General features: G+C 67.0%; 34 protein-coding genes. 16 read left to right on the top strand and 18 right to left on the bottom strand.

The genetic code is table 11. The features are described from left to right. A partial coding sequence (locus VN461_22915; GenBank protein ID HXB57631.1) for a hypothetical protein occupies positions 1 to 592 on the top strand: 592 nt, incomplete at its 5' end. Beyond that, positions 582 to 1,841, top strand: a complete 1,260-nt coding sequence (locus VN461_22910; protein HXB57630.1) for a beta-propeller fold lactonase family protein — start codon at positions 582 to 584, stop codon at positions 1,839 to 1,841. The genes VN461_22915 and VN461_22910, both read left to right, overlap by 11 nt. Before the next feature lie 92 nt (positions 1,842 to 1,933). Here VN461_22910 and VN461_22905 read toward each other — a convergent pair whose 3' ends face one another. Together VN461_22905 and VN461_22900 are read right to left on the bottom strand one after the other, a co-directional pair. Further along, positions 1,934 to 3,226, bottom strand: coding sequence for a hypothetical protein (locus VN461_22905; protein ID HXB57629.1), 1,293 nt, complete (start codon positions 3,224 to 3,226; stop codon positions 1,934 to 1,936). A 244-nt stretch (positions 3,227 to 3,470) separates the two neighbouring features. Next, the gene (locus tag VN461_22900; protein ID HXB57628.1) at positions 3,471 to 5,876 is read right to left on the bottom strand and encodes a DUF6600 domain-containing protein; all 2,406 of its coding nucleotides are present in this window, start codon (positions 5,874 to 5,876) and stop codon (positions 3,471 to 3,473) included. A gap of 560 nt (positions 5,877 to 6,436) precedes the next feature. Between VN461_22900 and VN461_22895 the strand changes: the two genes are divergently transcribed. Then, positions 6,437 to 8,614, top strand: coding sequence for a hypothetical protein (locus tag VN461_22895; protein ID HXB57627.1), 2,178 nt, complete (start codon positions 6,437 to 6,439; stop codon positions 8,612 to 8,614). A gap of 29 nt (positions 8,615 to 8,643) precedes the next feature. Here VN461_22895 and VN461_22890 read toward each other — a convergent pair whose 3' ends face one another. Continuing rightward, the gene (locus VN461_22890) at positions 8,644 to 9,765 is read right to left on the bottom strand and encodes a glycosyltransferase (GenBank protein ID HXB57626.1); all 1,122 of its coding nucleotides are present in this window, start codon (positions 9,763 to 9,765) and stop codon (positions 8,644 to 8,646) included. Between the two features lie 79 nt (positions 9,766 to 9,844). Here VN461_22890 and VN461_22885 point away from each other — a divergent pair, with 79 nt between their 5' ends. Together VN461_22885 and VN461_22880 are read left to right on the top strand one after the other, a co-directional pair. After that, positions 9,845 to 10,852 (top strand): glycosyltransferase, encoded by a 1,008-nt coding sequence (locus VN461_22885; protein ID HXB57625.1) that lies wholly within the window; start codon positions 9,845 to 9,847, stop codon positions 10,850 to 10,852. Then, the gene (locus VN461_22880; GenBank protein ID HXB57624.1) at positions 10,849 to 11,886 is read left to right on the top strand and encodes an NAD-dependent epimerase/dehydratase family protein; all 1,038 of its coding nucleotides are present in this window, start codon (positions 10,849 to 10,851) and stop codon (positions 11,884 to 11,886) included. The genes VN461_22885 and VN461_22880 overlap by 4 nt, the downstream gene beginning before the upstream one ends. A 94-nt stretch (positions 11,887 to 11,980) precedes the next feature. Here VN461_22880 and VN461_22875 read toward each other — a convergent pair whose 3' ends face one another. The 3 genes from VN461_22875 to VN461_22865 form a co-directional block, all read right to left on the bottom strand. Next, entirely contained in the window at positions 11,981 to 13,228 is a 1,248-nt protein-coding gene (locus VN461_22875) for a hypothetical protein (protein HXB57623.1), read from the bottom strand. Between the two features lie 81 nt (positions 13,229 to 13,309). Further along, the gene (locus VN461_22870) at positions 13,310 to 15,289 is read right to left on the bottom strand and encodes a hypothetical protein (protein HXB57622.1); all 1,980 of its coding nucleotides are present in this window, start codon (positions 15,287 to 15,289) and stop codon (positions 13,310 to 13,312) included. Positions 15,290 to 15,504: 215 nt separating this feature from the next. Then, positions 15,505 to 17,097, bottom strand: coding sequence for a hypothetical protein (locus tag VN461_22865; GenBank protein ID HXB57621.1), 1,593 nt, complete (start codon positions 17,095 to 17,097; stop codon positions 15,505 to 15,507). Between the two features lie 340 nt (positions 17,098 to 17,437). On the opposite strand from VN461_22865, the gene VN461_22860 reads away from it, so the two are divergent. Then, positions 17,438 to 18,109: an acetyltransferase gene (locus VN461_22860; protein ID HXB57620.1), complete on the top strand. Its 672-nt coding sequence runs from the start codon at positions 17,438 to 17,440 to the stop codon at positions 18,107 to 18,109. Between the two features lie 72 nt (positions 18,110 to 18,181). On the opposite strand, the gene VN461_22855 is transcribed toward VN461_22860, so the two are convergent. The 6 genes from VN461_22855 to VN461_22830 all read right to left on the bottom strand — a co-directional run bounded on the left by VN461_22855 (position 18,182) and on the right by VN461_22830 (position 25,411). Beyond that, on the bottom strand, positions 18,182 to 19,609 hold the full coding sequence (locus VN461_22855) for an FAD-dependent oxidoreductase (GenBank protein HXB57619.1): 1,428 nt from the start codon (positions 19,607 to 19,609) through the stop codon (positions 18,182 to 18,184). Beyond that, positions 19,606 to 20,793, bottom strand: a complete 1,188-nt coding sequence (locus tag VN461_22850; GenBank protein ID HXB57618.1) for a DegT/DnrJ/EryC1/StrS family aminotransferase — start codon at positions 20,791 to 20,793, stop codon at positions 19,606 to 19,608. Before VN461_22850 ends, VN461_22855 begins: the two co-directional genes overlap by 4 nt. Further along, positions 20,790 to 21,569, bottom strand: coding sequence for a class I SAM-dependent methyltransferase (locus VN461_22845; protein ID HXB57617.1), 780 nt, complete (start codon positions 21,567 to 21,569; stop codon positions 20,790 to 20,792). The genes VN461_22850 and VN461_22845 overlap by 4 nt, the downstream gene beginning before the upstream one ends. Before the next feature lie 88 nt (positions 21,570 to 21,657). Beyond that, positions 21,658 to 23,136: a DUF2079 domain-containing protein gene (locus VN461_22840; protein HXB57616.1), complete on the bottom strand. Its 1,479-nt coding sequence runs from the start codon at positions 23,134 to 23,136 to the stop codon at positions 21,658 to 21,660. A gap of 144 nt (positions 23,137 to 23,280) precedes the next feature. Then, a complete protein-coding gene (locus VN461_22835) occupies positions 23,281 to 24,009 on the bottom strand; it encodes a glycosyltransferase family 2 protein (GenBank protein HXB57615.1) in 729 nt (242 codons plus the stop codon). Positions 24,010 to 24,166: 157 nt separating this feature from the next. Beyond that, positions 24,167 to 25,411, bottom strand: a complete 1,245-nt coding sequence (locus tag VN461_22830; GenBank protein HXB57614.1) for an FAD-binding oxidoreductase — start codon at positions 25,409 to 25,411, stop codon at positions 24,167 to 24,169. Positions 25,412 to 25,779: 368 nt separating this feature from the next. Between VN461_22830 and VN461_22825 the strand changes: the two genes are divergently transcribed. After that, the gene (locus VN461_22825) at positions 25,780 to 27,672 is read left to right on the top strand and encodes a hypothetical protein (protein ID HXB57613.1); all 1,893 of its coding nucleotides are present in this window, start codon (positions 25,780 to 25,782) and stop codon (positions 27,670 to 27,672) included. A gap of 7 nt (positions 27,673 to 27,679) precedes the next feature. Here VN461_22825 and VN461_22820 read toward each other — a convergent pair whose 3' ends face one another. Then, the gene (locus VN461_22820; protein ID HXB57612.1) at positions 27,680 to 30,022 is read right to left on the bottom strand and encodes a hypothetical protein; all 2,343 of its coding nucleotides are present in this window, start codon (positions 30,020 to 30,022) and stop codon (positions 27,680 to 27,682) included. Between the two features lie 283 nt (positions 30,023 to 30,305). Between VN461_22820 and VN461_22815 the strand changes: the two genes are divergently transcribed. Both VN461_22815 and wecB read left to right on the top strand, forming a co-directional pair. Further along, on the top strand, positions 30,306 to 31,580 hold the full coding sequence (locus VN461_22815; protein HXB57611.1) for a glycosyltransferase family 4 protein: 1,275 nt from the start codon (positions 30,306 to 30,308) through the stop codon (positions 31,578 to 31,580). A gap of 5 nt (positions 31,581 to 31,585) precedes the next feature. Further along, positions 31,586 to 32,671, top strand: a complete 1,086-nt coding sequence (gene wecB, locus VN461_22810; GenBank protein ID HXB57610.1) for a UDP-N-acetylglucosamine 2-epimerase (non-hydrolyzing) — start codon at positions 31,586 to 31,588, stop codon at positions 32,669 to 32,671. Between the two features lie 6 nt (positions 32,672 to 32,677). On the opposite strand, the gene asnB is transcribed toward wecB, so the two are convergent. Beyond that, the gene (gene asnB, locus VN461_22805; GenBank protein HXB57609.1) at positions 32,678 to 34,699 is read right to left on the bottom strand and encodes an asparagine synthase (glutamine-hydrolyzing); all 2,022 of its coding nucleotides are present in this window, start codon (positions 34,697 to 34,699) and stop codon (positions 32,678 to 32,680) included. 142 nt (positions 34,700 to 34,841) lie between these two features. Between asnB and VN461_22800 the strand changes: the two genes are divergently transcribed. Further along, positions 34,842 to 36,968, top strand: coding sequence for a bi-domain-containing oxidoreductase (locus VN461_22800; GenBank protein ID HXB57608.1), 2,127 nt, complete (start codon positions 34,842 to 34,844; stop codon positions 36,966 to 36,968). A gap of 18 nt (positions 36,969 to 36,986) precedes the next feature. On the opposite strand, the gene VN461_22795 is transcribed toward VN461_22800, so the two are convergent. Further along, complete coding sequence (locus tag VN461_22795; GenBank protein ID HXB57607.1) at positions 36,987 to 37,805, bottom strand: methyltransferase domain-containing protein; 819 nt, start codon at positions 37,803 to 37,805, stop codon at positions 36,987 to 36,989. A gap of 82 nt (positions 37,806 to 37,887) precedes the next feature. Here VN461_22795 and VN461_22790 point away from each other — a divergent pair, with 82 nt between their 5' ends. The 3 genes from VN461_22790 (at position 37,888) to VN461_22780 (ending at position 41,763) form a co-directional block, all read left to right on the top strand. Further along, on the top strand, positions 37,888 to 39,189 hold the full coding sequence (locus VN461_22790; GenBank protein HXB57606.1) for a polysaccharide biosynthesis C-terminal domain-containing protein: 1,302 nt from the start codon (positions 37,888 to 37,890) through the stop codon (positions 39,187 to 39,189). A gap of 64 nt (positions 39,190 to 39,253) precedes the next feature. Next, the gene (locus VN461_22785) at positions 39,254 to 40,960 is read left to right on the top strand and encodes a glycosyltransferase (protein ID HXB57605.1); all 1,707 of its coding nucleotides are present in this window, start codon (positions 39,254 to 39,256) and stop codon (positions 40,958 to 40,960) included. Next, the gene (locus tag VN461_22780) at positions 40,957 to 41,763 is read left to right on the top strand and encodes a class I SAM-dependent methyltransferase (protein ID HXB57604.1); all 807 of its coding nucleotides are present in this window, start codon (positions 40,957 to 40,959) and stop codon (positions 41,761 to 41,763) included. Before VN461_22785 ends, VN461_22780 begins: the two co-directional genes overlap by 4 nt. Here VN461_22780 and VN461_22775 read toward each other — a convergent pair. Both VN461_22775 and VN461_22770 read right to left on the bottom strand, forming a co-directional pair. Continuing rightward, entirely contained in the window at positions 41,744 to 43,324 is a 1,581-nt protein-coding gene (locus VN461_22775; GenBank protein ID HXB57603.1) for a bifunctional glycosyltransferase/class I SAM-dependent methyltransferase, read from the bottom strand. The genes VN461_22780 and VN461_22775 overlap by 20 nt on opposite strands. A gap of 38 nt (positions 43,325 to 43,362) precedes the next feature. After that, a complete protein-coding gene (locus tag VN461_22770) occupies positions 43,363 to 44,811 on the bottom strand; it encodes a hypothetical protein (GenBank protein HXB57602.1) in 1,449 nt (482 codons plus the stop codon). Between the two features lie 80 nt (positions 44,812 to 44,891). On the opposite strand from VN461_22770, the gene VN461_22765 reads away from it, so the two are divergent. The 3 genes from VN461_22765 to VN461_22755 are packed head-to-tail and all read left to right on the top strand — an operon-like array spanning position 44,892 to position 50,075. Further along, the gene (locus VN461_22765) at positions 44,892 to 46,913 is read left to right on the top strand and encodes an alginate lyase family protein (GenBank protein HXB57601.1); all 2,022 of its coding nucleotides are present in this window, start codon (positions 44,892 to 44,894) and stop codon (positions 46,911 to 46,913) included. Continuing rightward, on the top strand, positions 46,910 to 49,042 hold the full coding sequence (locus VN461_22760; protein ID HXB57600.1) for a hypothetical protein: 2,133 nt from the start codon (positions 46,910 to 46,912) through the stop codon (positions 49,040 to 49,042). The genes VN461_22765 and VN461_22760 overlap by 4 nt, the downstream gene beginning before the upstream one ends. 25 nt (positions 49,043 to 49,067) lie before the next feature. Beyond that, positions 49,068 to 50,075 carry a glycosyltransferase family 4 protein gene (locus VN461_22755; protein ID HXB57599.1) on the top strand — a complete coding sequence of 336 codons (1,008 nt, stop codon included), beginning with the start codon at positions 49,068 to 49,070 and terminating at the stop codon, positions 50,073 to 50,075. Positions 50,076 to 50,149: 74 nt separating this feature from the next. On the opposite strand, the gene VN461_22750 is transcribed toward VN461_22755, so the two are convergent. Continuing rightward, a complete protein-coding gene (locus tag VN461_22750; GenBank protein ID HXB57598.1) occupies positions 50,150 to 52,198 on the bottom strand; it encodes a hypothetical protein in 2,049 nt (682 codons plus the stop codon). Positions 52,199 to 52,533: the final 335 nt, after the last annotated feature.

Below are 52,533 nucleotides of genomic sequence, written 5' to 3'. Positions count from 1 at the left end.
CTGGGCCGCGCCACCCGGCCTCGAAGCCCTGCCCCCGATCGCGGCCGCGCCCGCCCTCCTCACCGAGACGGACACGCCGCCCCCCGCTCCGGTCATGGGTCAGCTCTGGGTCCCCGCATCGCGTGAGGGGGCGTACCTCTTTGCCGGCCCGGACTGGCGCTGGATCCCGATCTACTCTCTCGACCGGGTCCGCCTCGATCGCCAGGTCATCTTTTCCGCTCTCCCCGCAGGCTCGGTCGAGCCCATCCTTGTTTGGGGCGGCGAGGCAGCCACGAGTGGCATCTTCGCACGCCACCTTGGGGGCAGCCGTGTGGCTTTTGGGCTGGCCGCTTGGCGGGGGGCTTGGGAGCTCGGACCCGCGGGGCCCGCGGTGGACGCGTTTCCGGGTCGGCCCCAAGCCTTGAGTTTGCTCCTTGATCGACCCGCGGGCTCTGCGCTCGTTCTCCTGAGAGAACGCGAGGTGCTTCGCGCCCGCGCCGAGCTGGCTCCTATCGTCCGCGCACGTCTCGCGGTGGGAGACAGCCCGGCGGGCATGACTCTTGGCCGAGCCTCCTTCGCGGGCCAGATGCTCCCGCCGGAGAATGCCAACTAGCTTAGAGTTGTCCGAAGGTCCGGCAATGCTGCGAGTCTGGAGCATTGGAAGCTGCCTGTCGCTGACCCTCCTCGCCGCCTGCGGCAGTCAGCCCTCCCCACCAGGGCCCACGTTTGCCTATGTCCTAGGCGCTCGGCTTGCCCCTTGGAGAACGGTGCACACGGCTTACAGAGTTGACGGCTCGACCGGTGCCTGGAATTTGGTCGGGACCGTTCCGCCGGGAGCCGAGGCCGATTTGGGCTTCTTTCCCGGTGATGTGGCCTTCGCGAGCCTGGATCCGCGGGGACGCTTTCTCTACGCGTCGCTCGCAGGCGACAACACAGGTTGCTCCACTGACCATTGTGGGCGGGATAGGAACGTAGTGACTTACGGGATTGATCCCTCGATGGGAGCCCTGTCCAAGGTGAGCACAAGGAGGTTGTTTCTGGTTCAACCGGCTTTTATCACCGTCCATCCCTCCGGCCGGTTCCTATTGTTGGACGAGTATCCGTCGTGCTCGATCGGCACGGCCGCGATCGACGCGATGACCGGGGCCCTCGGCGACACGATCTCCGAGGTGAGCTGCGGAGGCGAATACGAGCTGGAGCAGGGGGACGACTGGGTCGTCGTCGAGCCAACGGGACATTTCGTTTACTACGGCAGCTGTCACGTTGGGGCGGCCGTGCCCCCTGCGTTCGGGTATCAAACGGATGTCGAGACGGGGAGCTTGCGCTACCTCGGACAGTGGACGGCGGGAAGGTGCGTTGCGGTCGATCCCACCGGTCGCCACTTGTACGGCATGATGCCAGGAACGGGCCCGTCGGGCCAAGTCGCCCAATTCGACATCGACGGTGTAAACGGTAGCCTGACGGCCATCGGAAGGACCCCGTTGCCCGGGATCCCGGGGTCGCTGGTAGTACACCCTTCCGGTCATCTCCTATACCTCGCCAGCGGCTCGGATATCTGGGCTTACCGGTTAGATGACGCCGGAGTCCCCTCTCCCATCCGCGTGGTCGCTTCGGGTGTGATCTTGGCAACCTACAGTTCGGACCCCACCTACTCGTATCCAGCTTCCACGCTGTCTCTCGACCCGGCCGGCCGTTTCCTTTACGTCCTGCGGCCAGGGGACGTTTTGGGCTACTTGGTCAACGCCACCACGGGCGATTTGCAACCCATATCCCAGGCGGAGGGAGGCAGGCTGGGAACCGTCGCCGCGTGGAACGACGGGATTGGGTACGCCCCCTGGATCGGGCTCGTCACTCCTCACTAGGCGCGGACAGCCCCCGCGCCGCCGTACGGACAAGGGCTCAGAAGTCCTTTTCGCCGCTCTGGCGGCAGCGCGGATTCCTTAGTCTCGTCTGATCAAGGCGGGTCGTGAGAGAAGATGCGCAGGATCTCGAGCAGAAAAGCGTTGTTGCACACGGCCTGGATCCCGATCAAGACGAAGAGCAACCCCACGAGAGCCCGCCCCCAGGCCGGTCGCTCGGCGGCAAGGCGGTTCAAGGACCAGATCCCGAGGGCCACCACCGCGAACGTCCACTGACAGGAATATAGAAAGAGGGAGGTGCCCCAGAACGAGTGCAATGCGGCGTGGAGGCCCACCCAGACCAGGAGTCCTAGTACCGGGCCGGCCGGAAGCCCTCCCTTGCTCCCGAAAACGAGCCCGGCGCCGAGGAGGCTCGCCCAAAGGAGGCCATGGGCGAGACCGCCCGCGCGCAGGGAGTCGAGGGTGATGGGGCCAAAGTCGACCTCCGTCCGCAACCCGCCCGGCTCATTGACCTCGAGCTTCGGGGCTACGAGATTGGCGAAGAAGAAATGGCCGATTACCTCCGCTTCCCGAGCGGTCAGCTCGGACAAGCACGCCGGCCAGACGAAGCTCAGCAGATCATCGCGATGGAGGGTCGTGGGCATGAAGAAGGGGGAGCTCCCTGGGTAGATCCAGACCTGGGCCAGGCTCAGGAGCGCGGTCACGAGGACGATTCCGAGCCCAAAGATCACGAGGCGCCTGAGGCTAGGACGCGGGCGGGCCCAATTCAAGGACGAAGCGCGGGCCAAGACCGCCGCGGCCAGGTTGGTAGCCGCCATGGAGAAGGAGCCGATGCCAGCCAGGAATAGAACGCCTGGCCGCCTGCAGGGGCCGGCGGCCAGCGCAAAAAGGATCACCAGACTGAGGCCGGAGAAGGCGAAGCTTTCGGGCATGCAGCTGAAAAACAGCTGGCTCGAGGACAAGCCGAAGAGGATGCTCCCGAGCCAGGTGAGCGGGGGCTCGAGGCCCAAGCGGTCGAGGAGCACGCGGAAGAAGACGACGCCCAGGGCCCCGGCCAGGGCGCACATCAGGAGGGCCGTCAGTCGCCCCGAGTGATCGAGCCCGGCCCCCCGAATTCCCGCCCGCACCGCCTGGCCGATCGGGTTCAGGAGGAGGACGAACAGGGGGTGGAGCCTGGTCCGATGTGGGCCTCCGAAGCGCGCGAGATCCATGATGCGGGTAGGGATGTCGGCATCGAAGACCTGATCGGTGTATTGGAAGACCCGGGGCGCCCGTATGTGGAAGGCCAGGCCCCAGCCCAGATATAGAAGGAAGAAGGCGGACCCAAGGACGAGGGAGCCGCGGCCCCGGCCGACCCCCGACCGCGGTGGCTCCTCCGAAGCGCTCATGGAGGCCACGCATTCTAGCACTCGCGCGAGTAGTACCGCGGGTGTCTCGAGACGGCCGTCCAGGGACTCACGCCCTGGGGGGCCGTCCTTCAACACCAAGGGCGCTGACCGATGGAGGGACAAATCGGAGAGGCGCGTAGAGGGAGCCAGGGCCTCGCCGGCAGTAGCCTCCCCGCCCCCGAGGCCGGGCCCTCAGCGAGAGCCGGCCTCGGCCCGAAGCGCGGGAGCCCCTCCCCCCGTCGACCTACTTTTGCGGATGAGGCGTGGGCGTTGGCTGCGGATGCGGCGCCGGAGGGGGGGGTTTGTGCGCTTCGGGTGCTGCCTTCTCGTGCCCCGCGGGAGACGGCTGATGGGGGGAGCCGCCGGAGCCTTCTTTATGTTGAGCCGGTTGAGAGTTGGCGGGATTGTGTTGCGGATGAGACCCGCCGGCCGCCGCGTCGGGGTTCTTGTGGGCAGGGTGGTCCGACCCCCCATCCTTCGCGGTGGGCGGGTGACCACCGGGTCCGCTGCCCGCAATCGCGGAGTTTGCGTGGGGGTGATTCGATCCTCCCGTATCCCCCGCCTTCGGCGGCTGGGAGCCTGCCCCCGCAGCATGCTGCGGGTGAGCACCGGGTCCGTTGCCCGCAGTCGCGGAGTTTGCGTGGGGGTGACTCGACCCTCCCGCTTCCCCCTTCGGTGCCAGTTGGGAGCCCGCCACTGTCGAATGCTGAGGGGGAGAGCCACCCGAACCGGCCTGCCCGCCCCGCGGATTGGCGTCGGTCTTCGCCGCGGTGTGGGGGTGGACCGTCCCCGTCGCCCCCGGGTTCGCGACCCCGGTGGAGGGGGACGAGGCTCCCGTCGATTGCGGAGCAGCTCCGTGGGCGACGGGCGCGTGGCTCGGCCGGTCGTTCAGTTTGGGTTGAGCGGTCGACTGCCCCGCTACTCCCGTCGTGGGCCCCGTGAGAGGGGCTGCGACTCCCGTCGGTTGGGAGGTCGCCCGGGGGGCGCCGGACACCTTCCCGCCGGCAGCGGTCGTCGGCCCCGTGAGAGGGGCCGCGGCTCCGGTCGGTTGGGAGGTCGCTCGGGCGGCACCGGACACCTTCCCGCCGGCAGCGAAGGAGGCTGCGGGGGGGGTCGCGGGCCGGGGAGGGGGAAGCGTGGCGCGAGACGGGCGCATGGCAACAGTCGATGGCCCGGGCGGCGGAATCGCGGGCCTGATCAGTGGGTTCGTCACCACTTGGGCGGCGTGGGCGGAGGCCCCAAAAGCCGGAGCGGGCGCAGGGGGCGTCATCTTGGCCACCACGGATCGCCCGCTAACCGCGGCCGGGGGTTGGGGAACGCTCGCGGCCGAGGCCGTGACCGGTCGGGACAGGACGCTCTGCGAGGTCGGCTGGACCCCCACGGGAGCACCGCCGGCCTGCACCGAGGCCACCGCGCTCACGGGGACCGCCACTGCCGCCGCTGCGACCGGTTGTGCGGAGACGAACGTGGAGCGCGGGACGGCCGTGACCGCCCCCGCCACCGACTGATTGACATAGGTGACATTGGTCGCGTTGACATTCGTGACGTTGATGTTCGTTACGTTGACGTGGGTGACGTTGATGTTTCGCACGTAGGCGGGGCTGACCGCGTAAGAGGGATAGTAGGCCTCGCGCGGACCCAGCGGGAACCACGCCACTCCGCCCCCCACGCCGATGGAGAGAGAAGCGCTCCAATTGTTCCCACCCACGAAGGCCACCAGCGCGGGGGCATAGACGGGCCGGGCCACGATCGTCCCCGGAGCCCAGACCCATTCCCCGGATACGCGGGCCCAGCGTCCGTAGTGGAACGGTGCAAAGCCCCAGGGCGCGTCATCGATCCACGTCCAACCCCACGGAGCCACATAACCCCAGTGCCCTGCGCGATAGGGCGCCCAGGACGGGCCCATGGACGTCGGAACCCACACCGAGCCATAGTTCGGGACGTCGCGCCAGCGGCCGTACCCGTCGAGGTCCTCCGACCCAACGACGTCGTTAGACACATACCGGGCGGAGACGTGGGGCTCCTCGTAGCGACGCTCGCGCTCCGTGCACCACCGGTCCCAATCGTCAGGAGTGCTCTCTTCCTGAATGTCGTAGATGGGAGGATGCGCGCCCAGAAAGACCCCTACCTGCCGGGCGTGAAGGGGCACTTCCGAGCCTTCCGCGGTGGCCTCGGCATCCCCCCTGCGCACGGACACCGTGGAGTCTCCGTTCGCGTCCACGTCGATGCGGTAGGTGCCGGGATGGAGCAGGGACACCGCCGCATTTGGCGTGTCCACCTCCATCGACTCTCCCTCGAGGACGTTGCGCACATGGACGCTCACCGAGCCCTGCGTCACCTGCATCTGGGTCACGTTGTCGTCCAGGTTGAGGAAGGCAAAGGCGGTCTCGGGCCCCAGGCGGACGGTCGTGCTCCCCAGGTGCAGCTCGCTTCGCGAGCCTTTATCCGTCCAGAGACGGTCACCCGTAGTCAGGGGACGGTTGCGCGAGGCGGGCGCCCAATCGTCCAGATTTCCCGGCCGAAAGGACACCGACCCGTCGGCGTAGCTGAGGCGGGCGACGCGGGAGGGTGGATCGTCGGCGAAGGCCCCCCCCACAAAAGCGAGGACGACGAAGCTGACGAGCATCCCGCACCGGAGCAGACGGGTCATGGACATGGCCTCCAGGATTCTTGTTTCACGGCCGGCGCTTCGCGACTCTGGCGACAAGACTGCCCTCCGCGCCCACACCGGAGGGAAGCGGACCGGGTGAGGGTCTAGGGTTGACTTAATTCCACGCTAGACCTGCCCGGCGATCTTGTCAAATGAGTCGATAACGGGGAAAGGTGCATAAGAGACTGGAAGCCGTTGCAAAGGCTAGAGCTCGCCATCCCCGGGGGTGTCTAGGGCAACCCGCGCCCCGCAGTCGGGACGGCTCCTAGGGCACTCCGCTCGAGGAACGCGGAGAGCGACGCCCTGGCTCGAGGAACCGAGGACGTCATCCCAGCCCGTGCCCTGCGGCGCCCGCGTGGGACCGGTCTGGTAAGATGCCCACAGAATGCCGAGCGGGGTCGAGGTCGGTTCGAGTAATGGCTCGGCCCCACCGGTGGGAACTCACTCCTGGCCGTGGCTTGTCTGCCCCCCTTCGTGGACTTCATCCACTCGGCCCCCTGCCTCCCGGATTCCGGCAAGAGCGGGCGAGCTTCTGACCCTCCGGTGAACGCTACGGTCACGTGAGGCGCCCCTCTTCGATCACCTGGGCCGTCCTTGGCTGCGCCACCCTGGTGGCATTGCTCTACGTCAGCCCGGTGCTGGGTGACGTCGCCCGGAGGGGTTTGGACTGGCCCATCTGGCTCAACCACCCCGAAGGTGTCTCTCAGATCACATATGGGAAGTGGTGGGTGCTGCCACCGCATCACTACCTGAGCGACGGTTCTTCCGGGGAATTCCCCGTTTACACCTACTACCTCTCCGATGCCCTGATCAACCTCATCGGTGAAGTCGGTCACTGGCCGGCCATGACCGTTCAGGCCGTGATCTACGGCCCCTTGCTTGGCTTCGCCTTCTTGCTGCTGAACTATTACTCCATCGCGGCCGTCGTCCGTGATTCGAGGGTCGCGTTCTGGGCTAGCCTCCTCATCTCTCTGGGAGGCAACTCCTTCATCCTCGACCGGCCGGACCCCGGCTCCGGGTTCCCCCTGAATTTCATCCTGCACGTCCCCTTTCACACCATTTCCCTGGGAACGGCCCAGAGCCTCGGGTGGGTGCTCTTCCTGCCCTGCTTGGCCCTCACCTATCTCGCCTACCAGCATTTCAGCGTGCCCCGGGCGATCGCTTCGGGGGCGCTCCTGGCCCTCCTGTTCCAGACCCATACCCTCACGTTCGTGAACGCAGCCTTCGTCCAGCTCGTCTACCTTGTCCTGAGCAACGGCCTCGACCGGCCGCGGCAGCCCCGCTTCTGGATTTGGCTGGTTGCCCTGGGCCTTGTGGCGGCCGCCTTCGGGTTCCTGGTGGCAACCTGTCCCCTGCTCTCCATCATGAGCCTCATCGTCCTGGGCACGGGAGCTCTGGTCGCCACCTTCGCCTTCGACTCCAAGAAGCCGTTCTACTTGTGGAGCTACGGGACCGCCGGCCTGGTGGCGGCGCCCTACCTGCTGAAGCTGGCGCAGCACGCCCGCGTGCTGGCCGCGGTGCAGGACGCCGAGGTTCAGCGGGCCGCGGTCGGGCTCGCGGGCCTGGCGCTCTTCTTTACGGCCTACGCGTTGGCGGCCGCCCTGGCCTACCCCCGCTATCGCGAGCGGCCTGTGCTGGTCTGGGCCCTGGCGATGCTGGGGGCAACTCTGTTCCTCGCCTTCAACCACCTCTGGCATTGGAACAACCACGCCTACCGATTCGCGATCCACCTGATCTTCCCGCTCGGCATCCTGGCCGCGCTGGGCCTGCGGCATGGCCCCCGACCGATCGCCGTGGCCCTGGGCGCCTGGCTGGGTGCGGTGTGCCTCCTGGACGTGGGCACGTTTGCGGTGGGAAAGCGGATCTGGGTGAGCTTTCGCGTCGGAGAGCCGGAGCGGGCCGCCTTCCTGCGCACGGTGCGGGAGACTACCGCCAGCTCGCCCGGTTCTCGCATCTTGGCCCCCGCCGAAGTGGACTATCCACGCGGGGTGACTCAGGCCGCCATGCTCATGAGCTATTCCCGCATCCAGGCCTTCAACCCGGACTACCGACGAATCCTCTGGCCGGAGCGCTACCACAATCGAATGGGGCTCTTCTGCTTCTTATTTCCCGGCTATCCGAACTTCGAGCTTCAGTTCAATCGCCGCGCCTGCGAGGAGGACCTCGATCCAGACCCGAGGCTGCTCGAGATACGCGACCCGCGGCTCAAGACCGCGATCCTGCCCGTCTACTCCATCGGCCTGGCCGGGGCCCCCGCCAAACCCTTCGCGAACTCTCTGAAGGAGGCGAGCGGGCGCTACGGCTGGCCGGTGGTGGCGGAGACCGACAGCAGTGCGCTCCTGCGGACGGTCACCCCCCCCCTGCCGGGCGTGGCGCGCCTCCTCTCTGCTGACTCGAGTTCGGGCACGCTCTCTATTCGCGTCGAGGTGGACGTCCCCGGGCCCCACGTCGCAATCCTCGGGGGACGCAGGCTGGCCGATCGGGCCCCCCGGGTCGTCCTCGACGGGAATGCCCTCGCGAACGGCCGGCGTTCGGCGAACTGGGCCGTTTTCTTCTCCGACCTCCGTCCGGGCCCGCATCGCCTTGAGCTTCCCGCCCGCGACTCTGGGCCCGACCCGGAGGCGGACTACCTCTATTTCATCGGCATCGTTCACGAAGACTGGGCGCCACGATACCTCGTGCTAGGGGATGTCCACGCGAGCGCGGGGGCGGGCGGGGTGGCGCTGCCTGCTCCCTAGCGGCCATCAGCCGCGTAACGCCCCCGCCGTCAGTCGATGGCGCGACCGTCCGTGCCCCGGGCCACCCTCCAGAGGCCCTGGACGAAGCCGACGGTGTAGGACGCGTCCAGCACGGGCTGCAGGAGCACAAAGCCGCCAAGCTCGAGGGGGGCGAGGGGCACCGCCCGTAAATGGCGGAGGAAGAGCCCCCCCTTCGCGAGGGCCAGGAGACCGAGCGCGCTTCCCCACCACCAGGCCGGCCAGCCGAGAACGAGGGCGGCCGCGACGAAGAGGTAGACCCCCGCGGACGCGACCTGGGTGGTCCGCAGAAGCAGTCGCCACTGCCGGTTCATACCGGCCCGTTCCCCAACCACCCCCCCCCGGCTCTCGCGGTTCAAGATGAGGATGTAGGGATGGGCCCGGCCGAAGAGGCGCTGGTGGCGGACCAGCTTGCCCACCGTGTCCTGCTCGCCCGAGACCGAAAGGTAGTAGGTGAGCTGCGGGGCCTGGTAGATCTCATAGCCCGCCTTCCTCAGCTTCCCGGCCAGCACCTGATCCTCGCCCGCCACCCTGAGGGTGGTGTCGTAGAAGCCCACCGCCCGCAGGGCCTCCAAGCGGAAAGCGTCGCAGCGCCCTTCCGCGAAGCCCACCGGCACGAGCTCCTCGCCTTCGGAAGCCGGGAAGATGTCCATCAGGTTGCAAATGAGGTTCAGCTTCTCCGCGAAGGGAAGGGCGCTGTCCGCCGCCACCGCGGGCTGGCCGGTGATGGCGGCGGCGCGGGGATGCCCCTCCATGAGCCCGAGCATGCGCGCGACGTAGTCGTCCCGGCCGAAGCGGCAGTCCAAATGGCAGGTGAGGGCGTAGGGCGTGCGGGCGAGTCCAAACGCCTTGTTCAGGGTGCCCGCCAGCCCGAGGTTCTCCGGATTGAGCACCATGCGGTAGTGCGACGGGGCTCCCGCCTCCTGGAGTGATCGGGCTAGGACCTGGGCGGTGTCATCGGAAGAGGCGTCATCCATGAAGAGGGCGTCCAGCCAGTCGGACTGTCGGGGAAATTCGGGGTGGGTCTGGCGGGCCAGGAGCTCCACCAGAGCGGGCACCACGCGGGCCGCGTGGTACAGCAGGAAGACGACGGTGATCTTGGGCTCGACCGGGCTGGACGCACTCAAGGACACAAGCGCGAAACATATTGGAGTCCAAGGCCTACATCAAGCGACGCCCCCGCCGAAGCCGCTCTGCTAAGATGCCGGTGCCATGCCGAGGGGGGGCGAAACGGAGGTCTCGGAGAACGTGGTCCACGAAATTTCGGTGGTGGTGCCCCTCTATCAGGGCGCGCGCACGATCGAGGCCCTGGTTTCCGAGATCGAGCCCCTCACCGCTTCCGCGAAGACCCCCGCCGGGCGCGCGTTCCGCGTGAGCGAGGTGCTCCTCGTCCACGACGGCGCGATCGACGACTCGGCCACGGTCATGAGGGCCCTGGCCGCGCGGGCGCCCTTCGTGCGTCTTTTGTGGCTGTCGCGGAACTTCGGACAGCATCCCGCCACCTTAGCGGGAATGGCGAGCACGGTATCGGACTGGGTGGCCACCCTGGACGAGGACGGGCAGCAGGATCCGGCCGATATTGGCAAGCTCCTGGACGAGGCGCTCGGGCACGGGGCCCAGCTCGTCTACGCCCAACCCACAAACGAGCCTCCCCATGGCTGGTTCCGAAACCAGTCCAGCGCTTTTGCCAAATGGTTCTTCGTGCGCATGCTGGGGAATCGGGCGCTGGGCGCGTTCAATAGCTTCCGCCTGATCGAGGGTGAGATCGCGCGGGGGGTGGCCGCCTATTGCGGGGCCAACGTCTACCTCGACGTGGCCCTCTCCTGGGTCGTGGCGAAGGCGCGCCATTGCCCGGTCGCCCTCCGGCGGGAGCGGGGCCGACCCTCCGGCTACAGCCCGCGGCGCCTGGTCGGCCATTTCTGGCAGCTCGTGCTCACCTCCGGCACACGCCCCCTGCGTTGGATCGGACTCCTGGGGCTGCTATCCATCTTCCTCGCCTTCGGGATCAGCGGGGTCGCCCTTTGGGGTCGGCTGCACCACCAGATCCCGGTGCAGGGCTGGACCTCCATGGTGGTGGTGGTCTGCTTCTTCGCCGGCTTCATCCTGGTCTCGCTCGGGATCATCGCGGAGTACCTCGGAGTGGCGGTATCGATGGCCATGGGCAAGCCGCCCTACCTGATCGCCTCCCGCCCCTCGGGCGAGGAGCGACCGCGGTCGTGACCACCCTCACCTGGGTGGTGGGGAGCGGAGGGCTGCTGGGGTCGCACGTGGCCCGCGCGGTCCACTCCGCCGCGGGCTTGGCGCCTTGGAGTCCCCCGCCGGACCCGCTGCCCTGGGAGGACCGGGCCCAACTGGAGGTCCGGCTGGGAGCGGCCGTCCGGGCTTTCGTGGCTGCCGCCGGGGAGGGTCCCTACCCTACGTGGAGCGTGCTCTGGTGCGCGGGGGCGGGGGTGGTGGGCACCTCCCCCACCACTCTCGACACCGAGTCCGCGACCTGGGAACTCTTCCTGGAGCGGCTCGAACAGGAGCTGAAAGCGGCCCCCGGGGCCAGCAATCGGCCGGGGCGCCTCTTCTTCGCCAGCTCGGCGGGAGGCCTCTATGCCGGAAGCCCCGAGCGGCCGCTCCACGAAGCCTCCGCGCCCCGGCCGATCTCGCCTTACGGCCTGGCCAAGCTCCACCAGGAGCAGACGCTCGAGCGGTGGGTGGCGCGGCATCCGCAGGTCTCATCGCTCGTGGCTCGCATCTCGAATCTCTACGGACCCGGCCAAAGGATGGGAAAGCCCAAAGGCCTGATCTCCCAGATGAGCCGCTGCCTCATCCACCACCAGCCCGTCCACATCTACGTTCCCCTGGACACGATCCGGGACTACGTCTACGTGGAGGACGCGGCCCCCTCTCTCGTCCGCTGGATGGAGCGGCTGGGCACCGAGGCGGCGGCCGCTTCGGGGGCCCGCCACGTCCTCAAGATCTGCGCCTCCGAGCAGGAGACGACGATCGCCACGCTCCTGGGTGTATTCCGCCGCCTGGCCAAGCGGCAGCTGAGGGTCGTCTCCGGACTCCATCCCGTGCACGCGCAGCAACCGGCGCGGCTGCAATTCCGGTCCCGGGTGTGGAGCGACGAGCCCCGGCCCGCCGCCACCGGCCTCGCCGTCGGCGTCGACCGCGTCTATCGGCACGAGCTCAGGCTCTTTCAGGCGGGGGCCCTCCCTGCCCCCTCGCCGCCGCATTTCGGGGGCGACCCGGGGCGCCCCTGAACCTGAGCGCCCAGGGAGGCGCTCTTCTCGGCGGCCGGGAACAAACGCCCTAAGGGGCGGGCTCCCTCGGTCTTTCTCTGAGCGCGCCACCCGCTCAACTCGGTTGAGCGCGCCCAGGCCCAGGGTCACCTCCGGGGTTCCGCCAAAAGAGGTCCCAGCCGAGTCGGATGCCGGTATCCGCCAGGTACCCCCACGCGAGCATCCCTACGAGCGCGCAGGCCCGTGGGAAGAGCGACCAGAAGTTCGACTGCCAAGGACTCCCGGGCAGCTTGAAATACAGATACACGCTCCCGATGAACACTCCGGCTAGCGAAGCGTAGACCGCCCCCCGCCCCAGGCTGACCGCGCAGAGCAGCGGAGCAACCATGATCGTGTATTGCACGCCAAAGCCCGGCGTCAGTACGAGAAAGATGACGAAAGAGAGCGTGCACAGCTGGTAGGCGGACTCCCCAACCCGCCACCCCCGCAGGCTCACGACCGCGATGGCGAGCAGGATCAGATAGCGAGCGAGGGGGAAGTAGATGGCGCCCAAGGAGCGCGCCAAGTCACCGAAAGCCGCCGTCGCATAGGAAGCGTTCAGAAAGGCGACCAGGCCCCAGTTGTCCTGATTGGAGTTGTAGGCCAGCATGTTTCGATACAGGCTCGGGCCCACGGTGAAGACGAACGGCAAGAACGGGATCATCGCCACCGAAAGGCCCCCGAGGAACCGCTGAAGGTCGCGGACCGATCGACACTGGGCGGCAAGGGGAGGGATCAGGAGGAGGGGCAGGAGCTTGACGTTCAGAGCGGCGGCCAGGGCCAGGCCGCACCTGAAGAAACGGCGCGGTTCGGACGCGTAGTAGGCGGCAAGAAGACAAAAGAACGCGTAGAGGGCGTCCGTATTGCCGTGGAACCCGCTCACCAGGATCGCACACAGGGCCCAGCCGTAGGTGGCCACCGCGAGCGCGCCGCCCCGAGGCCCACGATGGGCACGGCCGATGCGGTACAGAAGAGCGGCGGTCCCGAGCTCGGCCAGCAGGCCGGGAAGCTTGATCAGGATCGCAAACGTCCGAAGCCGTTCACGCGAGACCTCGCTCGCGACCGCCGCCCAATACCCCATCAAGGGGGGGTGATTGTAGGCCTCGCTGTGCTCGAGGGCGTACCCCACCCCGTGGTCCCTCACGAGCCGCGCATGGTCGAGCCAGAGGGTCACGTCATCGCTTCCGATGGAGTGGCTTGCCACCCAGAAGCGCAACCCTAGACCGGCCCCCCCCACCAGGAGAAGCGCGGGGACAGCCCGGGCACGAAAAGTACCTGTGAAGATCACAAGCCTCGCGTCGAAGGAGAGGAGGTCCTCCCGCACGGTGATTCTGTCAGAGACCCAGGGTGAGGGCGAGACGTGACCACCCAGGCGGGATAGGGGGGGCGGGGGGCAGGCACGGACTCAAGGCCCGCGCCGCCGCCAGACTTCCCATCCTTGCTCGACGCCGCCCCTTTCAAATTGCGCCCCCAGGTCCAGGCGGATCCGGGCATAGAACTCCCAGCACGTCGTGTTGTCGTGGGCCAGCGTGCCGGGGGCGTCGAAGTAGACGACATCGTGGCCGGGCCGGGTCAGCCCCGCCAGAAGCTCCTGGTAGTCCTGCCGGGTGATGATCTCCCAACAAGCGTCGATCGCGGGCAGGGGCGGGAAGACGCCCGCGACCTTTGGCACGAGATAGGAGTCGGAGGTGAGGTAGACCGGCGGCCCCGAGCCAGCTCGGGAACGGATAAAGGCCGCCTTCTGCAGCAGCTCCGTCGCCCCCGGCTCGGGAAGGTACACGCCGCTCACCAAGCGGCCTCCCTCGCCCCCGCCCTTTCGCCCCGCCCTCGCGATCCCCGCTGCGACCTGCTGCGCTCCCTTGGCCGCCATTTGGTACAGATTGGGGAGGGCGATGAGGAGGAGGGCGGCGACGGTAGATACAACGACGTCGTCCACCCGCCGACGGCGGAGATTCAGCTGCACGTAGCGCAGGCTGTCGATGAGCAGGAAGCCGTAGAGGAGGTAGAAGCTGGAAAGATTCCAGGGGTGCGGCCGATTGGCATAGTAGGCGAACCAGACCAGGAGGGTCGTGGCCAAGAAGGCCCGGAAGCTGGGCGCGAATCCGGACTCCCGCCGGAGCGCGCCGTGGATGAGCACGAACGCGGCGTGGGCGAAGATGAGAACGGGCCAGGGGTCGCTGCTGAGGGGCCGGCCATCAAATCCGCCGGAGGCGGCCAGGAATGCCGTTCGCCACGTTTCCAGCAGACGGCTCACATCCACCCAATAGCCGAGCGCGATTCGAGCAAGCGCGGCGCCGAGCAAACCCGAACCCAGGGCTCCCGCCGGGAAGAGAATGCCGGCGAGGAGGCCCCCGGGGCCAGGCAGGCGATAGCGAAAGGCGAGATAGGCCAGACTGCCCGCCATCACCGCCACCCCGCTCTCGGGGTTGAAGAGCACAGCAGCGCCGCTCGTCCCGCCCAGGATCAAAGCGGCGACACGGAGGCCCTGGTCGCGGACGAAGTAGACGGCCAGCACGGCCAAGGGGATGGCCATCGTCCGCCAGGGAGTCTGGTTGGGATAGAAGAGGCCGCGATGGTTGAAGTGGTACCAAGGGAAGACCATCGCGAAGGCGAAGAGGACCATCCCCCACCGGCCCCGCGCGTGCCTCCAGAAAAGGAAGGCGGCGAGGAACAAGTAAACGGCCTGCAAGCCCTGGAGCAGATGGACCCAGCCGCCGAGGCTCAGGGGGCCCAAAGCCCGCTCCAGGGCCGCGCCCAAGACGGGAAGGGCCAGCCCATAAACCGGCTGCACGTCCTCCAGGAGGATCCGACCCGCGGCCAGAAGATCACTGGGCGCGATCGCCAGCACGTAGTGGGCTTGGCTGAAACAGACCTCCCACCAAGTAATGTGCGAGAGGTCGGGCCGTAAGAAGAACCCCGGTAGGGTGACCGCGGCCAGGGCCAAGACCGCCGCCCCCGCCAAGGCCCGATTCCCGATCCCGCGTCGGAGAGGAGCAACCGCGAGGCCGAGGAGGAACAAAACCGCACCCGCCACATATGCGATCGGGCGGTGCGTTGTCCCGAAGTAGAGGGCGGCAGCCCCGCAAAGGCAGATGGCGGCAGCGAGCCAGCCGCGCCGAAGCCGACGGCCCAGGGGAATGACCCGGGTCGGGCCGAGCCGAGAGAACGCGACCACCCCGGCGATCGCCAGCACCATTACGAGGTGGGCGAGGGTCTGCCCGCGGGCGTCGTAGAGACCGATGATCCGCGAAAAATACGCGTTGATGTGGTGGGGGCCGAAGAATGGCGTGACCGCGGGGTCCACCACGATCGGACCCCCACCTGCCAAGGCTCCGTAGAGAGTGAGCGTCGCCCAGCCGAGCGTGAGGATGGCGGCCACCGCCATCAGGCCCGCCGCGGCCTCGGCCGAGGCCGGAAGGTACCGGATGGAGCGTGGGCGCGAGGTCGGTGGCGCGGTGTCGCCGGTGGTAGGTTGCTGCTCTTGCTGATTCAAAGCCGTACCGAGGGGTGGACCGTCCGGGAGCAGCTTATCAAGCCGTGCACGAGGCTGTCAGTCGGGAGAGCATTGAGAGCGGTACCCGGCGACGATCGTGAGCGGGCTCAGGGCGCACCCAAGACGTTCCCCGCCGGTCGCGCGAGGGCGCACAGCCGTAAGCGCAAAGGATCACGCCGGATCGGTTCGCACTCGGGGGTCGCTTGCAAGCCGAACTCCCGCGCCCGCGCTTCCCCCTCTGCGCGGGAGTACTCGAAGTTCGACAGGAGCAGGAAGGGCCCCCGGTGCGCAGAGACGGCCTCCGAGATCCGCTGCTTCCATCTCGCCCCCGCTCCGAAGGCGTCCACGGCGGTAAGGTGGACGAAGCGCGCATCTTCCCGAAACGACGGGATCGCGTACGAGATGGGCTGGCCCACAAGGAGAATCATGCTGTCCGGCTGCAGACCGAGCGGCGGGACCGGCAGTTCCAGCCACTGATCCTGCCACCGCCAGCGGCCCCAGGAGCCTGTACGCGTGGTCGCGGCCAGGACCAGAGCCGCAACCAGCACAACTCGCGACAAATGCCTCCCGGGGACGAGACGGCGCAGGAGGAGGAAGGCCACGAGCGGCGCCGTGAACTCGAGAAGGGTGAAATACCGATAGTAGGGCAGGAACTGGGCCCATAGCAGATAGGCCGTGAACCAGTAAAACAGGAAGGCCTTCTCCCCCGGCCCGAGCGACACCGGCGCGGTCTGGTCCGACCGGCGCCGGACAGAGCCCACCACCAGGAGAGCCAGAGAGAGCAACGCCACGACCAACACCAGCAGAAGGCGGCCGTCACGCAGCCCGATCTCCTGGAGGCGCTCGGCCCGGCCGAGGGCGGTGTCCAGGGCGGGGCGGAGGAGATCGTAGGGCGTCCGGGAGACGTAGATGGTGCTCCCGAAGTTCTCGGGCGCGTAGAAATCGGAGCGAAACAGCGCGTTGGCAAAAGGGAACACGGGATTGCCCAGGAGACGGAACATCCTCCAGGCCCAGAATCCGCCGGTGGGCGCAAAACCGAGAAGGCTACCGAGCCCGATGAGGCCGATCCCGGCCCAGCCCTTCTCGCGCCTTGGCAGCCACCCGACCGCGGCCGCGAGCAGAGCCACGTGGAACACACCCATCGTCAGTTTGAGCCCGCTGGCGACGCCGGCCAGAAGCCCCGCTCCCAGCAGAGCCCAGAGATGGGGTTGGCGGCCGGTGCGGTCTTCGATCTGCCCCAACACGATCAGGAGCGCCAGCAAGGCGGGGAGGGTCACCAGGTTGTCCCCAAAGCTCGTGCCCAACATCGAGACCGCGGCCGGCCCCATTCCCCCCAGCACGGCGGCGGCGAGGGCGATTGTCCTTGCCTGCCGCGGCTCCGCGGAGGACAGCACGGTCCATCCAAGCAGGAATAGAAGAGGTACGTTCAGGCCGTGGAGAACGCCGAGCAGGAAGCCAAACACGCGCGGCGGCAGGTGGGCGATGCCGAGATAGTGGAAAGCGTGGAGGAGCGGAGGCTGGTAGGTCTGGATGCCCGCGGGCACGATGTCGCGGTCGAGGCGGTCATGGAGGAACGCGTAGCCGTCGTAGTAATGGTAGTTCAGCAGGTCCCAGTTCATGTCCTGCCCGAGCCACAGGGAGACACCGCCGAGACCGATCACGATGATGGCCAGCAAACCAACGATGCGCCTGGAATTCATGGTCGCTTTCTCGGCACCGCCGACACCTACTCTGTGTCCGGAAGCCACGCGACCGCAACCATCCACTCTCTGCCGCCCTCTACCGTCGAAGCAAATGAGAATGCCCTTGGAAGCGGGAAGGGGCATGGAAGGGCGGATTTTGTCGGGGCGCTGACCCCCTACCCCTCTCTGCCCCTCTCTGCTTGACCGCAGCCTCTTGGCGAAAGTACTCTGCTCCAGGATTGCCCCCTGATTGAGCCCCTCTTTTCCGCGCGCGAGGTTCCCGGCGGGGGCGTCGGGGAGCCGGCGCCGCGGCCCCCGGACCGTGACTCCCCGAAGCACGAAGACGAGGGACGGCAGCATGGGAACTAAGGAGCGGGTTCTCGTGATCGGCGCGGGGGGTCACGCCCGGTCGGTTCTCGACGTCATTCGCTCCGAGGGGCGTTACCACGTCGTGGGCCTGATCGACTCCTCGCAGCCGAAGGGGACCCCGGGCCTGGGGTCGCAGGTGCTCGGGCAAGAATCGGACCTGCCCGCCCTCTGCCGGGAGCAAGGCACCACGCTCGGGTTCGTCGCCATCGGTGACAACTGGCAGCGTCGAGCGGCCATGGAGCGGGTGCAGGCGTTGGTCCCCAGCTTCGTGTTCGTGTCCTCCGTCCATCCCGCAGCCACCGTCGCCGGCGACGTCACCATCGAGCCCGGGACCGTGATCATGGCCGGGGCCGTCGTGGTGAGCGGGTCCCGGATCGGGAAGGGGTGCATCGTCAACACCCTCGCCTCCCTGGATCACGATGGCGTCATGGAGGACTATTCCAGTCTCGCCCCTGGCGCGGTCACGGGGGGGCGCGTACGCCTCGGGACCTGCGCGGCGGTGGGCCTAGGGGCCAGGGTCGTGCACAACCTCAGGATCGGGGCACACACGGTCGTGGGCGCCGGCGCGTTGGTCATGCAGGACATCCCCCCCGAGGTGGTGGCTTTCGGAGCGCCAGCGCAGATCATCCGTGGCCGCGCCGTCGACGATCCTTACCTCTAAGCCGCGCCCTCTCTGCGCCGGAAGCCAGGGTCGGACACCTCCGTCGTCCCTCCACCCTGGGGAGAGCTGCGGTCAGAAATCGATGTAGGTCGGGAGGAGTTCCTTGAGCGGCAACGGCATCCGTTTCCGGTAGGGAAGGCTCTTGGCGATCTCGAAACCCATCCAGATCGCGTCGTCGACGTTCGCGTACGCAAACAGGCCCTGCCGGCCGAAGGTCGTGAGGTTCTCGACCCCGTCCACGAAATCCAGGATCGACTGGACCCTCTTTTGGTATCCGACTCGGAAGCGGGGGTAAGCGTGCTCGAGCCGGCGGATGTGGCAGTCCTCCACGCGGGCGCGGTCCAGCAGGTGGTGCCGCTCCAGAGAGGGCATGCAGAGCGCAAAAACCTCGGGGGCCTCCATCGTCCATAGGGCGTCGCTTTGGGAACAGGTCAGCTCTATGCACAGAGCGCTCTTGCCCGCGGGGACCATCTCTCGGCTGAAGAGGCCGATGTCGTAGATCCGGTTGAAGGGGAACTCCGACTCGCTGAAGTAGAGGAGGTGGACGCCGAAGGCGCTCGGCCCGTCCAAGTTCAGGTAGAGGAGGACCTCGGAGGTAAAGTCCAGCTCCGACGCGGCCTGCCGCACCGGGTCCGCCACCGGGCCCTCGACCATCTTCACCAGATCGTTCAGGGGGGCCGTGGAGAGCACCTGCCAGGCCTCCCCCCCGTCCGATAAGTCCAAGCTCTCCCGCCGACCACCCGTGGTCCAGGAGACGGTTCGGATCGAGCCCCCCTCCAGAACGAGGCGGTCCACGAGGCAGTTGGTGCGGATCTCGCCGCCCGCAGCCCGAATGCCGCGCGCGAAGAAATCCGAGATCTCGCCCACCCCGCCCGCGGGGTAGTGGTTCTTGATCAGGCGCGCATTCTCGGGATGGTACGACTCCTGCCTGACCAGGATGGAGCGGATCAATTCGCCGATGCTTCTCACGGCAATGCGCTTCTTGGCCACGACGTCCGAGAGCTCCCGGGGGGGAATGCCCCAAACCTTCGCCGAGTAGGGCCCGAAGAAGATGTCGTAGAAGCGGCGGCCGAACCGGTTCACGACCCAAGTCTCATAGCTGCCGTCGTCGCGGTAGCCCCTCGAGAAGACGCTCAAGCCGCGGTTGCCGACAAAACTCGCCCCGCAGCCAAGCGCGGTAAGGAGCGGGATGGCGCCCAGGACCTCGAGACCGACGAGGGGGTAGCCAATGCGCCGGCCGCGGAAATAGATCTGCAGGACCGGGTAGTAGGTGAGGAAGCGGTCCCCGAGGACGCCGGCCAGGAAACGGAGGACGCTCTCGCGGCGTGAGTGGATGTTGTGGGGGCCCAGATCGTACTTGTAGCCTTGACGCTCGAAGGTGATGGACAAACCGCCCCAGACCGGCTCCCTTTCGAGCACGAGCACCCGGTGGCCGTCCTGGGCCAGGTTCCAGGCCGCGCACAGTCCCGCCGGCCCGCCCCCGAGAACGAGAGCCTTCATGGGCGGGCTGGCTCCAGTTGGCGCAGCTCCGCGACTCGGGCCCGCGCTTCACGAAAGAGCCCCACGATCCTCTCGACCGTCGGGACGGGTTCCTCGAAGCCTGAGGGGAGGCACAGGATCCGGTCCGCAACCTCCTCGGTGGCGGGCAGCGATACCCCGGGGGTCGTCCCGGCATAGGCGGCCATCCGGTGGAGGCCGGGATAGAAGTATCGCCGCACCAGGACATTCTCGGCCCACAGCAACCGGTAGAGGAGATCGCGGGGCAGCCCGAAGGCAGCGCCCTCGATGAGAACGGGCACATAGTGGTAGTTGGAACGTCCCCGCTGGCCCACGGGAAGGACCCTCACCCCGGGGATGTCCGCGAGGCCGTCCCGATAGGCCTCGTAGATCGCTTGGTACCGCCTCCGGCGCCCCTCGACCGCCGGCAGCGAGGCCAGCCCAAGGGCGGCCCCCGATTCCGATAGCTTTCCGTTCAGGCCGAGCCAGGCCACATCGTCATAGCCGCGGAACCCGAAGTTGCGCAAAGCGCGGATTCGGGCGTCCAGGTCGGAATCGTTGGTCAGGACCGCGCCGCCCTCGAAGGTGCTGAAAGCCTTGGTGGCGTGGAAGCTCAGGATCTCCGCCCGGCCGGAGCCTCCGATCGGCGTGTCGCCGAGGGTACAACCGAATGCGTGCGCCGCATCGAAGAAGAGGGTGAGCCCCCGGCGGGCGCAAGTCTCGGCCAGGCCGGCCGTGTCGCACACATTGCCGAACAGATGAACGCCGATCACGGCGCGGGTCCCGCTGGTTATTGCCCTCTCCACCTCGGCCGGCCCCGCCATCAGTGAGTCGGGAGAGATGTCGCAAAAGACCGGGGTCAGGCCCTGCCAGGCGCAGGCGTGGGCGGTGGCCGCAAAAGTAAAGGAAGGGAGGACGACCTCGCCGTGGAGTTCCAGGGCGCGCAGGAGCAGGACCTGGGCCATGGTGGCGTTGCAGACGAGGGCGCAGTGCCGGACCGCGTGGAGCCGGGCCAGCTCGTCTTCGAGCTGCCGCACGAGAGGGCCATCGTTCGTTAGCCAATTCCGCTCGAAGGCACCCGCCATCAGGCGGTAGTAGCGTTCGCGGGTGTCCGCCTCCAGGATCGGGACGCCCACCGCCAGCGGGCGCGCGAACGCCGGCTCTCCTCCGAGCAGGGCCAGCCTCACGGGGCCGACTCCTGTTTCTCGCCTCCCGGCGGGGCCACCGAGCAGACGGCGTAGAGGGAGAGCCCTATGGGCGGAGGGACGAGCCTCTCGGCCAGCCGAAGGGCGGGAACCAGGGCGTCGAAGAGCCGCCCCTCCGCCGCGCTCACCGCCTGGGCGCGACGGGCAAGGCGCCCGACCACGAACCAGGGAAAAATACCGGCCGCATTGTGGAAGCGGATTTTGAGGGGACGAAGGCCCGCCCCCTCGAGAAGCTTCCGCAGCCCGCTTCTCGAGTAGCGCCGGTAGTGTCCGATGGCGGCGTCATTCCGACCATAGATCCAGGGCAGCGCCGGAACGCGCACGAAAAGCCTCTGGACCCGAGCCAACCGGAGGAGCAGGGCCAGCTTGCGGGCAGCCAGGGCATCGTCCTCGATGTGCTCGAGGACGTCGAAGCAGAAGGCGTCGTCCAGCTCCTTGTCCGCCCACCAGGCATCGGGCTCCCATTGGATCAGATCGAGCCGGCGCGTCTCAACCGGCACCTGCCCTTCGAGCCGTCGCTGGGCCTCCGCCAAGAAGGCTTCGCTGAGGTCGGCGGCTAGGTAGAGGGCCGGGCGCAGCCGGACGATCTCTCGCCAGTAGAGGCACGGGCCGCAGCCCACGTCCAGAATCCGCCGCCCCGGCTGGAGGGGGAAGACCCCCAGGTTCCAGCTCCAGAGGTTTTGGGCGGCGGCCAAGGCCTCGGCGTTGAGGCCCATAGTCTGCTCGGCCGCAAGGGGATCCAAAGAGCCGGAATTCATGACGGTTCTGCCGTCGGGGGGCCAGGGACGGGGGCGCCCCGCGGCCCTGCGGCCGGCCCGAGCCTGACCATCCCGCCTGCCCTTGAGATCAGCCGCCCTCTCCCGCCCGCTCGAACAAGTAGTACTCAGCTCTGTTGTAGACCAGCCGGTAATCACGATTGGCGAGCATCCATTCGTGAATCGCCCGCATCCGTCGGGGCCCAACGGCCGGTTGCAGAGGCTTGAGATGATACAGGACATAGTCCGGCCGCAGCGTCCCCTCCTTGAGTGTGGGCCAGTCTCGATGAAACCCGTAGGTTTGGTGTCGTTCGCGGGTATAAGTAGCCAGGGTGAAGTCCGTGATGACACTTGTGTTCGGCCTCAGGCGGTGCTCGAGGATGTCCCACCCGACCTTGTAGTGGTCTCGAGCACCGTCGCCCCTGCGCTCGGGATCTAAGTAGGCCGTGCGCAGATTCGGGCTCTTCTCGAGCCCCACGGGAAGGTTCAGATTGCCGAGAACGCTCGCCCCCAGGAGCATTGCGCCCGCCAGGATAAGAGCCCGTCGCGGCCAGCGCTCGTTGAGCCCGGGGCCGATCCCAAGCCGACCCAGGATCCACGCGACGCCTTTCTCAAGGGTCCGCAGTCCGTAGGGCAGTATCGCGGTAAAAAGCACAAGACTCGGTATCCCGTTGTTGAATGCGAGCGAACTCCTCTCGGGACTCGTTGAATTCAGCCACAGGTACGTCGGAGGTAGAACGCAGAGGGCCTTGAGCGGGGCAAGGAACGGCACGAACAACAGGGTGGAGAAAAACCCAAGACCCGGACCCGTCCAGAGCTTTTCAGCAGTGGCGAGAGGGTGCCCCAGGAGGTAAAGCCCAACCCCCACCTTGGAGCCGCCCTGAGCGAAGCATTGCAGAAACACGTCCTGCCGGTCGGGAAGAAGATGCGGCCAAAGCCATTGCGTGCCCAGAAGAAAGTAGGCAACGGTGACGGCGGCTTGCCAGGCGATGACTCGACTCTTGGCGCTGCCGATTTGCGTCAGCAGCAAGCAAAGGGCGTACACCCAGACGTCCTCCTTGATCGAGAGGGCGAGCAAGAGACAGGCCGTGCTCGCCACCGGCCATCCCCGCAACAAGAAATAGTAGAAGAACAGCAGGGCCGGGACCATGAAGATGTTGTAGTGCGGGTACAGGACGGCGGCCATGGAATAGGGGCTGGCCAAGAACATGAAAAACATCAGGATGGAGACCGTCTCCGATCGGGTCACGTTTAGGGAGATCAGGAACAGCGCATAAGCCCCTGCGACCAAGGCCACCGCGTGCAGAGCGAGCAGGAAGAGGAGGTAGGGAAGGGGTCGGATGAGCCAGGCGAGCGGGAAGAGGAAGGGGGTGAAATGAATTTGAAGGTAGTCAGCACCCGTCTCGTAGTAGCGGAGATATCCGACTTCAACCACATTCCGCAGCATGTCGTAGATGCTGCCAATGTCCGCCCACTCGAGCTGGAGCCGGGAGTAGGAGTGGTAGAGGGGAAGCCCCGGAATCAAGACGCCGGTCGCCAGGAGCAGGGACGTGCGCACTGGCTTGGACAAACCCAGAGGCAAATCAGCCTTGCCCTTGATCGGCCCCAACCCTCTCGCCGATGGTCCAGAGCGCTCCGGGGCCGTGGAGCTCCGACCCGCAGTCAAGACCCGTCGACCGAGGATCCGCCCAGGCCAAAAGGTGCGCCATGCGCGCTAGGTGCGCGGCCGCCCGGTGGGAAGGTCATAGGCGTCTGAGAAGACCTTGCGGTAGATCTTCCACATGTCGGCCATGGTAGCGAGGATGTTGGGAAAAGAGGTCGAGCTGCCAGAGCCGAACTGCCGGGGGAAGGTCTGGATGCCGACCTCTCCGACCCGGTAGCCCTTCAGCATGGCCTTGATCGCCAATTCCGCTCCGATGAACGGGCTATCGGCCTCGAGCACAATGTCCTCCAGCACCGAGCGGCGAACCATGCGCAGTCCGGTGGAGACGTCCCTAAAAGGGGTTCGGAAGAGCAGACGGAGGACTCGGTTGTAGACCCAGGAGACGAAGATACGCAGGCTGGAGTAGATTTTCTTGTAGCGGAAAGTGATGATCAAATCATAGCGGTCTTTGAGTTTCAGAAGCTTCCGGAAGTCCTCGACTTCGTATTGATCATCGCCATCCGTCATGCATATGAACTCGAACCGGCTGGCCGCGATGGCGGAGCGGACGGCGGCCCCGTAGCCCGCGTTGGATTCGTGGTGTATCACCCGGATGCAGGGGTTCTCTCGGGCCAGCTCGTCCGCGACCTCTCCCGAGCGGTCCGGCGACCCGTCATCCACGATGATGATCTCGTATTCGCCTTCCAGGGAAGACAGGAATCGGAGGGCCTTCTCCGCCACCAGATGGACGGTGCGCTCGTCCTTGTAGACCGGAAAGCACAGGCTGATCGACTCCGCCATACTCCTCAGGACCTCAGGCGCCCGAAGACGAGCCGGGATGGGCGCCGGACGGCAGCGCCCACCGGCCTGCAAAGCGCCCGGTCGCCAGGTTCTGCCCGGGCCGTCAGCCGCGCCAGGGCGCAGCCCTGCCCTGCGCGCTCCCCGACCGCTACTGGGGTCACAGCTCCAGCCTCTCCGATAGCTCCGAGCGAAAGCGCCGCTCGGGGTCGTAGGCGCGCAGCTTCTCGCGAAAGCGTTCTAATTGGGGATAGCACTGGCGAACCACGGCGATGGGCAGGCGCGAGTCCTTGATGATGTTGGGGATGCCCCCGGCGGCGATGGTCAGACGATCCAGGACCGGGAGGAAGCCCAGGCCGGCCGGGGAGCGCACCAGGTCCGCGGTGAAGCAGATGCCGTCTCCCTCGAAGCGCAGGAAGCGTTGGTCCCCCCGGAACAGCTTCATCGAGAGCATCACCAAGGGGGCCCGTTTCCGCAGAACCTCTCTCTCGAGCTCTTGGAGGAACGCGGCGACGGCACGCAATGGCACGAGCGCCTGGTACTCCGCCAGGCCCCGTCGCCCATAGAGCAGGAAGTACACTCCGCGGCGCGCGAACGGGAACATGGCGTCAAAGAGCGGCATTTCCGTGAGGTCCGGCTTCATGGCCTCCAGCCGTCGAAAGCCTCCCGCCAGGAGCCACGTCGTGCGCCGCCCCCACACGGAGATGGGCAGGCGCCCACGGCTTTTGGCTACGAGCCTCCGATAGGGGGGGACGGCTACGGGCGGGGGCGGGCCGGGGGCGATGCGTCCCTGAAACACGAAGCCGCGGCCGAACGCGCGGGGCGAGGGTGTCCCCTCGTGCCAGGTATATGCGAAGGCGCTCTCTTCGGTCAGGGCACGCACCCGCTCCAAGCCCTCCGCGAGGCCGTCGATAGGAGTCCGGGAAACGGAAGCCACGTGCCCCGGAAGCGGCTCCAATCGGAGGGTCGCCGCGAGGATGACTCCCGTGAGTCCGTATCCGCCGCAGGTCAGCTCGAAGAGCTCGGCCTCGCTTTCCCGGTCGATCCGGACCGCGCCGCGCTGCGGATGATAGAGGTTCAGGGACGCTACCGATTGGCCGAACGTACCTTCGCGATGCGGGTTCTTCCCGTGCACGTTGGCGGCGATGCAGCCTCCGATCGTGATGTCCGGGTACCCGGGCTGGACGGGAAGCCATAGACCCCGGGGTGCGGTAACGGCGAACAGGTCGCCAAGCGTCATGCCCGCCTCCACTTCGATGAGCCGAGTGGAGGGGTCGAACCGGAGCACGCGGTTGAGACCCGTCATGTCCAGGACGAGGCTGCCGGCGCCGAAGCTCGCCGCCGCATACGAGTAACCACCACCCCGGGCAATGCAATGAGCCCGGTCGCCGTGGTCCTCAATCATGCGATAGCTATCGGGACGGCAATACGACGACCGAACCGAAACGCCGCCATCGAACGAGACAAAGGTCGCGTTTTCCACTGAACCTGTCGTCACCGTACTAGCAAGGCGACACGTGCGCTCGCATAAGGGGTAGCCAATCTTACTGGCTCCTCAAGCCTCCTGCACCGTAGCCCGACACCAACTGCCCAAAGTCTTCACTCTGTTGCCCTTCCCTCGCTGGGCCGCTATCCTGCGCGCGCGGCCAGTCAATGTCAGCAAATGCAACCGCACCCGAAGAGTCTCCGGACTCAGCTCTTCCCCGCGGGGACTTAGAGCAAAGGGCAGGCTCGCCACTGCTTTTCGCCCTGACCGTCGTAGGAAGCGTCCTCATGGGTTTCCGAGCGGCGGTCTCTTACCCGCAGCCCGGTCTAGACAACTCCTACGCATTTGCCCTCAACTACGCAGCTGTGCACGGCGAGCGTTGGGGAAGGGAGTTCCTTGCCGATCGCGGACCGTACGGCTGGTTGCTCTTCCCCGTCGACGTTGGCGACGTTACCCGTTCTTGGTTCCTGGCCCAGGCTCTCTTGGTCCTCATGCTGGGCTCCGCCGTGGCAGCCTATGTCTGGTCCTTACCCGGTTCCGTGGCCAGAAGGATTCTGACCGCGTTGTTCCTGACCTACGCCATTCATCTGGCTTTTTGGGACGAGTACCGCTGGTTTGCCCTATTCCTCCTCCTATTGCTCTTGGGACTACACGGCAAAGGCCGACGCGGGCTCATTGCATTTGGAATGGCGAGCGTACTTGCCGGCTTTTACCTGCTCCTGAAGCTCACGATCGGCCCGGGCGCTCTCCTGACGCTGGCCACAGTCGTCGTGCTCCAGCGAAGGCCCTCGTCGGTCCTGACCCGCATCGCGGTGGCGAGCAGTGGTGCCACCCTCGGCCTACTCGCCGGCTGGCTAGTCTGCTACGGCTCGCTGTCTGGCCTCGGGACCTACCTGGCCGTGGGCTTGTCGATGGTCGCAGGCTATTCCTCCGTCGCCAGCCGCGGGATCGAGGGATGGCAGCTTGTGGCGGGAAGCTTCCTTGGGTTCTTTCTTCTCCTCGGCGCATGGTGCATCTTCCTGAGACACCGCCGCGCACGCCTTTCCCTCGCTGGGTGCGCAGTGCCCCTGTTCGTTGCCTGGAAGCATTCGCTGGTGCGCCCAGATGTGCACGGGCGACTTCTTGTCCTGTTTGGCCTCTTCATCGTAGCCGTGCTTTTCACCGACTCCTTGACCGCGGAGCGCAGGTGGCGCGCCTCGCCCATCTTGGTGGGGGCGGTGGTGTCGCTGGTCGCGGCCTGGTTCCATCTCCCCGCTGACAAGGACACTCCGGTCCGGACTCTCGCCAAGGCACTGGCCCAGCCCCTCCATCTGCCTGGAGTCACGGGTTTGAGAGCCCTGGTTCGGCTGCCGCAGTACCGGGCATCTCTAGGCCAGCTCTCGAGCCGGGCGCTCGAGCCCCTCGTGCTGTCGGCAGCGGAGCGGGGGGTTCTTGGAGATTCCACGGTGGACGTCTACCCTTGGGAGGCCAGCTATGTGGCCGCCAACCATTTGAACTGGGCCCATCGCCCCTCCCCGGCATCTTTCCTGGCTTTTCCGACCCTCGACCGTCTGAACGCGGCATTCTTCAACTCTTCGCGTCGGCCGCAATACCTTCTTTGGCACCTCACGGCGGGGCTCCAAAGCATCGACGGCCGTCATATGTTCTGGGACGAGCCGCACACCCTGCTGTCGATCCTCAGCCACTATGACCTCTTGAGCCCAGGAGGGACGGTTTTCATCCTCGTTACCCGAGCCAACCCACGGTCGGTGTCGAGGCGATTCCTAGGGACCGTGACCGTTCCCTGGGGTGACTCGACGCCGGTCCCGGACGCGGGTGGCGTCACCCTAGCGGAGGTGGAGCTCCAGCGTCCCTGGGCGGCCTGGTTGCGCCGCTTGGCACTGAGGGAGGAAGAGATGTGGCTGGAAACCACCCTGACCTCGGGTTCCACGCTCCAGCACCGTTTTGTTCCGGATCAAGTGGGGAGCGGGTTGTGGATCAGCCAGCTGCCCATCAGCCCCAACCACCTCGTGGCATTGTTTGAGGGACGGATTCGGCAGCGAGGCAAGGTCGCCACGATCAGGTTTCAAGGCGGTTGGGCAAACGGACCACCCCTCCGGATCTCATGGTGGAGGTTGGACATAGGACCCGGCGAGCACGAACAGGAGTCGAACGCACGCGGCCATTCCCCTGACGACTGAGAGTTCGTCAGAAGTACCGCCCGAGGATGAAACAGAGACAGTAGGCGTGAACCAGGCCGCAGAGGGCAAGCAGAACCGCCGGCCTTGAAATCCGGTCCGGAATCGCCACTGGATGCTGGGCACTCCTTGCCTTCGGCGGCTCGGCCAGAACCACCCCGCACCCGATCACCGAGAGCACGGGCAGATACCAGCCGATCAGGTACCGCCCCTGCAGGGCCATGGGCAGACCGTAGATCGACAGGGCGTAGATGACGAGCGCGAGCGCGGAGCCCAGCCCGAGCGCAAGAAGCCAGAAGAAGCGTCGAATGTCCCGATGCCGGGCCAGGTGGAGCAGGAGAGTGATCAAGCAGGCTGCGGTCAGGAGGGCGAGGGTGGACAAGAAGGTCGCATCCGGCAAGGTGTCCAGCCAGCCAAAGCCGGCCCAGAAGGTTGAGTGGAGTAGGAAGTTCGGATCTCGAAGCCGGAACATCGTGGCCATGGTGGCCAGGATGCGGGTCGTAAAGGCAGGACGGGACAGCGGCTGCAGGGGCTCTAGCTCGAGTTGGGGGTAGGAGAGGAAGAGCGAGCCCAAAAGGGAGAGGCCGACGGCGACGGCCAGGGCGAGGGCCGCCCACCGCACGACCGTTCCCGCGGGGCGTGCCCAAGCCTGCGGGAGCGCGCGCCGCAGACGGGCGAAGCCCACCTCCGCGGCCCCGGCCAGCGCGGCCAGGCCGGCGATGCCCCAGGGATGCTCCACCAGCCACACCGCCACCGGCCGCAATCCCGCGGGGGCGTAGGCCGTGAACTGCAACAGCATGGGGCGATAGACCTTGCTCAAGATGTGGTAGAAGGTGCCGCTTCCCAGGGCGAAGCCCGCCCAGAAGACCCCCGCCGCCCAAACTTCACCCCTTTCCCGGAGGGACCCGAGGAGGACCCGAGCCCCGAGGGCCATGGCGACTACCGCCACCAGGGGCCACGGGGACCTCCCGCCCGCGAGCATCAGGGCGGTGCTCAGCCCTAGCGAGAAGCCCGCCGCGTGAGCCCGCGGCCCGTCCAGAAACAGCACCGCGAGGCTGGACGCGAGCAGCACGTAGGTTGAGGTCAGGAGGGCCGTTTCCGAGAAGTGCATGGCAAAGAAAGGAAGAGCGGGAACGAACAGGAAAGGAAGGCACACGAGCTGCGGGTAGGGGGCGGCGGAGCACCCCACGGCCAGGCTCGTGCCCAGGCCAACCATGAACGCGAACAGCGACGCGTTGAGCAGGCGGACGACCAGAAGCGTCCGCGGTGCCGTCTGATCGTGGAGAAGGCCACCGGCCGCCCTCCAGAGCCGCGCGGTGCTCGCGCTGCGCATGGCCACCTCGGTCGCCTTGAACTCAGGATCCTCAAGGTCGAGGGGGTGGCCGATGTCCATGGCTCGGAACCGCTCCGTGGGATGGGCTCGAATCCGCTGGAAATGGGTCACGCTCATCCATTGAACGATCCCGCTCGGCAACCCAGCTTCCTCGTTCAGCTCGGCGAAGCCGAACAGGTGGTAGGGCTCATCGGGGCCGCTCAAGGGTGGGACCAGGACTGCGTAGGTCAGCCCCAGGGCGCCGGCCAGGAAAGATGCTCCCAGGCCGCCCAAAAGCGCTCGCCGGATCGGGACCTGGCCGGCCTCTGGGGGCGAGGGGTGCATGGGGAAGACCAGGATCCCCCCCACGCCCAGGGCGGCCGCCAGGCTCAGGAGCAGCCAGAGCCACAAGGGTGAGGGCGATACCTGCCACATGTAGTTCAGAAGGCGAATGCGAGGAGCGGTCGGCGGATAGTCGATAAAGAATCCACGCAGGAGCGGCGCTTCGCCAACCGGGGTCGAGGCGGAGATGCGAAAGGCCCCGGGAGCGGGAACATCAGGTAGCGGTGGAAAGGCCCAGATTGAGAGGTCGGCGCCTCCCTCGTACTCGACGTCCAGCTCGAGCCGACCCGTCGGCTGCCGGGGAGAGGGCGTACACTCCGGCCCACGCAGAAGGGGGAGCGGCTCGCCATCGGCGAGCGTTGCCCCCGCCTCGGTGGTATAGCGGCACGGCGTGCCCACGACCTGCAGTTCCGCTCGAACCCGCGGGGTGTTGCCGGAGCCGGTGGAGAAGAAGAGCTGAATCTCGGGGTGTTCAAGCAGGGTCGTGACGGAGGCCAAGAAGAGTCCCAGTTGGTAGTGGGGGGCGCCGGCTCGTCCCGCGGTCCGGACCAGGGGGGCGAGAAGCGGTCGGCCGCGTTCCGTCTTCGTCACGAATGGAGTCTTGAGGGGGAGCCGCGCGCTGGAGGAGATGAGGAAGACGCTGACGATCGCGCCGAAGAGACCGACGGAAAGCAGGGCCGACCAAAGTCTCGGCCGCATCGGAGGAGGCCAGTATAGGAGCGGCCGACTTCGCGGACAACTTGCTTCTCCAACCCTCAAGCCACATACTCCTCGCTCGCGGAATGTCTCGGTTCCCCCCTCACGCGGCTGCGATCGTCCACCTCGGGCTTCGGCGGGCTGGTCAGAACGTCAGTTATCGCACGCGCCCGCACGCCGCCAACTTCGCTCGCCACCCGCCGGACAGGGTCGATGATCCCGGGCTCGGGAGGCAGGCGGCCGCCCCCTTCCTGGTTCACGCCGACCGCGAAAGGGCCGCGTACGCTTGAAGATCGCGATCCTCAGCCACTACTTCTGGCCCGAGATGGGGGCTCCCAGCGCGCGCCTCCTTGAGCTGGGCCGGGCCTGGGTGGCGGAGGGCCATGAGGTCTCGGTCGTGACCAATTTCCCGAACCACCCCACCGGCATCATTCCGGAGGGGTATCGGGGACGACGGTTCCAGATCGAGCCGGTGGAGGGCCTCCGGGTCATTCGCTGCCGCACCTACGCCACCCCCAATCGCGGCTTCCTGAAAAGGACCCTGGGCCACCTCTTCTTCATGGCGCAGGCGGTCGTGCAAGCGACGCCCCCCCTGCACGGCATCGACGTGCTCGTGGCCTCCTCGCCGACCCTCTTCTCGGTGGTCGCGGCGTGGGTGATCTCACGAAGGCTCGGGGTGCCCTTCGTCTTCGAGGTGCGCGACCTCTGGCCCGCAATCTTCGTGGACCTGGGGGTCATCCGGAGCCGCTTCGTCATCCGCGGCCTGGAGGGACTGGAGCTATTCCTCTATCGCCGGAGCGCGGCGGTGGTGACGGTGACCGAGGCCTTTGCCCGCAACATCCGGGAGCGCGGGATCGACGCCGCCAAGACCCACGTCCTCCCCAACGGCGTGGACCTCGATTTCTTCACCCCCGGCCCCCCCGACCCCGGACTACGGGCCAGCCTGGGGCCGACCGCGACGTTCGTGGTTCTCTACTGCGGCGCCCTGGGCATCAGTCATGCCCTGGACCGGATCCTGGACGTGGCCGGCCTGTTGCGCGGCGATCCGCGGATCCACTTCCTCTTTGTAGGGGAGGGCGCGGAAAAGGACGCGCTTCAGGCGCGGGCGTCTTCCCTTGGCCTTGGGAATGTGAGCTTCCGGCCCGGGGTCTCTCGCGACCACGTGCCCGCCCTCTACCGCAGCGCCGACGTCTGCCTGGTCCCCCTGCGCAACGTTCCCCTCTTCCGCTCCTTCGTTCCCTCCAAGATGTTCGAGATCCTGGCTTGTGCCCGGCCGATCGTGGCCTCGGTTGCGGGGGAGGCGGCGGCGATCCTGACCGCTTCCGGGGCCGCGATCGTGGTTCCTCCCGAGGATGCCGAGGCCTTGTCGCGGGCCATCCTCCGCCTCGCCGACGACCCGGGGCTGGGCGCCCAGATGGGCGCGCGGGGCCGGCCGTACGTGGCCACACATTTCGACCGGCGAGCACTAGCCCGCCGCTACCTCGACATCCTGGGACAGGTGGTGGGGGGCGGCGCGGGCCGTGGTAGTGTGCCCGGGGAGGGAAGGAAGGGCGATTCTTGATCAAGGTGCTTCACGTTGTGGGCGCCCGGCCCAACTTCATGAAGGTGGCCCCCGTGATGCGGGCCCTGACCGCCCACCGCGGCTCGTTCCTGCAGCGTCTCGTCCACACCGGCCAACACTACGAAGAAGCCATGTCGCAGGTCTTCTTCGATGAGCTGGAGATCGCGCCTCCGGACGAGAACCTGGAAGTTGGCTCGGGGAGCCACGCCGGGCAGACGGCCCAGATCATGATCCGTTTCGAGCCCGTGCTGAAGGGCTTCGCGCCGGACTGGGTGATGGTGGTGGGCGACGTGAACTCCACCATGGCCTGCACGCTGGTGGCGGCGAAGCTCGGAGTGCGCGTTGCCCACGTGGAGGCGGGCTTGCGGTCGTTCGACCGCACCATGCCCGAGGAGATCAACCGGCTCGTCACAGACGCCTTGGCCGACCTCCTCCTCACCCCCAGTTCCGACGCCGACGAGAACCTACGCCGGGAGGGGATCCCCCCGGATCGGATCCGCCAAGTGGGCAACGTCATGATCGACACCCTCTCTCACAACCTGGAGAGAGCCCGCGCCCGCCTGGTTCATCGCCGGCTGGGGGTGCAGCCGCGGCGGTTCATCTACGTAACCCTTCATCGCCCCTCGAACGTGGACGGCCGCGAGTCGCTCAGCGCCATCGTGGATTGCCTCCGCGATATGGCCAAGGGCCTGCCCGTGGTCTTCCCGGTGCATCCGCGGACTCGGCAGCGCCTCATTGACTTCGGCCTGCTCGACGCCCTGCAGTCCCAGGCCGGGACGAAGCTCATCGATCCCGTCGGCTACCTCGACAGCATCGGCTTGGCCGACCAGGCCTCCTGCGTTCTCACCGACTCCGGAGGCCTCCAGGAGGAGACGACCTTTCTGCAGGTTCCCTGCCTCACTCTGCGGCCGAACACCGAGCGCCCGGTGACCATCTCCCTCGGCTCGAACCGCCTGACCACGCTGGCCACGCTGCGCGCCGACCTCGAGGCGGCCATTCGCCGGCGGGAGTCGGGAGAGCAACTGCCCTGCCCGCCCCTCTGGGACGGGCGGGCGGCGGAGCGGATCGCGGAGGTGCTCTTAGAGCGCTGAGCGCGCTCAGGCGACCCGGACCTCGCGCGACTTCTCCACCCAGAAATCGAACCAGGCCACCGCGTTGTAGATGGTCCAGATGTAAAGCGAGAACTCCGCCCGCCCCTCGCGGTGGCGGTCGAGCATGTCCAGCACGACCTGGCGCTTGGCCGGGAATCTCTCGAAGAACCGGGTGGACTGCAGCTCCGCGCGCACCGCGGAGCCAAAGGCGCCCTTCAGCCACTGGGCCATCGGCGCACCGAAGCCCATCTTGGGGCGGTCGATGATGTCATCGGGGAGGAGGCCGCGCATGGACTCCTTGAGCAGGGACTTTGCGACCCCGTCCCCCACCTTGACCTCCATCGGAAGGTTCATGGTGAACTCCACCAGCTTGTGGTCCAGGAAGGGAACCCGGGGCTCGATTGAAACCGACATCCCGATCTTGTCTACGCGCATGAGGAGAAGCTCCGGCAGCCTCAACTTGAATTCGGAGTAGGTCATGCGGGTCAGGATGTCGCTTCCTGGGGCCTTCTCGTCCAGGCGCGAGAAGAAGGAACGGACAACCTCGTAGCTGTCCGCCTTGGCAAAGGAGGGGGGGAGCATTCCGGAGCGGGTCATCTCCGCGGGCACGACCAACGGCTCGATGCGGGCGCGGTCGATGAGGCGGGCCTTGCGGGCCTCCGAGTAGACGGTGGCCCCGCTCCAGAAAGGCTCACGGTCACGGCCCGCCCGGTCGATCAAGTCCAGATAGGGATCGTAGCGGTCGACCATGCCCGTCAGCCCCCGGGCCAGCGCCGCCGCCGCCCCCCGCGCCGCCGCGGGGAGCCGGGAGAAGGGCTGCCAGTACCGTCGGTACATGTCCAGGTAGTTCATGTAGGACGTGTAGCCGCAGAACTGCTCGTCGCTGCCCTCCCCCACCTGCACCACCACCGTGCCGCTGTCGCGCACGAGCTTGGAGACGAAGTAGAGGGGGATACAGACCCAATCCGCGATCGGCTCATCCTGGGAGAAGATCAAAGAAGGCAGGTATTCTTGCATCGCCTTCTCGTCGACCAGGACCTCGTGATGATCGGTCTTGAAGTGCTCGGCCACGCGCCGCGCGTAGGTGAGCTCGTTCAGGTGCTCGTGGTCCGAAAACCCGACCGTGAAAGTTCGGACGGGTTGGTTCATGGACCGGCTCATGAGAGCGACGTTGGCGGAGGAGTCGATGCCCCCGGAGAGGAGGACCCCGAAGGGCACGTCCGACATGAGCCGCTTCTCCACCCCCGCCGCGAGCAGCTCCCGCGACCGGCGCACGGCAAAGTCCCGCAGCGCCCCTTTCGAAAGGCGGCGTAGCTCCGGCAGGTCCTCCCCGGAGCCGGGCAGGGCGTCCCAGTACGCCTCCGCGATCATGCGGCCGTCGGGCTCCACGAAGGCGCGGTAGCCCGCGGGCAGCTTGTAGATGCCACGGAACATGGTGAGGGGGGCGGGGGTGGTGAGGAAGGAGAGATAGTGGTAGACGGATAGGGGCTCCATGTCGGCCGAGACGTCTGGATGATGGAGGAGGGCCTTAATCTCGGAGGCGAAGACGAAACCGTGTCGCGTCCAGGAGAAATAGAGCGGTTTGACGCCCACGCGGTCCCGGGCCAGGAATAAGCGCCGCCGATTCTCGTCCCAAATCCCGATACCGAACTTGCCCTCCAGCCGGTCCACGACTCCCGCCCCCCACTCCTCGTAGCCGTGAACGATCGTCTCCGTGTCGGAGTGGTCGGTGCGGAAGCGGTGTCCTTTGGCGAGCAGCTCCTTGCGGAGGTCGGCATGGTTGTAGACCTCGCCGTTGAACACGAGCTGGACGGCGCCGTCCTCGTTGGCCATGGGCTGGTTGGCGTTGGCGGCCAAATCGACGATGGCCAGTCGGCGGAACGCGAGGCCAGCCTGCCGGTCTGGTGACAACCAAAGCCCGACGCCGTCCGGCCCCCGGTGGGCGATCGCGTCCCGCATTCGTCCCAGGGCTTCGGCCTCCACCCGGTGGGCGGACGAGGTCGACAGCCATCCCACGATCCCGCACATGGTCTTCTCTTTTCTTTTCTGAGCCGCCCGGCTACAAGGTCCTAGTATCCACTCGCCACGCGCCCCCTGTCCAGGACGGGTCGGGGGCGGCCTGTGTCAGAATAACCGCGCGCTCTATCGGCTAAGACGCGGAGGAAAGCGCTTGCTTCAAGTAGCGATCAGCGGCGGTGAGGTCCGGGTGGTCGAGGTCCCGGAGCCGCTCGTCCAGCCAGGCGCGGTCCTCGTGCGCACCAGCCACTCCCTGATCAGTGCCGGCACGGAAGCGGCCGCGCTCGGGAGCGGGGGACGGCGAGAAAGCCTGGTGCTCAAAGCCATCCGCAATCCGGCCCTCGTGCGCAAGGTCGTGGAGAGAGTCTCGAGCCACGGCCTGAGGCAGACCGCCGACCTGGTCCGCACCCGGGTGTCGACGGAAATGCCCACCGGCTACTCGTGTGCTGGCGTGGTAACGGAAGTGGGAGAGGGCGTCGCGGACCTGCGGGCCGGAGATCGGGTAGCCTGCGCGGGGGCCGGCTATGCGAACCACGCCGCGTTCAACGTCGTCCCCCGCAATCTGGTAGTGAGGCTCCCCGAGAGTGTCTCCTTCGAGGAGGGCGCCTTCACAACCCTCGGGGCGATCGCCCTCCAGGGCGTGCGCCGTGCGGCTCCCACGCTTGGTGAGCATGTCGCCGTCGTTGGCCTCGGCCTCCTCGGCCAGATCACGGCCCAGCTCTTGCGCGCGTCGGGGGCGGTCGCGATTGGCGTGGACCTGCGGGCCGATCGCGTCGCGCGGGCAGAAGCCCTCGGCCTGGCCCACGGCTTCACGACTACGGACCGGGACTTCGTGGCCGGGGTGCTCGAGCGCACGGCGGGACGCGGGGCGGACGCCGTAATCGTGACCGCGGCGGGAGGGGATGTGGGCCTTTTGAACCGCGCATTCGAGGCCTGTCGCAAGAAGGGGCGCGTGGTGCTCGTCGGCGACGTCCCCATCCGGATCCAGCGCGACCGTATCTACAAGAAGGAGCTCGACTTCCTGATCTCCACCTCCTACGGTCCTGGGCGCTACGACCCGCAATACGAAGAGAGAGGGCAAGACTACCCGCTCGCCTACGTACGCTGGACGGAGGGGCGAAACCTGGAGGAGGTCCTTCGCCTAGTGGTCCAGGGATCGCTCGAGGTACGACCGCTGATCGACGCGACCCTGCCCGTGGAGGAGGCCGCCGCGGCCTATGCCTCCCTCGTGTCCGAGCAGCGTCCCATCGGCGTCCTCCTCGACCATCACCTACCCGAGGCGCCCGCCGCCAGCGCGGGGCACACCCTCCTTCCCCGCCGGGCCTCCGCCCCCCGGAAGATCGCGGGGTACGGAGTTGGCGTCGTGGGCTACGGTGCCTACTTCCGCTCGATGCTCCTCCCCCTGATCCGGAAACACCCTGGATTCCGCTTGGCCGGGGCTTGCGCGCGCAGTGGGCTCACCGTTCGGGGCGCAGTGGTGAACGACGGCTTCGCGAAGGGGACGACGGACTACCGGGAGCTTCTGGCTGACCCCTCCGTGGACGTCCTCTATGTGGCGACCCGCCACAACTTGCACTACGAGATCGCCAAGGCCGCCGTCGAGGCTGGCAAGGCCGTTTTCGTGGAGAAGCCAATGACGATGACGGCGGCGGAGGGGCGCGATCTCGCCGAGGCCGTGGTCCGCGAGAAGGCTCTCCTCACCGTAGGTTTCAATCGGCGCTTCTCGCCCCACGCCGCCCGTTTGAAGGAACTGCTGACGACCGTGGCCGCTCCCAAGACCCTCATTTACCGCGTTAACGCGGGGGCCCTGCCTCCCGAGCACTGGCTCCTCGACCCCGCGGAGGGAGGGGGGAGGCTGCTCGGCGAAGGCGTGCACTTCTTCGACTTCTTGGCCTTCCTGGCGGGGGCGGGGGCAAAACGCGTCCGCGCGGTCTCAACCCCGGGCCGCTCGCGCGACGAGGCCGTCGTGGCCCTGGAGTTCGAAGACGGCTCCGTGGGCACCCTCGTCTACGCCGGCGGCGGCGCGCCCGCCGCGGGCAAAGAGCGCGTGGAAGTGTTCGCAGGAGGGGTCACTTTCATCATCGACGACTACCGGACGTTGGAGGTTCACGGTCTTGACAAGAAGGGGATGCGAACGCACGCAGTCGAGAAGGGACAGGCGGAGCAGCTCGAGAACCTCCATCGCGCCCTAAAGGGGGAGGAGAACCTCGGCGTCACCGCCGAGGACGGCTACCGAGCCACTTGGTGCGCGGAGCAGGCGGCGGCACCGGACTCGCGTTGAGAGTCGAACCGTCGCCCATCACTTCAGCGAGAACACCGTGAGGTACCAGCCCCAGCGATGGGCGAACCTCTCCAGGAGGCGCCGGGAGGCGCCGGTCGCGGGCGGAAGCGAGGGCCAGAAATGTGCGTAATCGATCTGGTCGGCGCGGATCCTTGTCTCTGCAAAGTCCGCGAAGAGCCGCCGGCAGTCACGGCGAGTCAGGACCTTGACCAAAGGCACGGCATCGGAGTCCGTCGATCGGTACTCGATGTCGGCCAGGAGCCGGCGATACCCCTTCTTCCGGAGTTCACCTCGTATGACGCCTCGCAGGAGCATAGTGCAGATCCAGTAGAAGGCCGAGTGCTTGTGGTACAGGCCAACGATGGCCAGGCCGCCGGGTCGGAGGACGCGGCGGACCTCGTCGATGGCCGCTTGCGTCCCGGGCGTGTGATGCAGAACGCCAAACGAATATACGACATCGAAATAGTCCGCCTCGAAGGGGAGGGCTTCGGCGTCCCCCCGTACAAGTCGGGTGACCAGGCCCTCGAGCTCAAAGTGGCGGCGGGTCAGCTCCAGATGCCGGGCCGTAAGGTCCAAGGCGTACATCTCCGCGCCGGCCCGCGCGAACTGGGCGTGGTCGGTGCCGAGCCCGGGTCCGATCTCAAGGACTCTCTTCCCCCGGTAAGCCTCGAAGCCAATGGCCATACGCATCCAGGGAGCGTAGATGTCGTAGCGCTCTGTCTCCACCTTGTGGAAGAAGGCGGCGGAGCCCGACTCGTGCTCCCGTGCCGTGGACGACCCGCAGGGATCGGCGTTCCACTGCTTCTGGACCTCCAGCTTGTCTGCAAACTCCGGCATGAGCTTTTGTGCCGCTCGCCGCGCGGCTTCCCGGCTATTCTCCCCTGCCCTGTTTCTGAACGCTAGCGTAGGAGACCGCGGGATGTCACCGGTTGCGAACGGACTCTGGGCGCGTAGCTGGGACCGGGTGTCCCATCAGCTCGGGGAGGAGTGGGCCTCCTACGGACGGCTCTATGCGGCCCGCTTGGTTGGCGTGGTGGCGGGAATGGTGCTCGCAGTGTTCTCAGCCCGGGCGCTCCGGCCCCAGGGACGAGGCGAGTTCGCGGCTCTTGCCACGGCTACTCTGGTGACGGCCCAGATCCTGAACCTCGGCCTCTCTTCGTCCCTGGTCGTTCTCTTCTCGCGCCGGCCTCGTCGCATAACCCGCTATCGCCCCTACCTCTACGTGCTCCCCGGCCTTTCCATGCTCCTGCTCGCGGTCGCGGGAGCCGGCATCTGGCTCCTAGCGCCGTCGGCCGTGTACCTTCTTGTTTGGTGGCCTTTCTGCACGATCTGGATCCCCCTGCAGCTCCTCGGCCTCCACCAAGCCGCCGCCCTCCTGGCCACGCTAGGCTCGAAGCCGCTGGCCCGGATCGAGTTGACGGGCCGGGTCACCTCCGTTTGTCTGGCCGGGCTATCTCTGCTCCTCTTCCCCGCCTCTCTTCCCTGGTTCGTGGGGGCTCTGATCGCGGCCGATGCCCTGGTGGCCTTCCTGGGCGCCCGCCACCTGGCGCGGGCCTTCCCCCTTGTCACGGCTCGCTCTCGGCATCCGACCGCGTTCTTCAAGGCCGCCCTGCGCCTCGGCTTCCGGGCCTACCCTCTGCTCTTCCTTCCCTTCCTGCTCGTGAAGTCGGACATCCTGCTCATGCGCGCCTTCCGCGGTTCGGGAGAGACGGGGGTCTACTCGATCGCGTCCCAGATCATCGATATCGCGCAGATCCTGCCCATAACGATCGCGGCCGTGGCCCTTCCCTCCATCGTGCGTCACGCTAACCCGAAGCAAGCCCTCCTACGCCTTCTCCGTCCGACCTTCGCTCTTGTTCTCTCCCTGGTCGTGGCTCTTGTGGCCTTTGGCTATTGGGGGATCGTCTGGATTTTCGGGCACGCCTATGCGGATGCCTACCCTGCTCTTCTGCTCCTCCTTCCGGGGTTCGTATGCTTAGCCCTCCAAGGCCTCCTCTCCCAGTACTTTGGCGCCCGCGGCTTCCCGGTGGTCCTCTCCCTTTACTGGTTCCTCGGCCTGGCCGTCAATGTCTCCCTCAACTTCATCCTGCTCCCACGCTTCGGGTTGCTGGCGGCTTCTGTGACCAGCAGCCTGAGTTACGCCCTGGTGTTTGGACTCTCGGCCAGGCTGTTCGTGCAAGAACGGTCGGGCGGGGACGTCCTCCTGAGGAAGCGAGGGTGAAGCTCACGGATCCCTCGCCAGGGGGTGGGTCGAACTCCGCGTCCATCCCCGCGGCCCACAGACAATGACTCCCGTTCTCGTCCTCTCCCCGACGCCCCCCGACTCCGAAATACGACGGTCGTTCCAGGACCGCTTCGGGCCCGAGATATCGTTCGTCGACCTGCCGGGTCTCCGGCGCACGAGCCTGCGCGAGAGCTGGCGCAATCTCCGCCGGCATCCGGTGGGCTGCGCGGTCGTGACCGGCACTGCCGGGGAGCTGCGCCTCTTCTGCGATTATTTGGTGGTCCTCGCCTTCTGCGTCCCTGCCGACCGGCGCGAGGTCTGGCCACCCGGGCAGGAGGGGACGCCCCTCGGAGGCGGCAATCTCGTTCGTTCCCTCGTCCGGATTGTGGCTGGTCTATTGGCGGGCTCCTTCACCTTGGCCCGGGCCTGGTTTCGGGTCCGCTCGCTCCAGAGCAAGCACCTCCCCCACCAGGCCCTGGGCGCGTCCCGTCGCTGCCTGTACCTCAAGCCAACCCTGACGTTCGGCGCCAGTGTTGGCGGCTCGGTCGCCCATGTGTCGGGGGTGGTCAACGCCTTCTTGAGAATGGGCGTTCAGCTCCGGCTTGTGGCCGCACATGAGCAAGCGCTGGTAAACCCGGCCGCCGAGCAGGTGGTGGTGCCGCCCGATTTTCTCATCTCCTTTCCCTACGAACTCAACCAGCACCGATATCAATCGGCATTCCTGTCGCAGGCGGAAACGCACCTGCTCGAGATCCGGCCTGATTTTATCTACCAGCGCTACTCCCTCAACGACGCCACGGGCGTGATCCTGCGGCAGCGCCATCGCCTGCCCTTGGTCCTGGAGTTCAACGGGTCCGAAGTCTGGGCTCAGCGGCACTGGGGCCGCCCCCTTCGTTTCGAGGCGCTAGCCGGCGCCTTTGAACGGCTCAACTTGAAGCATGCGGACTTGGTGGTCGTGGTGTCGCAGGCGCTCGTAGAGCAGGCGGTCTCGCTGGGAGCGGCACCCGAGCGGATCCTCTTCTATCCCAACTGCATCGATCCCGCCGTTTTCGACCCCACGCGTTTCGAGGAGAGCAACCGCCAGCAGGTCCGGGAGGCGCTCGGGATCCCGCTCGAGGCCGACCTCCTGACCTTCGTGGGCACCTTCGGCCAATGGCACGGCACCGACGTGCTCGCGGGCGCGATCCGGAAGCTCATAGACGAGGACCGGGCCTGGCTGGAACGAAGGAGGGTTCATTTCCTTCTGGTGGGCGACGGCGTGCTCGCTCCCAAGGTCCGCGCGATTCTGGGACTGGCCCTGGGTGCGCCCTTCGTGACCCTGGCCGGGCTGCGCCCCCAGGCAGACACCCCCGGCATCCTGGCCGCTTCCGAAATACTGCTCTCGCCGCACGTGCCAAACCCCGATGGCACGCCTTTCTTCGGAAGCCCCACCAAGCTCTTCGAGTACATGGCCATGGGCAAGTTGATCCTGGCGTCCGACCTCGACCAGATCGGCTGGGTCTTGAAAGGGTGGCGGCCGGGGACGCCGCCTCCCGCGGACGGAGCCGCGTCAGGGGCCGCCGCGCTCCTCGTCAAACCAGGGAGCCTGGAGGAGCTCGGGGAAGGAATCCGGCGGGCGGTGGAGATGCCCATCCCGGAGCGGGAGGCGCTCGGCGCTACGGCCCGCCGACTCGCCCTTGCGTCCTTCACCTGGGACAAGAACGTGGCGGCGGTGCTCGCGCGGACTCGGGAGGCTACCGACGCTCCACCGATCCCGCCCACTCCGTGACCGACAAGCAGCGCGTCCGCGACTTCTGGGAGCAGGCCCCTTGCGGCGAGGTCTACGCGCGGGGAGACGAGCTCCCCGAGCGCCTGGAGGCGCAGGCCCGAGCCCGCTACCGGCTCGAGCCCTATCTCCCCGTGTTCGCTCGCTTCGCGGAGGGGCGCGGCAAGGACGTGCTCGAGCTCGGGGTGGGCATGGGCGCCGATCACCTGGAGTGGGCGCGGTCAGGACCGCGGTCCCTGACCGGGATTGACCTCACTCCGAACGCCGTGGCCTACACGGACCGGCGACTTCGCCTCTTCGGGCTGGCCTCCCGCCTGCTCGTAGCGGACGCGGAACGGCTCCCTCTTCCGGGTGAGGCTTTCGACCTCGTCTACTCCTGGGGCGTGATCCACCATTCGCCCGACACCCCCGCGGCCGCGCTCGAGATTCGCCGGGTCTTGAGGCCGGGCGGCCAGGCACGGGTGATGATCTACCACCGTCACTCGCTGGTGGGTTACATGCTCTGGCTCCGCTACGGGCTGCTCACGGGTCGTCCCCGGCTGGGGCTGCGCGAGACCTACGCCCGCCACTTGGAGAGCCCGGGCACCAAGGCCTACTCGCCGGAGGAGGCGCGCAAGCTGTTCGCCGGCTTCTCCGAGGTCAGCGTGCGAACGCTGCTGAGCCCCGGGGACTTGCTCCAAGGCGCGGTCGGGCAGCGTCATCGGAGCATTCTCCTAACCGCCGCCAAGGCACTCTATCCCCGGTGGGCGGTGAGGCGCCTCCTCGCCCACCACGGCCTCTACTTGCTCATCGAGGCGACGAAGTAGGCACTTCCGTCGCCGCGGACCGCCGGGCCGAGTGGGCGTGGGCCTCGCGCAGCAGGTACTCCAGGGAGGGCAGCGGCTCGACCACCAGGAAAGCCTGGTAGGCGAAGAGCCCCTTGGCCATTCGGTTCAAGGCCTCGTTGAGCGCGAGGAGGGCCCGGCTGAGGCCGTTCTCGCCGAGGGCGAGTGGAAAGGGGCCCGGGATGGCCCGCGCCTCCACGACGCGGAACCCGGCCTGCTCGAACAGCCGACGGAACGACTCAAACGTGAACAGCCGCTTGTGGGTGAGATCCAGGATTCCCCGCTTCCCGTAGTTGAACTGCCCGAAGAGCAGCATCACCCGGTTGATGAAGAAGCCGACATTGGCGGTGCTGACGAACAGCTTCGTGTTCGGAGCCAGCTTCATGGTCTCGCGCAAGCGCTCGACGAAGCCCTCCGGGGAGACGAGGTGCTCAATCACATCCAGCAGCAGGACGTAATCGAACTCGGCGGGGTCGACAGGGGGGAAGCCATCGTTCAGATCGTGCAGAAGGAAGTGGTCCAGCTCCACTCCCGGTCCAGGCGGCGAGTAGTCCACCCCCGTGACGTGGCAGCCGTTGTGTTCCCGGAGGAGCGCGGCCACGTAGCCTCCGGCGCAACCCAGATCGAGGACCCGCGCCCCGCGCGGTATCTTCCTCAAGGCCAGGGTGTGTGGGCTCAGGTAGCCGAGCTTCAATTGGTAGTGGACATTGTCGGTTGCGGCGGGCTCGGAGTCGAAGCGGCGGTCGTAGAACAGACCCATCCGTTGCGTGCGGGCCACGAGCACTGCCTTCGCCACGTGCCAGGCGTACTTCAGCCCGTTGACGCGCGAGATCTCGTCCCCGTAGTAGGTGGGGATCGCGAGCTCCTTGATCCTCTGCTTCGCGAACAGAAGCTGGATGATGATCTCGGTGTCGAAGTGGAAGTCGTTGGTGTTGAGGCCAAACGGGATCCGCTTCAGAGCCTGGACGGAGTAGACGCGGTATCCGGAGTGGAACTCGCTCAAGGAGGTGCCCAGCATCTGGTTCTGGAACCAACTGAGGATCCGGTTGCCGACGAACTTGTATAAGGGCATGCCCCCGGCCAGGGCCGCCCCCCGCTCCAGCATGCGGGAGCCGAACACCGCGTCCGCCTCCCCCTCGCGCAGAGGCCGCACCAGGTCGGGCAGGCACTCCGGCGCGTACTGCCCGTCCCCGTGGACGAGGGCCACAAAGTCGAAGCCCTCTTCAATGGCGAAGTGATAGCCGATCTTCTGGTTGCCACCGTAGCCCTGGTTCACGGGGTTGAAGAGGACGTGCAGAGGGAAGGGCAGACCGCCCCCGCGCTTTATCTCGCCGCTCCTCTCGAACGTACGGTCTTGGGAGGAGTCGTCCAGAACCAGTACTTCGACCTCGTACTCCCCGGCCAGTGCACGGGGTATGCGGCCCAGGACCTGGTCGATGGTGCTTTCCGCGTTGTAAGCAACCACGAAGATCAGGAGGCGCGGCTTGCGGGCGAGCGGGTCCGCCGGGGAAGGCCGTTCGGTGTTCTGAGGGGTGCGACCCAACGGGCGGGGCCTCCTGCTCTGCGCCACCGGCGGGCGGCTCAGCCCGACGCCGGGGCCGGGGCGGGCGGCACGTCCGACCCTTGCCGAGCGGCCCGCCAACGTCGAGCCAGTCGGGAGGCCGCACCAGGCGCGGAGCCCAGGCCGCCCAGGAACAGTACCAGGAGCGCGACCTGAGAGACATTATCATAGGCGAGGCCGACGAAGTAGAAGAGGCAGGTCACCAGGACATAGACGAGATACGTTCCCGCGGCCGCCACTCCCAGCCACCGCCGTTCCCCCCCCGCGAGTACCATCAGGACGAGACCCGTCAGGCAGACCAGCCGGTAGACCGGGTTCGGAAGGAACGGATAAGGGGCCATGCTCGTAACCGTCGTCCCCAGAAGCGACTCCCAGAGCCGACCCCGGAACGAGCGCAGCACGAACTGGGGGTCTTTGCGCAGGAGTGACAGAAACTCCTTTTTCACCGCCTGGTCATGCTCTTTGTAGTCGTCCATGCGAAAAGGGACTCCGTACTTCTCCCGGGTCAGGCGGTAGACAGCCTCGTCGTTTGCCTCCAGCCCATACGGGTTCGGATAGTACCCGAGGCCAACGAGCGCCACGTGCCAGCTCGCTCGGGTGGAAAGGACCAGGGACCCTCGGGCTCGGGAGGAGCGGTAGATCTGGGGTGCGGCCACGAGACCGAAGATCAAGGCGCACCAAATGCTTTGCTTGCGCAAGGCAGGAGTGAGGACCATTAGGGCGAGCAGGAAGCACGTGATCGGCCACCAGGACGCCCGCATCCAGACTCCGAAGCCTAGAACGAACCCTGTCAGCCCCAGCAGGAAGGCGGGGGGCCCGGCCCGCCTGAGAGTCAAGAGCAGGAGGGCAAACACAGTCAGCGTCAAGACCACGTCCCAGTAGTAGTAGTAGGCAAACGAGGCGAGATACAGGAACACCTTGTTGCCGGTGTAGAACAGAGCCGCCAAGGCACCAAGGCGAATGTCCCACGATGCAAAGATGGTGTAGACGAGGACGACCAAGCCTACGTCCACCAGCAGCTGAAGGGCGATCGAGCGCCAGTGGTTGTCGGGCAGCGTGGGAAAGGCGAGGCGGGCGATCTCCACGATGAAGGAGTAGCCGATGTCGAGAGTGTAGTAGTCCACGAACTCGGGGGAGCCTTGGTCGGAGAACCGCTTGTAGACCGCATTGGGGTTGCCCAGAGCGACGTAGTGGCGATAGCGGTTGAGATCGAGCTGGCCGAGCCGCCCGTCTTCGAGAGCGGCTGCCATCCCGTGGTATACGTAGTAGCCAGATAGGACAACTGGCTTGTCCGGGTTTTGGTTCGACCGCATGGCCAGGATCCGCGAGTTCGACCACAGCAGCGCGGTCATCAGTAGGCAGGCGGCGACCAGCGTCCTGTTCATGACATGGGTAAGGGGCAAGGAGAAAATCCGCAGGACCGAGCGCCCCAGCGGGACGAACTCGTCCGTGGATTGTGCCGGGAGCATCGAAGCAGCACGGTAGGCCCCTGGCGCGACCGCTGTCAAGTCGCGACTCTGCTGATGGCACCGCACGCCGATCCTCGACGGTGAGACTCTCGCAAATCGTCCGATGGGGCCTGCGCCGGCCACCCCGGGCCGTGGCCCGGCGCGTGGCCTACGAACTTGCGGCTCAGGCCGAGCGGTTCCTGGCTCCGCGCCGTGCGCGCCGCTTCAGCCGAGAGGCTCTTCTGCGCGCCACGGGGGCTCCCGATATTGACTCGCTCTGGCGACGGCTGAGCGAGCGACCTTATCCCGCCTACACAAGGCCAGTGTCGCCCGAGGCCTATCGCGACCTCTGCCCTGGAGATGAGGAGCGCATTCTCGCCGCGGCCGAAGACGCACGCGCCCATCGAGTCAGTCTCCTGGGGTCCGGTCCCGTCGAACTCGGACCCCGCTTCGACTGGTCCGCGGACTTCAAATCGGGTGTCGCCTGGCCCCGCCGCTTCATGCGCGACATTGCCTACGTCAACCCGGATGACGCAAGCGATGTCAAGGTGCCCTGGGAGCTCTCGCGCCTGCAATGGCTGATTCCCTGCGGCCAGGCATACCTCCTTACCCGGGACGAGCGCCAGGCACAGGCTGTGCGCGGCGTGCTCGAAGACTGGATCGCCGCCAACCCCTACGCAAAGAGCATCAACTGGGCGTGCGCGATGGAGGCCGCGCTCCGGATCCTGACCTGGACCTGGTTCTTCCGGGTCTTCCATGCGAGCCCGTCCTGGACCGACCCTCTCTTCCGCGAACGCTTCCTGTGTGCCCTCTATCTCCACGGCGACTTCACGGAGCGGCATCTCGAGATCTCGGACGTGAACGGCAACCATTGCACCGCGGACGCGGCTGGCCTTGTCTTCGCCGAGCTATTCTTTGGCCCCGGGAGGGATGCCCCCCGCTGGGGGCAAAGGGGGTGGTCGATCCTCTCCCAAGAGATCGCCCGCCAGACTTCCGTCGACGGGGTCGATTTCGAGGGCTCGGTTGCGTACCACCGCCTGGTCTTGGAGCTATTCCTGCTTCCCGCCCTCTATCGTGAGGCCTTCGACCTGGAGGTGCCCAACGAGTACCGCGAGCGCGTAGTGGAGATGGCTCGCTTCAGCGCCACCTACTCGCGGCCCGACGGCTCCGTCCCCCTCTGGGGTGATGCGGATGACGCGCGGGCCCTGCCCCTGGGTGGTCAGAGCCTGAACGACCACCGTTATCTGTCTGGCCTGGTGGGCGCGGCCTGGGGTGTCCCCGACCTCCGCGAGAGTTTTGGCGGCAGCCGGAGTGAGATCCTCTGGCTCTTGGGCCCGAGCGTGGCCGGTAGCCTTTCCCCCACCGACGGCCCGCTGCGGTCGCCCCCGTCCCGGGCCTTCCCGGAAGGTGGGTACTACGTCCTGCGCAACGACCGTGATCACGTCTTCATCGATTGTGGCCCCGTGGGGTTCGCCGGCCGGGGTGGGCATGGCCACAACGATTGCCTCTCTCTGGAGGCGGTCCTGGACCGGACCCATCTTGTTTCCGATTGCGGAGCCTACCTCTACTCTGCCTCCTTCGCGGAGCGCAATCTGTTCCGGTCCTCCGCCTCCCACAACACTCCTTGCGTGGACGGCGAGGAGATCAACCGCTTTCGGCCGGAGGAGCTGTGGACCCTCGACTACGACGCGCGGCCGGAAGTGCGGCGCTTCAAGACCGGAACGGGAGCGGACACCTTCTGCGGCTCGCACGCCGGCTACCGCCGCCTGGCCCCGCCGGTCACGCCGGTGAGAACGATCGTCCTGGACCATGAGCGCCACACGCTCGTCATCCAGGACGCCTTCGAAGGCGATGGTCGCCATCGCATCACGATTCCCCTTCACTTGGCCCCCGGAGTCGCGGTGCGCAAGGAAGGTCAAGGGCTTCTCTTGCTTGAGGCCGGCAACAAACTCTTCACTCTCTCCTGGAGCCCCTCCGAAGCCTGGTCCCTGGAGGTTGGAGAGGGCCGCGTGTCCCCGAGCTATGGCGTCGCCCTGCCCGTGGTGCGGCTCGTCTGGTCGCGCGAAGGCCCGTTGGACCAGACCCTGACCGTCCGCCTGGGGCCGGAGTCACCGAGCCCGTGACGGCAAGATGGAGCCTGCCTAGGCACCTCCCCGTCGTCTCCGCCTCCGCCCTCGCCTTCTGCACCGTGACCCTGGCCGCCCTGGCGCTGTTCGTGTGGCCCAAGCTGTTCGCCAGCACCCCGGACGGAGTCGCCCCCCTGGTCAGCGCCAGCTGCGGCCCCGAGCCCGGCCGCGACGTCCAGCCCTCCGTCGGCCTTAAGCCCTGTCCGGTCAGCGTTCTTCTCGTCAGCCCCGGCCGCTTCCGGGTCGAAGCCGGCGACCCCGGGGCGGACCACCTGACCCTTCATTTCGAGATTCCCTCCCGCTCGCCGTGGCGCGCGCAGGTCTTGTTGTTAGGGGCCCGTCCGTCGGCGGACGGTCTCACCATCGAGGTCTTGGGGTTCGATCCGGGCGTCGGTTGGAGGCGCATCGAGGCGGGAGACCAGGGTAGGGGCCCAGGCAAGCGCCGGCTCCTCGGGCTCGATCCTTCGCTGGATGTCCACCAGATCCAGGTGGTCGTGCGTCGGGCGGCGGGGGAAGGAGAGCCCGCCCTTCGCCTCTTGTTGGATGAGGTCGGACTCTACGCCTCTCCTGTCGGCCTTGATCGGGATGTCCGACCGTTCCTCTCCGACCTGCCGGACCGCCTGGTGTACCGCGGCGTCCTGGCCCGAGTCTGCCTGCTGCTCGCATGTCTAGGCGTCGTCTCCTCCCTGGGAGTCCGTAGAGGCGCCCTCAGCATGCTCGCCCCGGCCTTCCTCTTCTTCTTGACCCTGGCCGTAGCCGTGCTGGAACTGTGGGTGATCTACAGCCCGTTCTGGTCGACCGACTTTCGGGTCGCAGTCCTGACCTCGGGCGCCATTCAAGAAACGGTCGGCGGCAACTTGAACTACGGCATGTATCTCGGCTCCCGGCTCCTGGAGGGCAAAGGGCTCACCTTCTGGGCGGGGTGGGTGCCTTGGGAAAGGATGCCGGGCTACGGGCTCTTCAACGCCCTGGCGGGCATAGTCGCGGGGTTCAAGACCGACCTACTGAGCATTGGTCTCGCCGCCCTCAAGCTCCATCTACTCCTGTTCGCGGGCGCCAATGCCTTCTTCGTCGGCTGCGCCAGCCGGGTCATGCGACCGGGCGTGGCCGTGGCCGCGGCTTCCATCGCCGCCCTCCTTCCCAATCAGCTCGCCAATCCCCAGGCGGACTCCATCATGGTTCCGATCTACCTCCTCGTCGCGGGCGCGCTCTGCCTCTTTCTCGACCAGAGCCGCGGGGGCGTGACCCCCAGGTTCCGCTACCATCTTCTCGTCCACCTCGGTTTTGCCCTCTGGTTCATCATGCGGGCGGACGCCGTGCCCGGCTGGGCCGCCATGTCGCTCATTCTCTATTGGCGCGCCTGGCGCTACCTCGCCCTCCCGGCCGTCCTGTACCTCGCCATCGGGACGTCCTGGGGCCTCTACAAATACCGCTACACGGGCGATTTCTCGATGACCACCTCCAACCTGGGGAACGTAGCCTGGGTGGGGCTCTGGCAGGTACCGAACAGGTTCAAATGGCATACGGATGACACAAGCTACTTCTCGTGGATGAAGGAGGTCGGCCTGCCTCCTACCTCTCAGCGGGCCTCCAGCACTGCTCTTCGCGAGGTCCTGCGCTTCACCCTGACCTACCCTGTCTACGTGCCGCACCTAATGCTTCATCGCGGCCTCGAGTACCTTGATCTGTTCGCGCCGGGCAAGAGCAACCCCGTGACCTTCCCCCACGCCCCCGTCCAAGCCCTGCGGGCTCCTTTCGTCTTCGCTCTTATCGGGGTCATCGCGCTGTGTCTCTGGCTCCCGTACGAAGCGCGGCGCACGCTCTATCTCGCCTGGCCGCTCCTCTTCAATCTTCCCATCTTCCTTTTCTTCTTCAGCGACGGCCCGAGGCACGTCTCCCCCTGCCTGACCGCCCAGCTGGTGGCGGCCTTGCCTCCCCTCTGCGAAGCCGGCTTCTATCGGACCCTGCTCGGGCAGCGGGGGAAGGCCCTTGCCCTGGCCGCGGCCTTTGTCGCGGCCTGGTTCCTCGCCCATCAGGTCGACGAGTTCGTGCTGGCTTCGGACCGGGTGCGCTACTGGGCACCCGTGCTGGACCCGGCCCGGCTCTTGTCCGGCCTCCCCAGGTAGTTCGCGGAAGGCAATGTCCAGTCCCATGACTCCCTGGGCACCGGCCGCCACCATCCTGCTCCTCTCCTTTGCAGTTGCGGTCGCGGTCACGCCCCTCATCCGGGCCGCGGCCCGGCGCCTGGGTTTCTTGGATCGGCCCAACCCACGCTCGTCGCACCAGAGGGTCGTCCCCCGGGGGGGTGGCGCGGCCATTGTCCTGGCCTCGCTTGTCGCGTTGAGCGCTTCGCCATTGGCCCGGGCGGGGGGAGCCACCCTCCTCGGGGCCGGGGTCGCGCTCGCGCTGGTGGGGCTCTGGGACGACCGCTTCGGGCTCCCACCCCTTCCCCGGCTCGCCTTCCAGATGGTGGCGGCCCTGGCCGCCGTCTGGGGAGGGGCGGGGATTGATCGCCTGCCCTTGCCCCCCCCGTTGGATCTGCCGCTACACGGGCTGGGAGGGGTCTTCGCCGTCCTCTGGATCGTGGCGGTCGTGAACTTCTACAACTTCCTGGACGGGATCGACGGGCTCGCGGCCCTGCAGGGAGTGGTCACCGGCCTCGGTCTCGTCTTGGCGGGCTGGGACCCGGTCGCGGCCGGGCTCGGGGCCGCCATCGCCGGGGCTTGTCTCGGCTTTCTCCTTTTCAACTGGTCGCCGGCCACGATCTTCATGGGCGACATCGGGAGCTGCTTCCTCGGGTACACCCTCTCCGCGCTTCCACTCCTGGCGCCCGCGGACACACGGCCGCGGGCCGTGATGTTCGTGGCCTTGAGCCTGTGGCTGTTCCTTGCCGACGCCACCTGGACCCTGGCCCGCAGGCTCGCTCGCGGCGAGCGCTTTTACGAGGCGCACCGCGAGCACCTCTATCAGCGCCTGGCCCTGCGCTTCGGCCATGGCTGGGTGGCGGCGGGACTCGGCTTGGGGTCGTGCGCCCTGACCGTGATTGCGCTTCAGGCCTGGCGGAGCGCGGATGCGGTGTGGGCGTGGACGGGTTTGACCCTGGCCCTGCTCTTCTTCGCCGCCGAGGGTGGGATGGCGGGGCGGCGGGAGCCTAGGTGAAGAAAACCCTGCGCAGCCGAACGGCCGCCCCGTAGCTGCAACACGAACGGGCCGGCCTAAGGCGGCCTCGCTCTTCACTGCCCATCCGGGGCGATGGCTCGACGGGAGACGGGGTACACGGCGTAGCTGGATCCGACGAAGATGGGCGGGAGCCCGGGGAAGGGCCCCTGCACGTGATCCAGCCTCGCCATGACGTACCGTGCATCGTAGCGATCGAGGATCTCAGTCCGCACTCGACCCTTTCGCCAGGAATTCCAGAACCTGAACATGTCCGTCTGACGGCGCCTCCACTCCGCCTGGGAGACGAACTCGTGCGCAAACGGTCCGGCAAGCGGTACACGGCAACCGGCCAGGCTCATGAGCTCCGCACCGGTGTCCCGCGGCCCCTCGGGCTCATCGCCTCCCGGGAGGGGGCCAAGGGCGGTGATCCCGTCGCGGCAGAGCGAGCCCAACAACCGCATGAGGGAAACCTGCTCCGCGTCCAGCAGGGTACGGTCCGGGGCCTCACGCATCCAAGCTACGGTCGATGGAAGGCTGAGGGCCGAGACGAGCAGGGCGGCCGCGAACGCCGGCCGCCGGCCTCGCCGTCGGATCGCGACCAGGGCCTCACCCACGAAGATCCACATCAGGTACTTGCTCTGAACCAGAAACCACGCGGAGTTGTTGTAGGAGCCAGGCTCGTCCCGCTGGGTCAGCCGAAAGACTGCGGTTGCCAGGAACCCCAAGACCGCGAAAATGGTCAAGAAGAGGGAGCACGCCAGGCGCGGGTCCGGACGATCTTCCTTGAGCTGCCGCAGGGGAGCGACAAGGGCCCTAGAGCCCAGCAGACGTGGTCCCAGACTGCCGATGAGGTAGACGGGAAGGACCATGCCCAGAAGCAACGCGAGTCGAGTCAAGGGATTCCACACCGCCCCCGCCGAGGTACCGGGGAGAAAGCACACCCTGTCGGCGGTTGTCTCGAGCAGATGGAGGGGTGCGAAGCGGAGTACTTGGAGCGAAGCCTGGCTCCCCACCCCAAGCATCACCAGGGAACCGCAGGCCACTATCCCCACCGGGATCGCGATCTTCGCCAGGGTCAGATCGAGTCCCCGCCACCGGGCCCAGATTCCCGTGACGGCGAGCGCCACCGCCGCGTGTAGCCCGGTGAAAACCTTGAACTCCATGAGCGCGGCGAACAGCACGACGGCGACCACAACCCACGCCAACCGGCGTTCACGGCAGGCTTTTACGAGAGCGAACAAGCCCCCAAAGAGAAGCCCCAGGGCGGGGAGCATGGGGTTGGCCGTGTACAAGGAGTAGAACGTTGGTGCCTGAAAGACTCCGAAATCCCAGGAACTGACCCCCGGACAGAGGGCACCAACGACCCAGGTCAGATCCCCGCCCAGCACCGTGAGCCCCGCGACCAAGGCCGCCACGGCGCCCGATCCGATCCAGAGGCGAGCAAGGCAGAACACCGACAGGGTCGCCTGGATCAGCAACACGGGGGGAAGAAAGCGCACGACCACGTCGGCGGGGTCGAGCATCGCCGTCCGGGCCAGAAGGGCCGCGGTCAGATCAGCCCCGTAGTGATACCGGAGTGGTATGCCCGCTACGAAGGGCGTCTGGGGCGGGACCGTGTGCATCAGCTCGCGGACGATGGCAAGGTGGAATTCGACGTCGGGCATCGGCCGCAGCATCTGTCCGTCAGGCCTAAGGCTCAGGGTCCAATAAGAGACGGGCCCGGCCAGGAGAGGGGCGAGCGTCGCCGCGATGGCCGTGGCCAACAGGACATGGGACGGGTCCATTCGGTCCAGAAGGCCCTCCCGGAGCGCCCGGCGCCACCGGACGATCAAAGCCCCCACCCCGACGGGCCAGACCCAGAAGAGATGGGGCCAGGGGGACCAGGACGTGATCCAATAGATCGAGGACGCCGAGAGCATCCCGAGAAGGAGCGCGAGCATCCACTGCTCCAGGGGTTCAACGCGCAACCGGAGAAACCCTGTAATGAGAAGCCCGGGAAGCACAATCAAGATCACGAATGCCAGGAGGAAGCGGAAGAAGCTCGCTACGGACGTAGATGTCCAGACCCCGAACGGGCCCGTAAGCACGAGCAGAGCACACGCAAAGACCACGGCCCGCTTCATCAACGCTTACCCCCGGCAGCCCGCTTCACTCATGACCGCGCGCTTCGTCAGACCAGCGGCGGAGCGGCCTTCTCCTCCTCTCGCCGGCAGTCGGATCATCAGTTGTCGGATCATCAGTTTGTCAGCAAACTCGCGCATGAGCTAGGATCCGCCTCGGCGGCGAGTGACAAGGCCCGGCGCGACCGCCGAGGATCGCAAAGCGGCACTTGGCGTGCGGAGCAATCGGCTTCCGCCGAAGCGAGATGGAAGCTGGGCCTGGCTTTGGGCGCGGCCTTTTCCTGGAGTCGAGTGGACGATGGCGAGGCGGGGTGAGTTCCGGTGACGCTGGAGACAAG

It is taken from the genome of Vicinamibacteria bacterium (genome assembly GCA_035570235.1).
Classification (GTDB): Bacteria; Acidobacteriota; Vicinamibacteria; order Fen-336; family Fen-336; genus DATMML01.
This window is presented reverse-complemented; position numbering and strand designations above follow the sequence as displayed.

What these genes read in the sequence shown, in the direction of transcription:
- VN461_22885 (HXB57625.1), top strand. Translation starts at nt 9,845, where the DNA reads ATGCCGAGGGGGGGCGAAACGGAGGTCTCGGAGAACGTGGTCCACGAA.
- VN461_22830 (HXB57614.1), bottom strand. Translation starts at nt 25,411, where the DNA reads ATGATTGAGGACCACGGCGACCGGGCTCATTGCATTGCCCGGGGTGGT.
- VN461_22845 (HXB57617.1), bottom strand. Translation starts at nt 21,569, where the DNA reads ATGAATTCCGGCTCTTTGGATCCCCTTGCGGCCGAGCAGACTATGGGC.
- VN461_22750 (HXB57598.1), bottom strand. Translation starts at nt 52,198, where the DNA reads ATGAAGCGGGCCGTGGTCTTTGCGTGTGCTCTGCTCGTGCTTACGGGC.
- VN461_22790 (HXB57606.1), top strand. Translation starts at nt 37,888, where the DNA reads ATGTCACCGGTTGCGAACGGACTCTGGGCGCGTAGCTGGGACCGGGTG.
- VN461_22860 (HXB57620.1), top strand. Translation starts at nt 17,438, where the DNA reads ATGGGAACTAAGGAGCGGGTTCTCGTGATCGGCGCGGGGGGTCACGCC.
- VN461_22835 (HXB57615.1), bottom strand. Translation starts at nt 24,009, where the DNA reads ATGGCGGAGTCGATCAGCCTGTGCTTTCCGGTCTACAAGGACGAGCGC.
- VN461_22770 (HXB57602.1), bottom strand. Translation starts at nt 44,811, where the DNA reads ATGCTCCCGGCACAATCCACGGACGAGTTCGTCCCGCTGGGGCGCTCG.
- VN461_22900 (HXB57628.1), bottom strand. Translation starts at nt 5,876, where the DNA reads ATGACCCGTCTGCTCCGGTGCGGGATGCTCGTCAGCTTCGTCGTCCTC.
- VN461_22795 (HXB57607.1), bottom strand. Translation starts at nt 37,805, where the DNA reads ATGCCGGAGTTTGCAGACAAGCTGGAGGTCCAGAAGCAGTGGAACGCC.
- VN461_22755 (HXB57599.1), top strand. Translation starts at nt 49,068, where the DNA reads ATGACTCCCTGGGCACCGGCCGCCACCATCCTGCTCCTCTCCTTTGCA.
- VN461_22910 (HXB57630.1), top strand. Translation starts at nt 582, where the DNA reads ATGCCAACTAGCTTAGAGTTGTCCGAAGGTCCGGCAATGCTGCGAGTC.
- VN461_22870 (HXB57622.1), bottom strand. Translation starts at nt 15,289, where the DNA reads ATGGCGGTGGCCGCCATCCTCACGCTCGGCTGGGCGACGCTCACTCTC.
- VN461_22825 (HXB57613.1), top strand. Translation starts at nt 25,780, where the DNA reads ATGGGTTTCCGAGCGGCGGTCTCTTACCCGCAGCCCGGTCTAGACAAC.
- VN461_22820 (HXB57612.1), bottom strand. Translation starts at nt 30,022, where the DNA reads ATGCGGCCGAGACTTTGGTCGGCCCTGCTTTCCGTCGGTCTCTTCGGC.
- VN461_22785 (HXB57605.1), top strand. Translation starts at nt 39,254, where the DNA reads ATGACTCCCGTTCTCGTCCTCTCCCCGACGCCCCCCGACTCCGAAATA.
- VN461_22905 (HXB57629.1), bottom strand. Translation starts at nt 3,226, where the DNA reads ATGAGCGCTTCGGAGGAGCCACCGCGGTCGGGGGTCGGCCGGGGCCGC.
- asnB (HXB57609.1), bottom strand. Translation starts at nt 34,699, where the DNA reads ATGTGCGGGATCGTGGGATGGCTGTCGACCTCGTCCGCCCACCGGGTG.
- VN461_22865 (HXB57621.1), bottom strand. Translation starts at nt 17,097, where the DNA reads ATGAATTCCAGGCGCATCGTTGGTTTGCTGGCCATCATCGTGATCGGT.
- VN461_22855 (HXB57619.1), bottom strand. Translation starts at nt 19,609, where the DNA reads ATGAAGGCTCTCGTTCTCGGGGGCGGGCCGGCGGGACTGTGCGCGGCC.